48 protein-coding genes and 1 pseudogene (1 of these 49 running past the window's edge) are annotated in these 56,765 nt (G+C 71.1%); 20 read left to right on the forward strand and 29 right to left on the reverse strand.

The genetic code is table 11. The features are described 5' to 3' along the window. Positions 1-225: 225 nt before the first annotated feature. The 8 genes from ABZV06_RS09115 to ABZV06_RS09150 form a co-directional block, all read right to left on the reverse strand. A complete protein-coding gene (locus ABZV06_RS09115; protein WP_355619965.1) occupies positions 226-1,287 on the reverse strand; it encodes an LLM class flavin-dependent oxidoreductase in 1,062 nt (353 codons plus the stop codon). Positions 1,288-1,348: 61 nt separating this feature from the next. Beyond that, positions 1,349-2,590, reverse strand: a complete 1,242-nt coding sequence (locus ABZV06_RS09120; RefSeq protein ID WP_355619968.1) for a vanadium-dependent haloperoxidase — start codon at positions 2,588-2,590, stop codon at positions 1,349-1,351. A 62-nt stretch (positions 2,591-2,652) separates the two neighbouring features. After that, positions 2,653-3,717: an aldo/keto reductase gene (locus ABZV06_RS09125; protein WP_355619971.1), complete on the reverse strand. Its 1,065-nt coding sequence runs from the start codon at positions 3,715-3,717 to the stop codon at positions 2,653-2,655. A gap of 20 nt (positions 3,718-3,737) precedes the next feature. Further along, positions 3,738-5,069, reverse strand: coding sequence for an LLM class flavin-dependent oxidoreductase (locus ABZV06_RS09130; protein ID WP_355619974.1), 1,332 nt, complete (start codon positions 5,067-5,069; stop codon positions 3,738-3,740). Positions 5,070-5,071: 2 nt separating this feature from the next. Continuing rightward, the gene (locus ABZV06_RS09135) at positions 5,072-5,809 is read right to left on the reverse strand and encodes an ABC transporter ATP-binding protein (RefSeq protein ID WP_355240728.1); all 738 of its coding nucleotides are present in this window, start codon (positions 5,807-5,809) and stop codon (positions 5,072-5,074) included. Continuing rightward, positions 5,785-6,621, reverse strand: a complete 837-nt coding sequence (locus tag ABZV06_RS09140; RefSeq protein ID WP_355619977.1) for an ABC transporter permease — start codon at positions 6,619-6,621, stop codon at positions 5,785-5,787. The genes ABZV06_RS09135 and ABZV06_RS09140 overlap by 25 nt, the downstream gene beginning before the upstream one ends. Then, positions 6,618-7,682: an ABC transporter substrate-binding protein gene (locus tag ABZV06_RS09145; protein ID WP_355619980.1), complete on the reverse strand. Its 1,065-nt coding sequence runs from the start codon at positions 7,680-7,682 to the stop codon at positions 6,618-6,620. The genes ABZV06_RS09140 and ABZV06_RS09145 overlap by 4 nt, the downstream gene beginning before the upstream one ends. Beyond that, positions 7,683-8,195 carry a flavin reductase family protein gene (locus ABZV06_RS09150; protein WP_355240737.1) on the reverse strand — a complete coding sequence of 171 codons (513 nt, stop codon included), beginning with the start codon at positions 8,193-8,195 and terminating at the stop codon, positions 7,683-7,685. A 597-nt stretch (positions 8,196-8,792) separates the two neighbouring features. On the opposite strand from ABZV06_RS09150, the gene ABZV06_RS09155 reads away from it, so the two are divergent. From ABZV06_RS09155 to ABZV06_RS09205, 11 genes are all read left to right on the forward strand, one after another. Continuing rightward, on the forward strand, positions 8,793-9,695 hold the full coding sequence (locus ABZV06_RS09155; protein ID WP_355619983.1) for a DUF1684 domain-containing protein: 903 nt from the start codon (positions 8,793-8,795) through the stop codon (positions 9,693-9,695). Then, the gene (locus ABZV06_RS09160; protein ID WP_355240743.1) at positions 9,692-10,225 is read left to right on the forward strand and encodes a flavin reductase family protein; all 534 of its coding nucleotides are present in this window, start codon (positions 9,692-9,694) and stop codon (positions 10,223-10,225) included. Before ABZV06_RS09155 ends, ABZV06_RS09160 begins: the two co-directional genes overlap by 4 nt. Positions 10,226-10,685: 460 nt before the next feature. Then, the gene (locus tag ABZV06_RS09165) at positions 10,686-12,332 is read left to right on the forward strand and encodes an ABC transporter substrate-binding protein (RefSeq protein ID WP_355619986.1); all 1,647 of its coding nucleotides are present in this window, start codon (positions 10,686-10,688) and stop codon (positions 12,330-12,332) included. Position 12,333: 1 nt separating this feature from the next. After that, a complete protein-coding gene (locus tag ABZV06_RS09170) occupies positions 12,334-13,269 on the forward strand; it encodes an ABC transporter permease (protein ID WP_355619989.1) in 936 nt (311 codons plus the stop codon). Between the two features lie 4 nt (positions 13,270-13,273). Beyond that, positions 13,274-14,164 carry an ABC transporter permease gene (locus tag ABZV06_RS09175; RefSeq protein WP_355240752.1) on the forward strand — a complete coding sequence of 297 codons (891 nt, stop codon included), beginning with the start codon at positions 13,274-13,276 and terminating at the stop codon, positions 14,162-14,164. Beyond that, a complete protein-coding gene (locus tag ABZV06_RS09180) occupies positions 14,164-15,807 on the forward strand; it encodes an ABC transporter ATP-binding protein (protein WP_355240755.1) in 1,644 nt (547 codons plus the stop codon). Before ABZV06_RS09175 ends, ABZV06_RS09180 begins: the two co-directional genes overlap by 1 nt. Continuing rightward, on the forward strand, positions 15,804-17,012 hold the full coding sequence (locus ABZV06_RS09185) for an LLM class flavin-dependent oxidoreductase (protein WP_355619992.1): 1,209 nt from the start codon (positions 15,804-15,806) through the stop codon (positions 17,010-17,012). The genes ABZV06_RS09180 and ABZV06_RS09185 overlap by 4 nt, the downstream gene beginning before the upstream one ends. Before the next feature lie 15 nt (positions 17,013-17,027). Next, on the forward strand, positions 17,028-18,383 hold the full coding sequence (locus tag ABZV06_RS09190; protein ID WP_355619995.1) for an NtaA/DmoA family FMN-dependent monooxygenase: 1,356 nt from the start codon (positions 17,028-17,030) through the stop codon (positions 18,381-18,383). Further along, positions 18,380-18,862, forward strand: coding sequence for a GNAT family N-acetyltransferase (locus ABZV06_RS09195; protein ID WP_355619998.1), 483 nt, complete (start codon positions 18,380-18,382; stop codon positions 18,860-18,862). Before ABZV06_RS09190 ends, ABZV06_RS09195 begins: the two co-directional genes overlap by 4 nt. A 28-nt stretch (positions 18,863-18,890) precedes the next feature. After that, entirely contained in the window at positions 18,891-19,958 is a 1,068-nt protein-coding gene (locus tag ABZV06_RS09200; RefSeq protein WP_355620001.1) for an LLM class flavin-dependent oxidoreductase, read from the forward strand. A 19-nt stretch (positions 19,959-19,977) separates the two neighbouring features. After that, on the forward strand, positions 19,978-21,105 hold the full coding sequence (locus tag ABZV06_RS09205) for an LLM class flavin-dependent oxidoreductase (RefSeq protein WP_355620004.1): 1,128 nt from the start codon (positions 19,978-19,980) through the stop codon (positions 21,103-21,105). Positions 21,106-21,134: 29 nt separating this feature from the next. Here ABZV06_RS09205 and ABZV06_RS09210 read toward each other — a convergent pair whose 3' ends face one another. From ABZV06_RS09210 to ABZV06_RS09235, 6 genes are all read right to left on the reverse strand, one after another. Continuing rightward, positions 21,135-21,992, reverse strand: a complete 858-nt coding sequence (locus ABZV06_RS09210) for a TauD/TfdA family dioxygenase (protein ID WP_355620007.1) — start codon at positions 21,990-21,992, stop codon at positions 21,135-21,137. Beyond that, a complete protein-coding gene (locus ABZV06_RS09215) occupies positions 21,989-22,759 on the reverse strand; it encodes an ABC transporter ATP-binding protein (RefSeq protein ID WP_355240774.1) in 771 nt (256 codons plus the stop codon). The genes ABZV06_RS09210 and ABZV06_RS09215 overlap by 4 nt, the downstream gene beginning before the upstream one ends. Continuing rightward, positions 22,746-23,774, reverse strand: coding sequence for an ABC transporter substrate-binding protein (locus ABZV06_RS09220; protein ID WP_355620010.1), 1,029 nt, complete (start codon positions 23,772-23,774; stop codon positions 22,746-22,748). Before ABZV06_RS09220 ends, ABZV06_RS09215 begins: the two co-directional genes overlap by 14 nt. An 11-nt stretch (positions 23,775-23,785) precedes the next feature. Beyond that, on the reverse strand, positions 23,786-24,652 hold the full coding sequence (locus ABZV06_RS09225) for an ABC transporter permease (protein ID WP_355620013.1): 867 nt from the start codon (positions 24,650-24,652) through the stop codon (positions 23,786-23,788). A 145-nt stretch (positions 24,653-24,797) separates the two neighbouring features. Beyond that, complete coding sequence (locus tag ABZV06_RS09230; RefSeq protein ID WP_355240782.1) at positions 24,798-27,242, reverse strand: tetratricopeptide repeat protein; 2,445 nt, start codon at positions 27,240-27,242, stop codon at positions 24,798-24,800. Positions 27,243-27,278: 36 nt separating this feature from the next. Then, positions 27,279-28,004: an alpha/beta fold hydrolase gene (locus tag ABZV06_RS09235; RefSeq protein WP_355240784.1), complete on the reverse strand. Its 726-nt coding sequence runs from the start codon at positions 28,002-28,004 to the stop codon at positions 27,279-27,281. A gap of 142 nt (positions 28,005-28,146) precedes the next feature. Here ABZV06_RS09235 and ABZV06_RS09240 point away from each other — a divergent pair, with 142 nt between their 5' ends. Genes ABZV06_RS09240 through ABZV06_RS09250 form a run of 3 tightly spaced genes read left to right on the forward strand, consistent with a single transcriptional unit; the run spans position 28,147 to position 32,915 of the window. Further along, a complete protein-coding gene (locus ABZV06_RS09240) occupies positions 28,147-32,013 on the forward strand; it encodes a hypothetical protein (protein ID WP_355240787.1) in 3,867 nt (1,288 codons plus the stop codon). 18 nt (positions 32,014-32,031) lie between these two features. Next, a complete protein-coding gene (locus ABZV06_RS09245; RefSeq protein WP_355240790.1) occupies positions 32,032-32,463 on the forward strand; it encodes a DUF2690 domain-containing protein in 432 nt (143 codons plus the stop codon). Between the two features lie 14 nt (positions 32,464-32,477). Further along, a complete protein-coding gene (locus tag ABZV06_RS09250) occupies positions 32,478-32,915 on the forward strand; it encodes a DUF2690 domain-containing protein (protein ID WP_355240793.1) in 438 nt (145 codons plus the stop codon). Positions 32,916-32,976: 61 nt separating this feature from the next. Here ABZV06_RS09250 and ABZV06_RS09255 read toward each other — a convergent pair whose 3' ends face one another. Continuing rightward, the gene (locus ABZV06_RS09255) at positions 32,977-33,711 is read right to left on the reverse strand and encodes a hypothetical protein (RefSeq protein WP_355240796.1); all 735 of its coding nucleotides are present in this window, start codon (positions 33,709-33,711) and stop codon (positions 32,977-32,979) included. A gap of 115 nt (positions 33,712-33,826) precedes the next feature. Further along, positions 33,827-34,405 (reverse strand): SMI1/KNR4 family protein, encoded by a 579-nt coding sequence (locus tag ABZV06_RS09260; RefSeq protein ID WP_355240798.1) that lies wholly within the window; start codon positions 34,403-34,405, stop codon positions 33,827-33,829. Positions 34,406-35,363: 958 nt separating this feature from the next. Here ABZV06_RS09260 and ABZV06_RS09265 point away from each other — a divergent pair. Next, a complete protein-coding gene (locus ABZV06_RS09265; protein ID WP_355620016.1) occupies positions 35,364-36,284 on the forward strand; it encodes a hypothetical protein in 921 nt (306 codons plus the stop codon). Between the two features lie 137 nt (positions 36,285-36,421). Here the strand turns inward: ABZV06_RS09265 and ABZV06_RS09270 are convergent, their stop codons facing one another. Continuing rightward, positions 36,422-36,907, reverse strand: coding sequence for a GNAT family N-acetyltransferase (locus ABZV06_RS09270; protein WP_355620019.1), 486 nt, complete (start codon positions 36,905-36,907; stop codon positions 36,422-36,424). Between the two features lie 258 nt (positions 36,908-37,165). Between ABZV06_RS09270 and ABZV06_RS09275 the strand changes: the two genes are divergently transcribed. Further along, a complete protein-coding gene (locus ABZV06_RS09275; RefSeq protein ID WP_355620022.1) occupies positions 37,166-38,803 on the forward strand; it encodes a lectin in 1,638 nt (545 codons plus the stop codon). On the opposite strand, the pseudogene ABZV06_RS09280 reads toward ABZV06_RS09275, so the two are convergent. Both ABZV06_RS09280 and ABZV06_RS09285 read right to left on the reverse strand, forming a co-directional pair. Beyond that, positions 38,800-39,550 (reverse strand): annotated as a pseudogene (locus ABZV06_RS09280) (IS481 family transposase). The gene ABZV06_RS09275 and the pseudogene ABZV06_RS09280 sit on opposite strands and share 4 nt — an antisense overlap. A 414-nt stretch (positions 39,551-39,964) precedes the next feature. Continuing rightward, positions 39,965-41,452: a sulfatase gene (locus ABZV06_RS09285; protein WP_355620025.1), complete on the reverse strand. Its 1,488-nt coding sequence runs from the start codon at positions 41,450-41,452 to the stop codon at positions 39,965-39,967. Between the two features lie 47 nt (positions 41,453-41,499). Here ABZV06_RS09285 and ABZV06_RS09290 point away from each other — a divergent pair, with 47 nt between their 5' ends. Together ABZV06_RS09290 and ABZV06_RS09295 are read left to right on the forward strand one after the other, a co-directional pair. Further along, the gene (locus ABZV06_RS09290; RefSeq protein WP_355620028.1) at positions 41,500-41,934 is read left to right on the forward strand and encodes a VOC family protein; all 435 of its coding nucleotides are present in this window, start codon (positions 41,500-41,502) and stop codon (positions 41,932-41,934) included. A 35-nt stretch (positions 41,935-41,969) separates the two neighbouring features. After that, positions 41,970-42,788: a class I SAM-dependent methyltransferase gene (locus ABZV06_RS09295; RefSeq protein WP_355620031.1), complete on the forward strand. Its 819-nt coding sequence runs from the start codon at positions 41,970-41,972 to the stop codon at positions 42,786-42,788. On the opposite strand, the gene ABZV06_RS09300 is transcribed toward ABZV06_RS09295, so the two are convergent. Beyond that, positions 42,774-43,655 carry an NAD(P)H-binding protein gene (locus ABZV06_RS09300; RefSeq protein WP_355620034.1) on the reverse strand — a complete coding sequence of 294 codons (882 nt, stop codon included), beginning with the start codon at positions 43,653-43,655 and terminating at the stop codon, positions 42,774-42,776. The two genes, ABZV06_RS09295 and ABZV06_RS09300, sit on opposite strands and share 15 nt — an antisense overlap. Positions 43,656-43,725: 70 nt before the next feature. Between ABZV06_RS09300 and ABZV06_RS09305 the strand changes: the two genes are divergently transcribed. Beyond that, entirely contained in the window at positions 43,726-44,619 is an 894-nt protein-coding gene (locus ABZV06_RS09305) for a LysR substrate-binding domain-containing protein (RefSeq protein ID WP_355240819.1), read from the forward strand. A gap of 24 nt (positions 44,620-44,643) precedes the next feature. Here the strand turns inward: ABZV06_RS09305 and ABZV06_RS09310 are convergent, their stop codons facing one another. Beyond that, positions 44,644-46,491 (reverse strand): glycoside hydrolase family 15 protein, encoded by a 1,848-nt coding sequence (locus tag ABZV06_RS09310; protein ID WP_355620037.1) that lies wholly within the window; start codon positions 46,489-46,491, stop codon positions 44,644-44,646. Positions 46,492-46,682: 191 nt separating this feature from the next. Here ABZV06_RS09310 and ABZV06_RS09315 point away from each other — a divergent pair, with 191 nt between their 5' ends. Beyond that, on the forward strand, positions 46,683-47,918 hold the full coding sequence (locus ABZV06_RS09315; RefSeq protein ID WP_355620040.1) for a low temperature requirement protein A: 1,236 nt from the start codon (positions 46,683-46,685) through the stop codon (positions 47,916-47,918). Positions 47,919-47,985: 67 nt separating this feature from the next. Here ABZV06_RS09315 and ABZV06_RS09320 read toward each other — a convergent pair whose 3' ends face one another. The 8 genes from ABZV06_RS09320 to ABZV06_RS09355 all read right to left on the reverse strand — a co-directional run. Further along, positions 47,986-48,543, reverse strand: a complete 558-nt coding sequence (locus ABZV06_RS09320) for a hypothetical protein (protein WP_355620043.1) — start codon at positions 48,541-48,543, stop codon at positions 47,986-47,988. An 88-nt stretch (positions 48,544-48,631) separates the two neighbouring features. Then, the gene (locus tag ABZV06_RS09325; RefSeq protein ID WP_355620045.1) at positions 48,632-49,498 is read right to left on the reverse strand and encodes an oxygenase MpaB family protein; all 867 of its coding nucleotides are present in this window, start codon (positions 49,496-49,498) and stop codon (positions 48,632-48,634) included. Further along, complete coding sequence (locus ABZV06_RS09330; RefSeq protein WP_355240840.1) at positions 49,495-50,712, reverse strand: MAB_1171c family putative transporter; 1,218 nt, start codon at positions 50,710-50,712, stop codon at positions 49,495-49,497. The genes ABZV06_RS09325 and ABZV06_RS09330 overlap by 4 nt, the downstream gene beginning before the upstream one ends. A 7-nt stretch (positions 50,713-50,719) precedes the next feature. Next, the gene (locus tag ABZV06_RS09335) at positions 50,720-51,292 is read right to left on the reverse strand and encodes a hypothetical protein (protein ID WP_355240843.1); all 573 of its coding nucleotides are present in this window, start codon (positions 51,290-51,292) and stop codon (positions 50,720-50,722) included. 9 nt (positions 51,293-51,301) lie between these two features. Continuing rightward, a complete protein-coding gene (locus ABZV06_RS09340; RefSeq protein WP_355620048.1) occupies positions 51,302-51,817 on the reverse strand; it encodes a hypothetical protein in 516 nt (171 codons plus the stop codon). 303 nt (positions 51,818-52,120) lie between these two features. After that, positions 52,121-54,814, reverse strand: coding sequence for a bpX6 domain-containing protein (locus ABZV06_RS09345; RefSeq protein ID WP_355620051.1), 2,694 nt, complete (start codon positions 54,812-54,814; stop codon positions 52,121-52,123). Further along, complete coding sequence (locus tag ABZV06_RS09350) at positions 54,811-56,478, reverse strand: hypothetical protein (protein WP_355620054.1); 1,668 nt, start codon at positions 56,476-56,478, stop codon at positions 54,811-54,813. Before ABZV06_RS09350 ends, ABZV06_RS09345 begins: the two co-directional genes overlap by 4 nt. Further along, positions 56,475-56,765: the 3' portion of a hypothetical protein gene (locus ABZV06_RS09355; protein WP_355240854.1), read on the reverse strand. Its footprint extends 120 nt past the window's final position; only the last 291 of its 411 coding nucleotides appear in the window; its start codon lies beyond the right edge, outside the window; it ends in the stop codon at positions 56,475-56,477. Before ABZV06_RS09355 ends, ABZV06_RS09350 begins: the two co-directional genes overlap by 4 nt.

Here is a 56,765-nt window from a genome sequence, read left to right on the forward strand (position 1 = left end):
GCATCACCCTCATTGTGGTGTCCGCCGCGCCAGGCTCAAGGCGAAGGCCTCACACCTGCTGTCTGCCCCTCGGCTCGACCGAGGACCTTGACACAAGGCCTAGGGAATCCGCTGGCTGATCCGACCCCGTGCGTCTGCTGCTGCACTGCCGCCCGGTTCGTCTGCCGGCACCGCGAGCGCCCACGTGATCCGTCGCAGCCGCCGGAGAGGGTGCCCGCCCGCTCCTCAGCCGCGCAGCAGTGGCAGCAGTTCGTCGCCCTGACGCCGGATCTCGCCCAGGTAGGGCGTGTCGGAGAGCACGAAGTGGGTGACGCCGAGCCGCTGGTACTTGCGCAGCGAGTTCGCCACGTCCTCGGCGGAGCCGACTAGCCAGGTGGTGCTTGCTCCGCCGCCACCGAATCTGCCAGGGGTGGTGTAGAGGTTGTCGTCGAGGACCTCTCCGCGTGCGGCGAGGTCGAGCAGCCGGCGCTGACCGACGGCGCTCTGCCAGTTCCGGTCGCGCGCGGCGCCTTGGGCCTTGGCCATGTCGGCGACCTTGGCTTCGGCATCGGCCCAGGCCTGTTCGGTGGTCTCCCGCACCAGTGTGGTGACCCGCAGCCCGAATTCCAGCGGGGCGTGCTCGCGTCCCAGTTTCTCGCTGAGCTGCTTGAGTCGCTCGATCCGCTCGGCCACGCCGTCGAGTGGCTCGCCCCAGAAGAGTTGGACGTCGGCCTCGGTGGCGGCCACCTCTTCGGCGGCGGGGGAGGCGCCGCCGAAGTAGAGCCGGGGGTGTCGGCGTTCGCCGCGGACGATCGGTCGGAGCGCCAGGGTGGAGCCGGCGACGGTGAAGTGCTCGCCCCGGTAGGTGACGCTCTCCTCGGTCCACAGCTTGCGGACGATCTGGAGGAATTCCCTGGTGCGGGCGTAGCGGTGGGCCGGATCGCTCTCGCCGTCGCCGTACGCGGCCAGGGCGTCCTTGCCCGAGACGATGTTGATCAGCGTCCGGCCCCCGCTGAGGTGGTCGAGAGTCGCGGCGGCCGAGGCGAAGTTCGCGGGCCGCCAGTAGCCGGGTCGGATCGCGATCAGCGGCTGGAACGTGGTCGTCCGGGCGGCGAGCGCGGTGGCCACGGTGAACGTGTCGGGCCGGCCCCAGCCGGTTCCGATGAGCGCGCCGCCCCATCCGTGCTGCTCGAGAGCCCTGGCGTGGTTGGTGAGGGTCTCCAGGCTGTTGTGGTTGTCGGTCACGTCGTCGCCGCGGTGGCCGGGCTGGACCTGGTTCGGGATGTACCAGAGGAACTCGAGGCTCATCAGAGGGTCTCCCCGCTTCGGGGGCGGAGCGGTGACGGCCGCCCCGCCCCGATGGGTTCGGTCAGCGGAACAGCTGTCGTGCGGTGCGGAGCGTGTGCGCGGCCACGTCACGGCCGAGCCGGACGCCGGCCTCGTCCGCGGTACGGGTGTGGATGCCCGACCACACCCGGGCGTCGACGTTCTCCCTGGTGGGTCGCCGCCAGTCGCGGTAGGTCCGGGCGGCGCCGGGCTGGCTCGGGCTGGTGATGGTGTACGGCTCCCGGGCCTGCGGCCCCAGCAGGGCGGTGAGCACCTGCTCGGCGGCGCCGGAGTAGGTGTTGTGCCCGCTCGGGTAGTCCGGGTGCGCCGGCGTCGCGTGCAGGGGCGTCCAGGCCGGATCCCCGCCTGCGCCGGCCCGGATGGCGGTGACCGGTCGCCAGCGCAGATATGCGTACTTGGCGTCAGAGGTCGCGATCTGGGTGTCGACGAGCGCGACGTGGAAGATGGCCACGAGGCTCGCCCGCTCGGCGACCGGCCCGGTGGACTGCGCGAGCGCGGCGCGCAGGATCCCGGTGTAGAGGGTCAGTGAGGAGCCGAGCCAGAAGGTCGCCGTGTCGGTCTGCTGCGGTGTGCGTACGGCGCTGTCCACAGCCCCGTACGCCCGGACCTCGGCGAGGTCCGCCCGGTAGGGCTCCGAGTTCAGGGCGGGCGGTGGACCGGGGCGGTACCGGTCCGCGTGGTCGAGCAGGAACGGCCGGGCGAAGCGGGTTCCGGCCTGCTGGGCGGGGGAGAAGTCCGGTGGGGTGGGCTGCCAGCTACCCGGACCCGGTTCGGGGTTCGGATACGCCGGGTTGACGGAGGCGGGGTCGAGCCCGTCGCCCGTCCGCTGGGTCAGCAGCCAACGTGCTTCAACGCGGCCGGTCGCCGCACCTCGTTCCTTGGCCCGCCCGTCCGGTATCCGGTCCAGTGTGGTCCGCAGTGCCGAGTCCAGCGCGGCAGCACTGTCGGGTATCAGGGTGCTCAGCGCGGTGTAAACGGCGGACGCGAGCGCGGCGTCCCGGTAGTGGCGGGGGTTTCCGGTGGGCGCGGTCCGGGTGGCGCGCGCGGCGGCGAGCCAGCTGATCGCCCACGCGCGGCTGTTGGTGACCTGCGGCCGCGTGCCGGTCCCGACGGCGGCAGCGGTGGCGTCGTACCACTCGAGAGCGGTGTCGGTCGTCGTCGTGGGGGAGGCGGCGGCCGGCGCGGCGGGCAGGCCGGCGACCAGGACGGCGGCGGCGATCATCGCCACACCGCGGCGCCGGCCGCGAAGGCTCGACAGGGTCATGATGCGGTGGCTCCTAGGCTGGGAAAGGTAGGCAGGGAGGGGAAAGCCGCGCGCTCGGCTGCTCATCGGGCCGGTCCGGCGACGCGTGGCGGCGACCCGCCGCGTCGGCGGTCAGCCGAATCGGTCAGCGACGGTGGCTGGTAGCCGGCGTCGGCGGGGTTCAGGGTGGTGCCGGGCGGGACGATGGCGTCGATGCGATCCAGTACGTCCTCGGACAGGGTCACCTTGGCGGCGCCGAGTTGGGACTCCAGGTGTGCCAGCGTGCGCGGCCCGATGATCGCCGACGTGACCGCCGGGTGTTCCAGGACGAAGGCGATCGCGAGGTGGATGAGGGAGAGTCCGGCCTCGTCGGCGAGTGTGGCCAGTTCGTCGACGGCGGTCAGTTTGGCGGCGTTGGCGGGCAGGGTCGGGTCGAACCGGGCCGGAAGTCTTTCGGCGCGCCCGGAGATCGGCGCTGTCAGCCCGGAGTGGTAGCGGCCGGACAGCCACCCACCTGCCAGCGGGCTCCACGGGATGACCGCCAGACCGTGTCGCTGGGCCACCGGTAGCACCTCGCGCTCGATGCCGCGGGCCAGAATCGAGTACGGCGGCTGCTCGCTGACCACCCGCTCCCGTCCGCGTCGCTGCGCGATCCACTGCCCCTCCACGATGGCGGACGGCTCGAACGTGGACGTACCGATGTAGCGGATCTTGCCCTGGCGCACCAGGTCGCTGAGTGCGCCCAGGGTTTCGTCGAAGTCGGTGTCCGGCTCCGGCCGGTGCGCCTGGTAGAGGTCGATCCAGTCGGTGCCCAGCCGGCGCAGGCTGTTCTCGACGGATCGGACGATCCAGCGGCGCGAGTTACCGCGGTGTTGTGGGTTGTCACCGACCTGGCCGTGGAACTTGGTGGCCAGGAAGACGTCGTCGCGTCGCCCGCCGACGAGGGCCTTTCCGACGATCTCCTCCGACTCGCCGTTGGAGTAGACATCCGCGGTGTCGATGGCGTTGATGCCCTCGTCGAGGGCGCGGTGGATGATCCGGATGCCGTCCTCGTGGTCCGGGTTGCCCCGTTGTCCGAAGTTCATCGCGCCCAGGGTCAGGGAGCTGATGCGGACGCCGGTGCGCCCGAAGGGCCGTTGGTCGACCATGACTTCTCCTTCGCGGTGGGTCAGTGGGACGCGGTGGTGAGCTGCCGGGTGAACTGGTTCGTCGGTCGGGGCAGCCCGTAGTGCTCGCGCAGGGTGGCCCCGGTGTACTCGGTGCGGAACAGCTTGCGGCGTTGCAGGATCGGCACGACGTGGTCGACGAACGTCTCCAACCCGGACGGCAGCACGGGAGGCATGATGTTGAAGCCGTCGGCCGCGCCGCCGTGGTACCACTGCTCGATGGCGTCGGCGACCTGCTCCGGTGTGCCGGCGAAGGTGCGGTGCCCGCGCCCGCCGCCGAGCCTGCCGATGAGTTGACGGACGGTGAGCCGTTCCCGTCGGGCCAGGGTGACGATCAGTGTGTAACGGCTCTTGGCGCCCTCGATCTCGTCCTCGCTGGGCAGGTCGGCGGGCAGTTCCTTGTCCAGGTCGAGGTCTTCGGCGGCGACCCGCAACGTCGTGGCGAGCTGCTGCCGGGCGTACTCCGGTTTGATCAGCCGGTCGAGCTCCTCCTCCAGCGCGCGGGCCTCGGCCTCGGTGGACCCGATGGCCGGCACGATGCCCGGCAGGATCTTGATGGTGTCCGGGTCGCGGCCGACCTGGGCGGCACGCTGCTTGAGGTCGCGGTAGAACGCCTGCGCCTCGCTCAGCGTCTGCTGGGCGGTGAAGACGGCCTCGGCGTGGCGGGCGGCCAGGTCCTTGCCGTCCTCGGACGACCCGGCCTGCACCAGCAGCGGATAGCCCTGGGGTGAGCGGGGTACGTTGAGTGGGCCGGCCACCTTGAAGTACCGCCCGGAGTGCTCCGGCGGATAGAGCAGCTCGTCGTCGCCCCACCGGCCGGCGTCCTTGTCGCCGAGCGGCGCGGCGTCGTCCCAACTGTCCCAGAGCTTCTGGGCCACCTCGATGAACTCGGCTGCCCGCTCGTAGCGGTCCCGGTGCGCCGGTAGGTCGTCCAGGTTGAAGTTCCGGGCCGCCTTCTCGCCGGCGGTGGTGACGATGTTCCAGCCGGCCCGGCCGCCGCTGATGTGGTCCAGCGACGCGAACCGGCGGGCCAGGTTGAACGGCTCGTTGTACGTCGTCGACGCCGTCGCGATGAGCCCGATGCGGCTCGTCGCTCCGGCGAGGGCGGTGAGCAGCACGGTCGGTTCCAGCGTGCCGCCCGGCCGTCGACCGATGCTGTTCCACAGCACCGGGCTGTCGGCGAGGAACAGCGAGTCGAGCTTGCCGCGCTCGGCGATGCGGGCCAGGCGCGTGAAGTGCTCGACGTCGGTCTGCGCGAACGGGTCGCTCTCGGGCAGCCGCCAGGCCGCCTCGTGGTGGCCGACGCCCATGAGGAACGCGTTGAGGTGCAGCATGCTCATCCTTCCGTCTGGTCGACGCCGAGCGCCCGCAGCAGGGTTTCGCGGTACGCGAGGAACTGCGGCTGTCGGTACGACCTCGGTGTCGGCAGGTCGATGGCGAGGTCGACAGCGATCCGGCCGCTGTCCAACAGCAGCACCCGGTCGGCCAGCGTGATGGCCTCGTCGACGTCGTGTGTCACGAGCAGCACCGTGGGTCGGTGCCGGGCATGGAGTACACGCAGCAGGGCGTGCATGCGCAGCCGCGTCAGCGCGTCCAGCGCGCCGAACGGCTCGTCGGCGAGCAGCAGGTCCGGCTCGGACACCAGCGCCCGGGCCAGCGCCACGCGTTGCTGCTCGCCGCCGGACAGCTCGTTGGGCCAGGCCCGCTCCCTGCCGGCGAGGCCGACCTCGGCGAGGGCCGCACGGCCGCGCTCACTGGCGTCCGGCCCGCGCAGGCCGAGGACGACGTTGTCCAGTACGCGCTGCCATGGCAGAAGCCGGGCGTCCTGGAAGACGACCGATGAGTTCTCCGGTACGTCGATCAGCCCCGAACCGGTGGCGTCACCGTCCAGGCCGGCGAGCGCACGCAGCATGGTGCTCTTGCCCGAGCCGCTGCGACCCAGCAGCGCGACGAACTCGCCGGTGCCGATCTCCAGGTCGAATCCGTCGAGGATCACCCGGTCCCCGAATCCTCGAGCCAGGCCGTGCACCCGTACGGCGCGAGATGCGGTCAGTCCGCCAGCGTGCGTCGCCACGACAGCGCCCTCCTCTGCGCGAGCCGGACGGCGCCATCGGACAGCAGCCCGAGCAGCCCGTACAGCACGAGTCCAACGATGATCACGTCGGTCTGGCCGTACTCACGGGCCAGCTCCATCATGTAGCCGATGCCGCTGGTGGAGTTGATCTGCTCGACGACCACCAGGGACAGCCATGCCCCGACGACCGCGAACCGCATGCCGAGCAGGAAGCCGGGCAGCGCGCCGGGCAGCACGATCCGGCGGATGAAGGCGGTACGCCGCAGCCGCAGTGACTCGCCCAGTTCGACGTACCGGCTGTCGATGGTGCGCAGCCCGTTGTGCGTATGTATGTAGACGGGCACGAACACGCCCAGCGTGATGGTGATGACCTTCATCTGCTCGCCGATGCCGAACCAGAGGACGAGCAGCGGTAGCAACGCGAGGGCCGGGATGGCCCGCTTGATCTGGATCGGCCCGTCGAGGATGGCCTCGCCCCACCGGCTCAGACCGGCGAGCACGGCCAGCACCGTGCCGGCGGCCGTGCCGATGGCGAGACCCAGGCCCGCCCGTTGAGCCGAGATGACCAGGTTGTCCTGGAGTCGACCGTCGGCGATGAGGTCACCCGCCGTGATCACCACGGTCCAGGGCGCCGAGAGGGTGCGGGGGTCGATCCAGCCGGCGGCCGAGCCAGCTGCCCACACGACCAGCAGCAGGGTCGGACCGATCGCCGCCCCGAACGGGATGGGGCGGCCCGGCTTGAGTCGGCGTCGCGGCCGGCCGGCGAAGGCGGCGGCGGTCGACCGGGGCCTGGTCGGTGCCGAGACGCTCATTGGGCACCCCCGGCGGTCAGGGCCTGCGCGCCGACCGACTCGTACCGTCGGTCGTACAGGTCCTCCGCCCTGAGGGGCTTGTTGCCGGTCTCCTTCGCGAGCAGGTCGATGGTCTCCTGGTGCCGGGCGATGGCCTCGGTCCAGCTCGCCGGGATGTCGGCCACGCCGCTGTTCTGGACCAGCCACCTGCCGTCGTCGGCGGTCAGGCCCTGGTCCTTGACGTAGTACCGCTCGATCCACTCGTCCGGGTTGGCCTCGCGCCACCGCCAGGCCCGCGCCCACGCCTGCGCGTACTCGCGGATCGCCGCCGCCTTCGCCGGATCACCGAGCACCGTGACGGGCGCGTAGAGGTGCCCGGGGTCGTCGCGCAGGCCGTGCGCGATCGTCGTCGCGCCGTCCCGGCTGTACTTGGTGTCGTACCGCTTGATCTGCACCCCGCCGATCGGCGCGACCTCGACCTGGCGGCTCGCGAGCGCGGTGTTGTAGACATCGCCGGTGCTCGGCAGCTCGACCAGCTTGACGTCCTTCTTGCTGAGGCCGGCCTTGTGGAGTACCCGCAGGACGAGCGCCCCCTGCGCCTGTCCCGGGCTGTACGCGATCTTCTTCCCAGCGAGGTCGGCGAGGGTGGCGACCGTGACGCCCGGTGCGATGCCGAGCCGGTAGATGGCGTGGTTGAGCGGGTCCTGGCGGAATTTCGAGGCCACGATCTTCGTGGGGATGCCCGTCCAGTGCGAGTGGATCGGCGGGATGTCCGCCACCGCTCCGACGTCCAGCGCCTTCGCGCGGAACGCCTCCAGGGTCTGCGGGCCGCCGCTGATGTTCGCCCACTCCACCTCGAAGCTGAACGTGTCCGCCTCGCCGGAGAACTCGATCGCCTTCTGGTGCTCCTTGTCCCCGACGACGAGCTTGGTGCCCTTCGGCACGGCCTGTGGCAGTGGAGCGCCCAGGGCCAGCGCCGCGGCTGGTGTGTCGTCACCGGCGCAGGCGGTCAGGCCCAGCGTCACCGCGCCGAGGGTCGCGGACAGGATCGCCCGACGGTCCAGGAGGGATGATGAGGTCACTTACAACTCCTTCGTCGCTGCTTGCAGGGCGGCGTAGCGCCCCATGTGGTAGAGCAGAGGCGCGCCGTCGCGGTGACTGGCGAGCAGCGGCTCGGCGATCACGATGACGTGGTCGCCCGCGGGCACCCGTTGGGTCACGCGACACAGGAGCCAGGCGACCGGCTCGTCCAGTAGCGGCACCCGGTGCGGCCCGTACCGCCACGCGGAATGTGCGGCGAACCGGTCGATGCCGCTCGTCGCGAAGGTCCGCGCGACGTCCTCCTGGTCGTCGCCGAGCAGGTGCACCGCGACGTGCTCCGCGTCGGCGATCGTCGGCCAGCTCGACGACGATCGGGCCAGGCAGAACGACACCAACGATGGGCGTAGTGACACCGACGTGAGCGAGGTGACGGTGATCCCGACCGGTGGCTCGCCGGCGGCGGTGACCACCGCGACCGCGGCAGCGTGCCGGCGTAGAAGAGCACGGAACATGGTCGGGTCGACCGGGGTCACGGGTTCGGTGATGACGGTCATGGCTGTCCTCCTGGGTCGACGAAGACAGCTGCGTGCCGCCACGAGCGCGCGTGGACGTAGGGCGGCGAGCAACCGTCGATCGGTGCGAGGAGTCGGCTGCCGGTCGTCGTCGAGCCGGCGGCGCGAGTGGAAACAGAGAGGAGCGCGGGCTCAGCGGCAGCGGCCGCAGGCGGCGGTCCAGCCACGGCAGCATCCCCGCGACACCGCGATGGCGGTGCCCTGAAGCAGGGTGTGTTGGCTGGTCACGGATACGACGTTAACCCACAATTCCTATGTGTCAAGTAGGGTTTCAGGCGCTGGGATCCGCCCGGCTGGCCGGCCACCCCGTCGACCCTGCCTCCGAGCATGCTGGGCCGCCTGGCTCCAGGGGCTTGAAATCCTACTTGTCTGGTAGGAAAATCGGTCCATGCTGCTTGTCCGGCTGCTCACCTCCCGCCGGGTCGTCGACCTGATGCGGGTCGCCGCGCAGCTCTGTCGCGTGGCCGCCCTTCCGGCCTGAGCGGGCGATCTCCGCCCGCCGGCTGTCGTCCCGCCGGCTCGCGTCCGGCACCTTCGCACCCGTTCCGAGTGGTCGTACGCCAACGAGAGGGATCGGTCATGACACGTGATCTCACACCGTCCGCATCCGCCGACGACGCCCGATCCGCCCGCGCGTTCGCCGAGGACTGGCAGGAGTGGCACCGCCGACACGAGGAGGCGCGGGCGGACCGCCACGGCTTCCTCGCCGTGGCCGGACTGCACTGGCTCACCACGGAGCCGCAGGGGTTCCCCGATGTGCCCGGGAGGTGGCACACCGGGACGGCCGGGCCGGTCGTGACCGTCGCCGACGACGAGGAGATCGTCGTCGACGGCCGGCGCGTCCGGGAGAGGCATGAGTTCGGGCCGATCGCCGAGCGGGCCGGCGTCACCGTGGACATCGACGGGGGCGTCCTCGAGGTGGCCCGGCGGGGTGGGCACGACATCCTTCGACCGCGACGTCCCGATCACCCGCTGCGGAGGGGTTATCGGGGCACCGCCACCTACCCGCCCGCCGAGCGGTGGGTGCTCCACGGGCGGTTCGTGCCGTTCGACCGTCCCCGACCGACCACGGTCGGCGCTGCTGTGGAAGGGCTCCACCACGTCTACGACGCGCCGGGTCGGATCGAGTTCAGCGTCGACGGGCTGCCGCTGAGCCTGACCGCGTTCAACGGTGTGACACCCGGCAGCCTGTCGGTGCTGTTCACCGACACCACGTCCGGCGTCACCACCTACGGGGCCAACCGGTCGCTGGCCGTCGGGACGCCGAACGAGCAGGGCCGGGTGATCCTCGACTTCAACCGGGCCGTCAACCTGCCGTGCGCCTACACCGACTTCGCGACCTGCCCGCTGCCACCGGCGGAGAACCGGCTGCCGGTCGCCGTCGAGGCCGGCGAGAAGATTCCGTTCGAGCGGCTGACGGCCGACCCCGCCGCCCGCTCCCAGCGCTCCGCGCCCCCACCCCCTCGGGAGGAACGCCCATGACCTCGTCCACCGACGACCCGACCGACGCCGACGTCGACGCGCTGCGCAGGTTGCTGCGCCACCAGGCCAGCACCGTCACGGTGGTCACCGCCCCCGGTGCGCCGCCGGTGGGCTTCACCGCGACATCGTTCACGTCGGTGTCCCTGACGCCGCCGATCGTCTCGTTCTGCCTGAATCTCGGCTCGTCCACGTGGCCGACGCTGGCGCAGGCGCGACACGTGGCGGTGCACCTGCTCGCGCACGGTCAGCAGGAGTTGGCCCAGACGTTCGCCACCAGCGGGATCGACCGCTTCGCCGCTCCGACCCGCTGGCGGCCCGGGCCGAACGGGCTGCCGATCCTCGACGGCGCCCTGGCCTGGCTGGTGTGCCGGGTCGTCGACCGGGTGGTCGTCGGCGACCACGTGGTCGTGCTGGCCGAGCCGGAGCTGCTCCGGCACGCCGACGTCGGCTCACCGTTGCTCTACCACCGGGGTCGCTACGCCGGTCTCGCGGACACTTCCGACGGCACGGCCCGCCGCGCCGCCGCTTGACCGGAACGGGCCGAGGTCTTCAGCCGGATGCGGTGGGATGTCCGGCGGACCGGTCCCGGCCCGGCGCGGGTCCAGGTCGACCCGCCGGACACATTCCCTCTAAATCCTATAGCCTTAGTAGGTAATGCGTCAACGAATCGGCGTCCCCACGTGCGATAGCCGACATCCATCGACCGATGTGTTGACACCGATCCGCGCGGCGAGTGGACTCGGCTCATGTCCAGCGAGCTGCGGCTGACGATCCGCGGCCACATCGACTTCGGTCGGGTGTGGTCGAGTTCCTGTCTGGCCTGACCGGCACCCCGTCAACCCGGCCCGCCGCACCGGCCTGCCGAGGTGGGGCTCACTGCCGAGCCGACCGCCGAGCCTTCACGCACCGACACCGTGACCGACCCGCGCCACCGCGCCGGGCCGGGTGTCGGCGTGCCTCGTACCGCCTGCCTGGACAGGAGACCTCGCCATGCCCGCCAACCGTCTGCGAACCCTCGCCGCCGCCGCGCTCGCCCCGCTGCTCGCCGTCGTCGCCGGCTGCTCCACCGGTGCCACGCCGGCCGCCGAGGCCGCCGGCCAGCCCCGCTCCGGCGGCGGCCTCACCTGGGCCGTGGAGACCGAGCCGATCACCCTCAACCCGCACCAGTACGCCCAGGCCAAGGCCCGCCTGCTGGTCTGGAACACCTTCGAGTCCCTGCTCACCTACGACAGGCAGGGCAAGCTGGCGCCCTGGCTGGCCACCGGCTGGCAGGTCGCCCCGGACGGGTTGTCGTACACCCTGACACTGCGCGACGGCGTCACCTTCTCCGACGGCACGCCCCTGGACGCCACGGCCGTCAAGGCGAACATCGACAAACTCCGCGAACCCGGGTACGCCCCCGCCGTCGCCGCCGTGCAACTGCGCAACCTCAAGGCCGTCGAGGTCGTCGACCCGCGCACCGTACGGCTCATCCTCACCACCCCCGACGTGCTCATCCTCGACTTCCTCGCCTCCCCGCAGGGCGCCCAGATCTCGCCGAGGTCGTTGCGCGAGGCGAAGAACCTCAAGGCCGGTGGCGTCGACGTGGTCGGCACCGGACCGTTCGTGCTGGACCGCTACGTCGCCGGTCAGGAGCTGCACTACCGGCGAAACCCCGGCTACGACTGGGCGCCGCCGACCGCGACGCACACCGGCCCCGCGTACCTCGACGAGGTCACCTACCGCTTCCTGAAGGAGTCGGCGGTGCGCGTCGGCGCCCTCACGTCGAGCCAGGTGCAGGTCATCGAGGGCGTGCCCGCCACCGACCAGCCGTTGGTCACCGGCAACCGGGCGCTGCGCCTGACCCGGGAGCTCAACTCGGGCTCGGCCTACTCCTACTACTTCAACACCTCCCACCCGCCCTTCGACGACGTGCGGGTCCGCCAGGCGTTCCGCGAGGCCGTCGACGTGGACACCGTGCTGCGGTCGGTCTACCGGGACACCGCGACCCGTGCCTGGAGCGTGATCAGCCCGTCCAGCCCGCTCTACGACAAGCGGCTGGACGGCAGCGCGTACAGCGGTGACGCCGCCAAGGCGAACAGCCTGCTCGACCAGGCCGGCTGGACCGCCCGGGACGCCGACGGCTACCGGGTGAAGGCCGGCAAACGGCTCACCGTACGGCTCGTGCAGTCCGCACCCTTCGTCCGCGACCGACGCGACGTGCTGGCGCAGGCCGTGCAGGCGGCCGTCAAGCGGAGTGCCGGCATCGACCTGAAGGTGTCGCTCGTCGACCAGGGCACCGCCACCGACGCCATCCAGCGCAACGAGTACGAGGTCTTCGACAACTCGCGGGCCGACACCGACGCCGGGGCGGCACTGAACCTGCTGCTGCACTCGAAGGGCGGCATCAACCGCACCCAGATCAACGATCCCGGGATCGACCAGCTCCTGGAGGCCGGTCAGGCCGCCGTGGACCCGACGAAGCGGGCCGGCATCTACGCCGACCTGCAGCAGCGGGTCGTCGTCGAGCAGGCCCTGTTGCTTCCGTTGTACGCGCCGGCCGACCAGATCGCCGCCAGCACCGGCGTCGGCGGTGTCCGCTTCGAACCCACCGCCGGGGTGCCCGCCAGCGCGTACGACCTGTGGATCGGGAAGTGACATGAGCAGCCCACCCGTGCGTGCCGTGGCCCGCCGGCTCGGCACCGGCCTGGTCGTCCTCTGGGTCGCGGCCACCGCCGCCTACCTGGCGCTGCTGGCCGCCCCCGGCGACACCGTGGACAACATCGTCGGGGACGGCGCGGACACCCCGCAGATCCGCGCCGAGATCATCGCCGACTGGGGCCTGGACCGGCCCGCCGTCGTGCAGTACCTCGACTACCTCGGGCGGTTGGGCGGCGGCGACCTGGGTCGCTCGTACCTCCTGCAACGACCCGTCACCGAGGTGATCGGTGAACAGCTCGCCCCCACCCTCACGCTCGCGGTCGCCGCCGCCGGGCTCGGGGTGCTGCTCGCCCTGCTCATCGCGGTGGCCACCGCCGGGTACCGGCGACCGTGGCTGCGTCGGCTCAGCTCCGGCACCGAACTGCTGCTGGTCTCCACCCCGTCGTTCCTGATCGGGCTCCTGCTGCTCAGCGTGCTGTCGTTCCGGTTCGGCCTCTTCCCGGTATCGGGTGACCAGGGCGTCGTCGCGTTGGTGCTGCCCGCCGTCACCCTCGCGCTGCCCATCGCCGGGCTGCTCGCCCAGGTGCTGCGCGACGGCATCGACAAGGCGCTCGACGAGCCGTTCGTGCTCACCGCGAGGTCCCGAGGCGTACGGGAACGAACGGTCCTGGTGCGCCACGCGTTGCGGCACGCCGTCCTGCCGGCCGTCAGTCTGGCCGGCTGGGTCTTCGGCATCGTCATCGGCGGCACCGTGATCGTCGAACAGGTCTTCGGTCGACCCGGCCTCGGCCAGGTCACCCTCTCCGCGGTCACCACCCGGGACATGCCGGTGGTCCTGGCCGTGGTCACTCTCTCCGCCGCCGGCTACGTCGTGGTCAACACCACCGCCGACCTGGCGTACCTGCTTGTCGATCCGCGTCTGCGAAGGAGCTGACCCGATGACCGTCACCCTGGGCACCCCACTCACCGACGCGCCCGCCGGGATCCTCGTCGACCCGACCGAACCGGCCGTACGTCGACGCGCACGGCCGGGACCCGGTCTGCTCGCCGCCGGGGCGTACCTCGTCCTGCTGGTCGTCGCCATGGCCTGGCCGGCGGCGCTGGCCCCCGGCGACCCGCTCGCGGCCGATCCGCTCGCCGTGCTGCGTCCGCCCGGTGCCGGGCACTGGTTCGGGACCGACCACCTCGGCCGCGACGTCCTGACCCGGGTGGTGCACGGCGCCGGCCACTCACTCACCATCGGTGTGGCCGCGACCGCGATCGCGGTGACCGGTGGAGTGCTCCTCGGCCTGCTCGCCGGGCTCACGCACCGGGTCGCCGACGAGGCGCTCAGCCGCACGTTCGACGCGCTGTCGGCGTTCCCCATGCTCCTGCTGGCGCTGCTGTTCATCGCCATCGCCGGCCCCGGAACCGCCAGCCTGATCGTCGCCATCGGCATCGCCACCCTCCCACACCACGCCCGTGTGGTCCGTGGTCAGACGCTCGTCGTGCGCCGCTCCGGCTTCGTCGAACAGGCCGTCACCTTCGGGCAGTCCCGGCCTCGGCTGGTGCTGCGGCACGTGCTGCCCAATGTGGTCGGCCCGGTGCCGGTGCTCGCCGTGATCGGGCTCGGTGAGGCGATCCTGGCCGCCGCCGGGCTCAGCTTCCTCGGCATGGGCCCCCAGCCGCCGTCGCCGGAGTGGGGCGCGATGCTCTCCGAGGGACGCAACTACCTCCAGGTGGCCTGGTGGATCAGCATCGTCCCCGGCCTGGCCGTCACCGCCACGGTGGTCTCGCTGACCGTCGTCGGCCGGCACTGGCAGGCCCGCTTCGACGGGCGGCGACGCTGATGGGCCCGCTGGTCACGGTCGAGGACCTGCACGTCGACTTCGACACCCCGACCGGCCAGGTGGCCGCGGTGCGTGGGATCAGCTTCACCGTCGAGCGTGGCGAGTGCGTGGCCGTCGTCGGGGAGTCCGGCTCCGGCAAGAGCGTCACCGCCCGTACCCTCGTCGGTCTTGCCGGCCCGGGCGCGCGGGTCCGCGCGGCCCGGCTCGAGCTGGCCGGCGAGGACGTGCGGACGCACCGCCCCCGGGACTGGCGGCGGGTCCGGGGCCGCCTCGCCGGGCTGGTCCTGCAGGACGCGCTGGTCTCCCTCGACCCGCTTCGCACGGTGGGCGCCGAGGTCGGCGAGGTGCTCGCCACCCACGGCATCGTCGGCCGACGGGAACGGGCCGGACGCGTCGCCCACCTGCTCGACCTGGTCCACCTGCCGGAGCCGCAGCGTCGGGCCCGACAGTATCCCCACCAGCTCTCCGGCGGGCTGCGACAGCGAGCGCTGATCGCCTCGGCGATCGCCGGAGAACCGGCGCTGCTCATCGCCGACGAGCCGACCACCGCGCTGGACGTCACCGTGCAGGCCCAGATCCTGCGGCTGCTCGCCGAACGGCGGGCCGCCGGCGTGAGCCTGCTGCTGATCAGCCATGACCTGGCGGTGGTCGCCCAGGTCGCCGACCGGGTCCTGGTCATGCGCGACGGTCGCATCGTCGAGGACGGACCCACCGGCCGGCTGCTGCGGGCACCGGAACACCCGTACACCCGGCAGTTGCTGGCCGCGGTGCCGTCGGCGTCGTCGCGGGGTCGCCGCCTCGCCGCGACGGCCACGGTCGTGGGTGCCCGGGCGACCCTGCCCGCCCGCGGCGAGGTCCGCCCCGACGACCTGGTACTCGATGCACGCGGGCTGACCAGGAGGTACGGCGAGCACACAGTCGTCCGCGACGTCTCCTTCTCCGTCGCCCGTGGCGAGACGCTCGGGCTGGTGGGGGAGTCGGGGTCTGGCAAGAGCACGGTGGCGCGGATCGTCGCCGGTCTGCTCGACCCCGACGCCGGCACCGTCACCTTCGAGGCAATGCCGTGGTCCGCCGCCCGCGAACGGACCCGCCGCCCGATGCGCCGCCGGCTGCAACTGATCTCGCAGGACCCGCTCAGCTCCTTCGACCCCCGCTACACGGTTGGCCAGGTCATCGGGGAGAACCTCGACCCCGACGTCGACCGGCGGGACCGGCGCGACCACGTCGTCGACCTGCTGCGTCGCGTCGGTCTCGGGCCGGACCTGCTGGACCGGCACCCCCGACGGCTCTCCGGCGGGCAGCGGCAGCGGGTGGCCATCGCCCGCGCCATCGCCCCCCGACCGAGTCTGATCATCTGCGACGAGCCGGTCTCGGCGCTCGACGTCTCCGTCCAGGCGCAGGTCCTCGACCTGCTGGCCGAGCTACGCGCCGCCGACGGCACCGCGCTGCTGTTCATCTCCCACGACCTGGGCGTCGTGCACCACCTGAGCGACCGCGTGCTGGTGATGCACGACGGCACGGTGGTCGAACAGGGTCCGGTCGGCGACGTCTTCACCTACCCCCGGCACGACTACACCCGATCCCTGCTCGACGCGCTGCCCACGCTCGTCGCCGCCGGCCGACCGCAGGAGGAACGCCCATGACCGGAAAGACCCTGCACCTGGCAGTCGCCCTCGACGGCCTCGGCTGGCATCCCGCCGCCTGGCGTCTGTCCCGCGCCGACGCGTCGGCACCGCTCACCGCACGCTACTGGGCGGCCCTCGCCGGGGAGGCCGAACGCGCCACCCTGGACCTGCTCACCGTCGAGGACAGCCTCGACCTCCAGTCGACGCGACCGGACGGCCCCGACGGCCGGGTCGACCAGCTCCGCGGCCGTCTCGACGCGGTGCAGATCGCGGCGCGGTTGGCCCCGCTGACCCGGCACATCGGGCTGGTGCCGACCACCAGCACCACCCACACCGAGCCGTTCCACCTCGCGACCGGCGTGGCCACCCTCGACCACCTCAGCGGCGGCCGGGCCGGCTGGCGACCCCGGGTCTCCGCCCGGCGCGCCGAGGCCGGTCACTTCGGTCGCCGGGAGATCCCCGCCCTGGATCCGACCCGGCTCGACGACCCGGAGGTCGTCCGACTCGTCGGTGACCTCTTCGCCGAGGCCGGCGACGCGGTGGAGGTGGTCCGCCGCCTGTGGGACAGCTGGCAGGACGACGCCGAGATCCGGGACGTCGCGAGTGGACGCTTCGTCGATCGGGAGCGGCTGCACTACATCGACTTCGTGGGTCGGTGGTTCTCCGTCAAGGGCCCCTCCATCGTGCCCCGCTCGCCGCAGGGCCAGCCGGTCGTGGCCGCGCTGGCCCACTCGTCGGTGGCGTACGCCTTCGCCGCCCGGCACGCCGACGTCGTCTTCGTCACCCCGACCGACGCCGCGCACGCCGCCGCGATCGTCGCCGAGGTCCGGGCGGCCGAGGCGGCCGTCGGCCGGACCGAACCGTCGCTGCGCGTGTTCGCCGACCTGGGTGTCCTGCTCGACGAATCGCCGACCCTCGCCCGTCGGCGCGGCGCCCGTCTCGACGAGCTGCACGGCCAGGAGTACCGGTCGGACGCGGCCACCTTCACCGGCACGGCGGCCGACCTGGCGGACCTGATCGCCAGCTGGCAGCACTCCGGTGTGGACGGTTTCCGGCTGCGACCCGCCGTGCTTCCCCACGACCTGACCCTGATCACCCGTGCGCTGGTGCCCGCGCTGCGGGGCCGTGGTCTGTTCCGCGTCGGATATCCCGGCGGGACGCTGCGTGACCTGCTCGGCCTGCCCCGACCGGCCAGCCGGTACGCCGTCGCGGCAACCGCCTGATCTCTGGAGACCGTCATGCCGAAGCAGATCATCCTGGCCGCGCACTTTCCCGGCGTGAACAACACGACGGTGTGGAGCGACCCCGACTCCGGTAGTCAGATCGACTTCTCGTCGTTCGTCCACCTGGCCCGTACCGCGGAGCGTGGCACGTTCGACTTCCTCTTCCTCGCCGAGGGGCTGCGCCTGCGCGAGCAGCGTGGCCGTATCCACGACCTGGACGTGGTGGGCCGCCCGGACACGATGACCCTGCTGGCCGCCCTCGCGAGCGTCACCAGTCACCTCGGGCTGGCCGGCACCCTGAACACCACCTTCCGCGAGCCGTACGAGCTGGCCCGCCAGTTGGCCAGCCTCGACCACCTCTCCGGCGGGCGCGCCGCCTGGAACGTCGTGACCACGTCCGACGCGTTCACCGGGGAGAACTTCCGCCGGGGCGGTTACCTCGACCGCTCCCTGCGCTACGAGCGGGCCGCCGAGTTCGTCCGGACGGCCCGCGAGTTGTGGGAGTCCTGGCCGGCCGAGGCGATCGTGGGAGACCGCGACGGCGGACGGTACGTGACGGAGGCGGACCCCGGCGCGTTCGCCCACCACGGCGACCAGTTCGACATCGCCGGGCACTTCACCGTGCCGCGCAGCCCGCAGGTGCACCCGGTGATCCTCCAGGCCGGTGACTCGCCTGACGGACGGGAGTTCGCGGCGTCCAGCGCCGACGCGATCTTCTCCCGGCACGGCACGCTGGAGGACGGCCAGAAGTTCTACCGGGACGTCAAGTCCCGGCTCGCCCGGCACGGCCGCCACCCCGACGACCTGAAGATCATCCCCGGGGTCACCTTCGTGCTCGGCGACACCGACGCCGAGGCGCAGGAACGCGCCCACCACATCCGCCGCCAGCAGGTCAGCCCACAGACCGCGATCCTGCTGCTCGAACAGCTGTGGAACCGGGACCTGTCCGCGTACGACCCGGACGGCCCGCTGCCCGCCGAGGACCCGGACGTGAGCGCCGACGCGATCAGCCGAGGCCGGGCCGGCATGTACCCGGACCCGCTCGACACCGCCCGTCGGTGGCGTGCCCTGGCCGAGGAGAAGAGCCTGGGAATCCGCGATCTGATCATCGAGGTGACCGGCCGGCAGTCGTTCGTCGGCACCCCCCGGCAGGTCGCCGACCGGATGAACCACTTCGTCCAGTCCGACGCCGCCGACGGGTTCATCCTGGTGCCACACCTGACCCCGCGCGGTCTCGACCAGTTCGTCGACCAGGTCGTCCCACTGTTGCGGGAACGCGGCGTCTTCCGCACCGAGTACACCGGCACCACCCTGCGCGACCACCTCGGTCTCGGCCCCGCCCGCCCGTCCGGCCGCGTCGGTGCGGCGTGACCACGCCCGTCACGGTCTGCCGCCGGCGGTGGGACGACCCGGACGCCACAGCCCTGCGGTCGGGAATGACCGCCGAACTGCGCCACCGGTACGCCGACCGTCCCGCCGACCCCATCCACCTGCCCACGGCCCAGGTGCTCACCCCGACCTCGGTGGCGTGGACAGGCGTGGCGTACACGGCCGACGCCACGCCGGTCGGGCACGCCGCCATGCGGTGGCACGGCGCCGACCTGGAACTCAAGCGGATGTACGTCCCGCCCGCCCACCGGGGGCGCGGCATCGCCGAGAGTCTGCTCGACGCGGCCCGGGAGGCCGCCGGTCAGCTCGGCGCGGTACGGATCGTGCTACAGACCGGTGACCGCCAGCCCGACGCGATCCGCCGGTACGAGCAGGCGGGCTACCGGCCCATCCCGGTCTTCGCCCCGTACGACACCCTGCCCTACTCGCGCTGCTTCGCCCTGGCGGTGCGCCGCCCATGATCTCAGTGCCGGAAGCGACGGTCCCCGCATGAAGTTCCTGCTGATCACCCTGATCACCCACCTGCCCGACCCGGTCACCGGTCGACGCCCCAGCACCAGCGAACGGTTCCGGGAGGTGGTCGACACGGCTGTCCTCGCCGAGGAACTCGGCTTCGACGGGTACGGCGTCGGCGAACGGCACGAACGGCCCTTCATCTCCTCCTCGCCACCGGTGGTGCTGAGCCACATCGCGGCCCGTACCTCCACCATCCGCCTCTTCACCGCCGTCACCACGCTCAGCCTGCTCGACCCGGTCCGCGCGTACGAGGACTACGCGACCCTCGACCACCTCTCCGGCGGCCGACTCGAACTGATCATCGGCAAGGGCAACGGCGCCGCGCAGGCCCAACTGTTCCACGTCACGGCCGAGGATCAGTGGGACCGGAACCGGGAGGGCTACGAGCTGTTCCGTCGGCTCTGGCGGGAGGACACGGTCACCTGGTCGGGAACGTACCGGCCGTCGCTGACCGAGGCCGAGACCTGGCCGCGCCCGCTGCAACAGCCCATCCGTGTCTGGCACGGCAGCGCCACCAGCCGGGAGTCGGTCGACCTGGCCGCCCGGTACGGCGACCCGATCTTCTCCGCGAACGTCACCAACACCATCGAGCCGTACGCCGAACTGATCCGCCACTACCGGGACCGCTGGGTGCACTACGGCCACGACCCGGCCGACGCCCTGGTCGGCGCCGGTTCGGCCGGCTTCTACGTGACGCGCACCTCGCAGGAGGCGATCGAGCGGTACCGGCCGATCTTCGACGCCCGGGTCGCCGCATTCCGGCGGTTCGGCCTGCCGACGGTCTTTCCCAGCATCGAGGACGCCATCGAACGCAGCTCGATCCTGGTCGGCAGCCCGCAGCAGATCGTCGACAAGGTGCTGCGCTACCACGAGGAGTTCGGCCACGAGGTCATGCACCTCCAGGCCGATCACGACGGGCTGACCGACAAGCAGCACCGGGAGAGCCTGGAGCTGTTCCAGGCCGAGGTGGCGCCGGTGCTGCGACGAGAGATCCCCAGCCGCCCCTTCGCGCCGGCGGTCACCGCCACGCCGGCGGTCTGACAAGGAACGGGAGACCACCATGCCATCGACGCCACTGTCCGTCCTCGACCTGGCGCCGGTGCCCGCCGGGGGCACCGTCGCCGACGCCCTGCGCAACACCGTCGACCTGGCCCGCCGGGTCGAGCAGTCCGGCTACCACCGCTACTGGCTCGCCGAGCACCACCTCGCCACGGGCGTCGCCAGCTCGGCGCCCGCAGTCCTCATCGGGCAGGTTGCCGCAGCCACCAGCGTGCTCCGCGTCGGCTCCGGCGCCGTCCAGCTCGGTCACCGCACGGCCCTGTCGGTCGTCGAGGAGTTCGGCACCCTCGCCGCGCTGTACCCCAGGCGGATCGACCTCGGACTCGGTCGTTCCGGGCAGCGGCGCGTCGAGGCGGCCCGGGCACCCACCGCGCCTCCGAACGTGCCGCCCGTCGAGGCCCGGGTCGTCGACGGTCTGCTGATCCCGCCGCCGTTCTCCTACGCCAGCGTGCTCGCCTCACCGCGCTTCGCGCTGGCCAGCGCACTGCTGCACCAACCGGGCGCGCAGCCGCCGGCCTTCGCCGACCAGGTGGCCGACGTCCTGGCCCTGCTGCGCGGCGACTGGACCGACGAGAACGGTCTGGACGCGCACGCCGTACCGGGGGAGGGCACCGACCTCTCGGTGTGGCTGCTGGGCAGCAGCGGTGGCGAGAGCGCCCAACTCGCCGGCGCGCTCGGCCTGCCGTTCGCCGCGAACTACCACGTGAGCCCCTCCTCGGTGCTCGACGCGGTGACCGCCTACCGGGCCGCGTTCCGACCCTCGGCGGTGCTGGCCCAGCCGTACGTGGTGGTCTCCGCCGACGTGGTCGTCGCCGACACCGACGAGGCGGCACGTCGCCTCGCCGCGCCGTACGGGCCCTGGGTACGCAGCATCCGCAGCGGTGACGGCGCGATCCCGTTCCCACGCCCGGAGCAGGCCGCCGCGCTGCCGTGGACCGACGAGGACCGCGAATTCGTCGCCGACCGGGTGGACACCCAGTTCGTCGGGTCGCCCGGGACGGTCGTCGAACGGCTGCGCGTCCTGCGTGACGTCACCGCCGCCGACGAACTGCTGATCACCACGATCACCCACGCGCACGGCGACCGGGTCGGCTCGTACGAGCTGCTCGCCAAGGAGTGGCGGGACTGACGACGTCCGCGCCGGTGCGGGATCGTCGACTATCGAAGGTCCTGCGGTCCGCGCGGGACGTCCCCGCGCAGGGTGATGCGATGCATGACCCGCCGTTCGGACCCGTAGTCGCGGTTGGCGTAGTGGGCCGTGCTGCGGTTGTCCCAGAGTGCCACGTCGCCGGGGCGCCAGCGGTGCCGCACGATGTGCTCCGGCTTGGTGAGGTGGGCGTAGAGCAGGTCCAGGATGGCCCGACTCTCGACGTCGGAGACCCCGACGATGTGCGAGGTGAAGCCGGGGTTCACGAAGATTCCCTTTCGGCCGGTCTCGGGATGTACCCGGACCACCGGGTGCTCGACCGGGTCGAGCCGGGACACCGGCTGGCCCTCCCACACGTTGCCCCCGCGTTGGGCCAGGTAGTAGCCGAACTCGCGGGTGCCGTCGTGGACGGCGGTGAGGCGGTCGACAAGTCGTCGTACGGGCGCACTGAGCGAGTCGTACGCCAGCTGCGCATCGGCCCAGTTGGTGTCGCCGCCGGTCGGTGGGAGGGTGACCGCCCGCAGGATCGAGCCGAGTGGCGGCCGCTTCATGAAGGTGACGTCGGTGTGCCACACGTCGGCGAAGCCATTGTCGGTGCTGTCCAGGGCGTACACCTCCGGGTGGGCTGCGTCGACGCCACCGACGACCGGATGCGAGGCGGTCAGTTCGCCGATCCGGCGTCCCAGGCGTACCTGAGCGTCGTCGTCGAGGCGCTGGTCGCGGAGGAAGAGCACCTTGCGGTCGACCAGGGCGGCGCGGAGAGCGACGATCTCCTCGTCGCTGGCGGTGGCCAGGTCCAACCCGTGCACGAGGGCGCCGAAGTGTGGCCCCAGCGGTTCGAGGTCGAGCTGCACGAGCACGGTGGTCATGTGGATGCTCCTTCGCTTCGGACGGCGTGCCCGATCTCGGCTCGCAGTGCGGCGTACTCGGGCAGGCCCCGCAGGTCGTCCGGTGTGACGCCGGTGCGCGGCAGGTCGATGGGCAGGTCCAGGACGATCCGGCCGGGGCGCGGGCTGAGTACCACGACCCGGCTGCCCAGGAAGACGGCCTCGTCCACACTGTGGGTGACGAACACCGAGGTCCGACCGGTTACGGTGCTGACCGCGCGCAGGTCCTCCTGGAGGCGCTCCCGGGTCAGCGCGTCGAGCGCGGCGAACGGTTCGTCGAGCAGCAGCAGCGGACGGTCCGCGGCGAGAGCGCGGGCGATCGCGACTCGCTGCTGCTGACCGCCGGAGATCTGCCAGGTACGGCGCCTGGCCACATCGGGTAGGCCGACCCGGGCGAGGAGCCGACCGACACCGTCGGTGGGCTGTCCGGCGTAGCGCAGGGCCGACTCGATGTTGCCGCCGACGGTCATCCACGGGAACAGGCGGGGCTGCTGGAAGACCAGGCCGGCCCCGCGCCCCGGAACCGGCGGCAGCCCCGCGGTCAGGACCGTCCCGGTGGTGGGCCGCTCGAAGCCGGCGATCAGCCGCAGCAGGGTGCTCTTGCCGCAGCCGGAGGCGCCGACCAGGACGAGGAACTCACCCGTCGGTACGGTCAGGTCGAGCGGACCAAGGGCGATGACGTCGCCGTACGCGTGCTCGACGTCGTTGACGGCGATCGCGGCCGTCCCGCCAGGGTCAGCCGAGGACATCCGGAAGCCCTTCGGCGTAGATGGCGGCCTGGACGGTCGCCAGGTCCGGCACGGCGTCGATCTTCTGCTGGGTCTTGAGGAACTGTGCCGCGCTGACGAGGTTGTCGGCGAGTTGGCCCTTGGCTGCCGAGGTGCCGAGCCATGCGGGGCTGGCCAGGTCCGCGGGCTTGAGGAAGACACCCTGCGAGAGTTGCCGCTGTGCTTCCTCCGGGCTGAGGTTGAGCTCGACGCCCACCGATTTCGCGGCTGCGGCGGGGTCGTTGTGGATCAGGTTGAGGGCCTGGGACTGCGCTTTACGCCAGGCGTCCACGGCGGCGGGGTGTGCCGTGACGAAGTCGGTGGCGACGACACCGAGGTCCAGGGTGGGCTTGCCGGCGGTGGCCAACTCGCGACTGGTGACCAGCACGGTGCCGGTCTTCCTGAGTTCGTCGAGCGACGGCAGCCAGGAGTAGGCGGCGTCCAGGTCTCCGCGGGTCCAGGCGGCCTGGATGTCCTGCGGTTCCAGGTCGACGATGGTGACGTCGGATTCCTTGACGCCGGCGCGGTCCAACGCGGCCAGCAGGCTGTAGTGGGCGGTGGAGGCGAACGGGGTCGCCACCTTCTTGCCGCGCAGGCCGCTCACGTCGGTGACGCCGGAGCCCTTGCGGGCGACAAGTGCCTCGTTGTCGCCGGCGACGTCGAGCACGAAGGCGACCTGGTACGGGATGTTCAACGGTGCGGAGAGCCCGCGGGCGACCGGACTCGATCCGATCGCCGCGATGTCGACGCTGCCGGCGACGAACGCGGTGTTGATGCTGGCGCCGGAGTCGAACTTGGTCCAGGTGATCTGGTAGTCGGGTAGGGCCTTCTCCAGCAGACCCTGGTTTTTGACGATGAGGTCACCGCTCGGGAACGCCTGGTAGGCGATCCGGATGCTCTTGCGGTCCGGGTCGCCGCCGCCGCTGGCGGCACCGTCCCCGCAGGCGGTGGGCAGCAGCAGGGTGGCGGCGGCCATGAGGCTGAGAATCTTGCGCATCCGTTGTTCTCCTATAGCTGGCCGCGCCACGGGATCAGCCGGCTCTCGGCGGTCCGCAGCAGGGCATCGATGAGCAGGCCCGACAGGCCGATGGCGAAGAGACCGAGGACGACCACGTCGGTCTGTGAGTAGCGTTGGGCGTCGCGGATCATGCCGCCGATGCCGGGAACGCCGTTGATCGTCTCCGCGGCGACCACCGAGGAGTACGCCACTCCGACGGCGATCCGGATCCCGGTGAAGATTTCCGGTAGCGCGTTGGGCAGCACCACGTCGCGGATCACCCGTGCGCGGCTGGCGCCCAGTGCCTGCGCGGCCTCCACCAGACCGGTCGGCGCGGAGTGGACGGCTGCCGCGGTGGCGACCGCGACCGGGGGCAGCGCGGCGATGGAGAGCAGCCAGAGTTTGGGCGTCTCGTCGATGCCGAACCAGATGATGAAGAGGCTGAAGTAGGCCAGGGGTGGGAGCGCCCGGATGAAGGTGACGACCGGTTCGACGACCACCCGGATCCAGCTGACCGTGCCCATGACGACGCCGAGGAGCACTCCGCCGGCGACACCGATGACGGAGCCGATCAGGATGCGGCGCAGGCTCACCCCGAGGTGCTCGACGAGCAGGTGTCCGCTGTAACCACGGATGCCATCGTGGGTGGTCGAGGTCTGGATGAGTTGGTGCCACACCGCACCGGGCGAGGGGATGAAGGTGGGGTTTCTGGTGGCGCGGGCGGCGATCTCCCACAGCGCGTAGAGCACGACGAGGGCGAGGAGCCGGAGCAGGACCCGGCGGCGGCGTCCGCCGTGCGGTGCCAGGGCGGCAGGGGTCGCCGCTGGCGCGCCGATCGAGGTTTCCGCGGCAGGTGGCGCGGGGACCGTGGTAGTCACCTACTTTTCCTATCGCGTAGATAGGAAATGAGCAAGGGGGAGATCGAGGGGTGGGAGAGCGGTGGGTCCGCCCAGCGGGGTCGTCCGCCGTCACCGGGGGCCGAGCGGCTGCGCCGGAGTCACTGCGGCGTGACCCGTCGTCGGGTTAGGGCGGGTCGGCGGCCGCCGTCGCCTGCCGCAGGGCAGCGTACGTCTTGAGGGTGTCGGGGTGATCGGGTCCCAACAGCCAGCGCTGCGCAGCGAAGGCCTGCGTCAGCAGGGCGACGGCATCTGTTGAACGACCAACGGTGAGATACGCACCGGCCAGCTTGAACCGCGAGTGCGACGTGTCGGGATGGTCCGGGCCGAGCAGCGCCAGCCGGCTCGCGAGGGTCGCCTCGTAGAGCTCGATCGCCTCGGCCGGTCGATCGGCATGCTCGTACCCGCCGGCCAGGTTGTGCTGCGACTGCAGGGTGTCGGGGTGGTCCGGGCCGAGCACCCTCACTCGGGCCTCGAGATTGCGTTCGTAGAGGTCGATCGCCTCGGACAAGCGGCCGACCGCGCGATAGCAGCCGGCGAGGTTGTTCCGCGAGCGCAGGGTTTCGGGGTGTTCGACACCGAGGATCTGTTCGCGGTGTGTCAGAGTCTGCTCAGCCATGGCGATCGCCTCGTCGTGGTGTCCGAGTTCTCGCAGACCGACCGCGATGTTGCTCGCGACATCGAGAGTTTCCGGGTGGCTGGGGCCGAGGCGCTGCTCGCGGGCCTGCAGAACGGCGCGGGCGGTGGCGATCGCCTCCACGAAACGGCCGGTGGACCAACACCCGCCGGCGACACCGTAGAGCGACGTGATGGTGTCGGGGTGGTCCAGGCCGAGGGTGCTCTCACGTAGCTGCAACGAGTGACGGTACAGCGCCAGGGACGCCTCGTATCGGCCCTGCCCGCGGTGATACGAGGCGCCGCGCATGAGCACCTCGGCGGTGCGGTCGGCTGTCTCGGCGCTCAGCGTCTCTGCGTGCTCGCCTCGCAGGCGCGCCGCCAGGGCGTCGATGTGCGGGGCCAGCTGCGCCCACCGAGGCCACTGGGCGACGGTGGTCTCCGGGTCGCCGACGGGCTGGGCCACCTGCAGCAGCGCGACGGCGTCCGCCAGCGACCGCTCGCCGGGCTGGCTGAGGCGGATCACCGTCTGCACCAGCCGATGCATACCGATGGCCGGGCCCGACCGGCTGATCAGGCTGTAGGACGCCGCGGTGGTCAGGGCCTCCTCGACCGACAGCGCGTCGGCCAGCGGATTGAACAGATCTACCGGGATGTGATCGGCACCGAGATAGGCCGCGACGCCGAGCAGGCGGGCGGCGAGCGGATCGTCGGCGGTCACCGCGTCGAGAGACACCTGCCAGGTGCGGGCCACGAGATCGTCGCTCGGGTAAGCCATCGCTGGCGCGCCCAGGATGCGGCTCGGCTGTTCGGCGAGCCAACGGCGGTATTGCGCGATGCTCACGTGCGGCCGCTCGACGAGGTACGCGGCGGCGTGGGCCAAGGCGAGCGGCAGGCCGCCCAGCTCGTCGACGAGCAGTTCGGCCTCGGTCCGCTCAGCTTGCCGGCCGGTGCGGCGCAGCAGCAGATCGAGGCCGATGCCGGCGGTCAACACCGGGAGCGCCAGCGGCGCGAGGCTCAACGTGCTCCAGTCCAGGTAGCGGCGGCTCGTGACGATGACCCGTCCGTTGGACCCGGTCGCCAGGACCGGTTCGATCGCGGCGAGATCGACCACGTTGTCGAGGACCAGCAACCAGCCGTCGTGCGTGGCGAGCCACCGACGTGCCCAGGCAGCCGTGTCGTCGACGCTCGTCGCCGCAGACCACTGCGGGGCGAGGGTACGGGTCAGCGCGGCCAGCCCGGTGGCGATGTTCTCCGCCGAGTCGGCGCTGATCCACCACACCGGGTTGTATCGCTGCCGGTGTACGTCGGTGAACTGCAGCGCCAGCTCTGTCTTGCCCACCCCGCCGAGACCGTGCACGGCCGGGCCGATCACCAGTCCCCGGTCGGCACCGCCGAGAATCTCATCCAGATGCCCCAGCGCGTCGTCGCGGCCCAGGAACAGGCCGGCGGGGCGGCGGGGCAGGTTCGACACATCGGCCGGAGCGGGCCCTGCGCTGGCGGCGATTGGCGGGCGAGCGCCGTGCAGGCTGTCCTGCTCCCGGTGCTCCTGCAACGCTTCCCAGGCGAGGAGGAAGTCGTTCGGGTCCTGGCCGCAGTACGAGACGTAGGCGATCACGGTGTCCCATGTCGGCAGCACGTCGCCACCAGCCGCCTCGGACAGAGCCGTCCGGGAGCGGCCGGTGTGCCGGGCCATCGCCTGGTAGGTCGGATTTCCTGCCCGCCCGCGCAGCGCGCGTAGGGCGGCGGCGAAGGCGTGCAGAGGACTGAGCTCCGGAAACAGGGCGCGCTCGGGGCGGGGCATGCAGCGCTCCAAGTACTCGACCGGTCGATTGCCGTGACGAGATGGTAACGGTTGGTAAGACCGCCGCCACCCTGGAAGGATCGACGAACGCGGAACGGTCTGGCGTCCGTACGCCCGACATGCCACGGTGTGCGCCGGTGACGGGACCAGCATCCGCCCGTGACCCCCATATCCGCCGGTGCCGGCGGTTTACTCGTCCAACACGGCGTCGGCGAACCTGGTCACTGACGTCAGCCAGAGGTCGGGGCAGGCCCGGTGGGCGCAGTGCCCGCCGTCAATCTCGACGAACCGATCCGCTCCGACCAGCCGCCGGAGTCGGGTCCGCGACGCCGACAGCGCGCCACCGGTGCCGGCGGGTGGGGTGAGCACTGCGATTGGCGCAGCGGCGTCCGTGACCAGCTGGCCAAGGTTCCAGCGCGGCCGGCTGGCGACTGCGGCCCTGATGCCGGCCAGGTCGGCCGCGCTGGCCCCGTCCACGGCACTGGCGACGTCCTCGTCGGCCCACCGCGGATGCAGCCGTCGGACCCGCCGCAGCGCCGCATCCCGGTCTGCGGGCGGTACCTCCCAGGCGTCGGGCATCCGGTCCGGCGGGTCCTCGAGTACCAGGGCCCGGACCCTCCGCAGCCGTCCCGCCGCGAGCAGAAGTGCCACGACCGCACCCAGGCTGTGCCCGGCGAGCAGGTCGATTCGCTCCGGTAACCGCTCGGCGGTCAGCGTCGCGAACCGCCGCAGGCTGAACGGACCGTCCAACCGGGGCGCGTCGCCGTGGCCGGGCAGGTCGATCGCGTACACCCGCCAGCCCTGACCGGCCAGCGCCGGCCCGATCCGCCACCAGGTCGCCGCGGTAGCCATCGCCCCGTGCAGCAACACGACCGTGCCCCGTCCGGTCCCGTCCGGTTCCCACAACACGTGCACACGACCTCCGTCGTCGGGCCGTTCTGGTCCATCGGCGGTCACCACGCTGCCATCCGCGGCCGGTTGTCCGCCGCGATACCCGGACAACGACGGCCGTCCGTAGAACTGGACGCACTGGCAGATCCACCTCGGAGGAAGCCTCATGCGAACCGCACCACGAACCGGACCGGCGATCGGACGACGTGTCGCCATCGCGGCGACCGCACTGTTCACCCTGTTGCTCGTCCCGACGCTGGCGACCGCCGCGCCGCCCTCCATTCAGGCCCCGCGGCCACCCAGCGGTACCACTGATGAGCCCTCGGCCGCGGTGCCCGACCGGGAGCGCGACAAGGTGCTGCCCCGCGGCTGGCGCTCATCCGACGACCGCATCATGATCACCAGCGGCGACGCCGCCGGCCTGCACGTGCTCGTCGCCGACCAGAGCGCCGGCTATGCCTGGCGTACCGTCGCCACGCTGGCCGAGCCGGGCTTCGACGCCGATCAATGGATTGGCAACGCGTGCGTCACTGGCTCCGGTCGGCGGGCCTTCGTCGTCTACGCGCCGCGAACCTTCGCCAACGACACCAGTCTGTTCGACCGCGGCGCGTTCACCGCCGTCGTCGATCTGCAGACGGGTGCGGTGACGAAGCTGCCCAGCCTGTCCACGCTTGCGTACTTCAGCCCCGGTTGCGGTGCCGGCGAGACGGGAGTGCTCACCCGGTTCCGCGACGACGAGGTGCAGGGCGCGGCCCAGACCCGGCTCAGTGTCGTCAGTGCGACGGGTCAGGAGGCGATCCGCGAAATCTCGCTCGACGGAACGATCACGTCGGCCGTGCCGGTCAAGGCCGGTCTGGTGGCGGCCAACGGCGCGCGGCTGGTCCGCATCCCGGACAAGGGCGCCCCGATCGGCCTCGTCCGGACCACAAATGTGCCGTTCGACCTGAGGGCCGACGGTTCGGGTGCGGTCGTCTACACGGAGCGGTCAGGGGACCGGGTCCGGATCAACCGAACCTCGGCCCGGCCTGGCGCGGCGGCTTCGCTGCTGGCCACCGGCGTCGCCGGCAGCGTCGGCCCGCTCTCGCCGGTCGGCGGCCGCGTGTTCCTCGCCGGTACTCCCGACACGGTCGGCAGGCTGCCGACCAGCGTGCTCCGCACGAAGGCTGGCCGCTTCGCGCCACTGTCCAGCCGAGGCCACTTGACGGTCACGAAGCTGAAGCAGCAGCGACCGGGCAGCGCCGGCGCCGATCCGGGCGGGTCTCGTTCGCTGCGCATCGACGCCGAGGTCGTGGCCAGCGGCCAGCGGGTCAGCTTTGCGGTGGCGCCCACCAAGGCGGCGGGGCGGTCCGCCGAACACCCGATCATGGCCGGGAGCGGTGCTCGGGGTCTCGTCGCGGGCTCGCCGACCGACCCGGTCGACGCCGACCGGACCTGCTCGGTGCCGCGCAACGATCCGCGCACCCAGGTATACCAGCCGACGCCCCGGCAGGTCGAGTGGGCGGCCGATCAGGCGGTCACCGGGCACCTGACGATGACCCGACCGGCCAACTGGCGGCAGTCGGGCCTGCCAGCGTGGAGCCCACAGGGGATGTTCCCGCGGCCGGCCCTCGCTGGCGGGGGACGCGTCCCGGTCCAGGTGCTGCTCGGCATCCTGACCCAGGAGTCGAACCTGTGGCAGGCGTCGAGTGTCGCCCTGCCTGGCGCGACCGCCAATCCGCTCATCGGCAACTTCTACGGTCGCGAGCTGTACAACCAGAACACCGGCGATGACTGGATCATCGATTGGAGCAGCGCGGACTGTGGCTACGGGGTCGCCCAGGTCACGGACGGCATGCGTCTGGGTGATCCGGCCCGCACGGCGAACCAGCAACGGGCAATCGCCCTGGACTATGCCACCAACATCGCGGCTGGGCTGCGGATCCTGGTGGCGAAATGGAACGAGACGCGCGCGGCTGGGCTGATCGTCAACGACGGCGATCCGGCAAACATTGAGAACTGGTTCTTCGCCGTGTGGGCGTACAACTCGGGCTTCCATCCCGAGGCCGACGCCGGCCAACCCTGGGGGGTGGGCTGGGCGAACAATCCGGCGAACCCGCGCTATCCGGCCGACCGGCTGCCGTTCCTCGAGTACGCGTACGCGGACGCCGCCCACCCGCAGTACTGGCCGTACGAGGAGAAGGTCCTCGGCTGGGCGGGCCACCCCATCGACTCGGTGGTCGCGCCGGACACGATGATCGCCGGCTACCGGGCCGCATGGTGGACGACGGAGGCGAACCGGGAGACGGCGAAGCCGCCCGTCGACCAGTTCTGCGACAGCTCCAACGACTGCCACCCCGGAATGGTCTTCGTCCCGAACGATCCATCGGTGGCCGGCGAGCCGGCCGGTCCGTGCGGACACCGCAACGCGTCCGGGAAGTACGACCTGCAGTGCTGGTACCACCAGTCCACCGCCTGGAAGGACTGCAACACCGATTGCGGGTACGAGCTCCTGCGGTTCGATGAGACGTACCCTGAGCAGCCGGATGGCGTGAGCTATCCGCCCAACTGCGCGCTGGCGGGCCTGCCAGCCGGCGCCCTGGTCATCGACGACGTCGCCGACTCGGTGCCCTCGGTGCGCACCTCGTGTGGCCACCCCTGGATCAACCAGGGCACCTTCGGCCTCACGTTCGCCGCCGACGGCTCGGGCACGTACCCGTCGAAGGTGGACTTCCACCAGATCGGTGGCGGCTTCGGCGGCCACTTCTGGTTCGCACGCACGCGCCAGAGCGGCGAGGCGCAGATGAAGGTCACCGGCACCTGGACCCTGAACCGGTCGTTGTCGGGCTGGGCGCGGGTGATGGTCCACATGCCGGACCATGGGGCCCACACGCAGCAGGCGAGGTACGAGATCGACCTCGGCAACGGCACCAAGACCCGAGTCGTGCTGCAGCGGACCCTGCAGAACCGTTGGGTGTCGCTCGGGGCGTTCCCCTTCGCGGGGGTGCCACGGGTCCGGCTCAGCTCGCAGACTCTGGACGGCACCGGCAATGACGACATCGCCTTCGATGCCGTCGCGTTCCAGCCGCTGCCCGGCAAGCCGCACGATCAGGTCGTCGCACTCGGAGACTCGTACTCGTCCGGAGAGGGCGCTTCGGTCACCGGCGGTGGTGACTACTACCGCGAGACTGACAACAACGGCGGCGACGAGGCCACCCGCAACGCCTGCCATCGCTCGCGCAACGCCTGGAGCCGCAAGGCGGTACTCCCGTCGTCGTCGCTGCCGATCGGCATCCGGGCCGACGCCTGGGACACCTCGATGGACTACCACCTGCTGGCCTGTTCGGGTGCCTGGACCAACGGCGTCATGCCGCTGCTGCCCTACCGCCCCGGGCCGGATGACAAGCACGTGGAGCAGTACGGCGAGCTCAACCAGCTCGACCGTGGATTCGTCGACGAGAACACCACGCTCGTCACGCTCTCGGTCGGCGGCAACGACGCCCTGTTCAGCGACATCATCAAGAAGTGCATCGCGGACCTCTTCCATGACTGCCAGGACGAGACGCTCGACGGCGAGACCCAGCCGCTGAGGGTCACCGAGCCGCAGCTGCTGAATGCCGTCGAGCCCAAGGTGGCCGAGGTTCTACGCCAGATCCACGTCAAGGCGCCGAACGCCAAGGTCCTGCTCATGGGATATCCCAGGCTGATCGACAACGACGGCGTCTGCCTCGCCGGCGTTGCGGGCATCGGCATCAGCCCGGCCGAGACGCAGTGGCTGGCCCAGATGGGTCAGCTGCTGGATCAGCATCTGGCTGCTGCTGTTGCCACGGCGAACGGCCAGGGCACGCGATGGGCCTGGTACTCCGACCCCAACGACGAGTTCGCCGGCAAGGGTGCCTGCGGCTCACCCGAGTCGATCCACGGCGTGGTGATGGCCAAGACGCCCGGTGACAGCCCTGGGATGAGCGCGTCGCAGCAGTCGTTCCACCCGAAGAACGAGGGCACGACCCTCTACGCCCAGGCCATGAACCAGACCGTGCCCGCCATGGGCATGTAACGGAAGCGAGGAAATGCCATGAACCACTCTCGATTCATCAGTCTGCTGGGCGCCGTCGCCCTCGGCCTGTCTGGCACCATCGCGGTCGGCTCACCGGCCCTTGCGGTGAGCTGCTACGGCGACTACTGCTCGGGCCAGGACCCGGAGGCCTCGGGCTGCAGCGCGGACGCCACGACCACGGCGTCGGCCCGGATCTGGGGCACCTACTCCTACATCGAGTTGCGCTGGTCGCCGACCTGCAAGACGAACTGGGCCCGCGTGCCCGCCTCGTGGGGAACCTCGTACCCGTCGCAGGTGCAGGCATTCCAGTGCGCCACCGGCTACAACCAGTCCGGTGTCTCAGCCTCGAACGCCTCCTACTCCTGGAGCCGGATGATCTATTCACCCAAGCTCGGTGTCAGCGCCCGGTGGACCGGCGCCCCGGGCTACACCAGCACCGCGTGCGCGTGAGAGGGACCGCCAGCATGCGCACACGTACTCGGACCATGGCGTTGTTCGGTGTGGCACTGGTCGCACTGTCCGGGGTCGTCGTCGCCCCCGCACCGGCCCGGGCGGTTGGCTGCTGGGGCGACTACTGCTCGGGCCGCGACCCGGAGGAAACCGGCTGTGGCGCGGACGCGGTGACCGTGGCTTCCGGGCCGATGTGGGGTACCTCCGGCTCCTACGTGGAGTTGCGCTGGTCGCCGACGTGCAGGGCAAACTGGGCGCGGCTTCCCGCTGTGTATGGCACGAATGAGCCGCAGGCCCTTGTGGCCTACCAGTGCCCGACCGGCTACCAGCAGGTTGGCGTCTCGGCCTCGAACTCGACGTGGTCGTGGAGTCGGATGATCTACTCACCGTACAAGTCGGTTCGGGCGCTCTGGAATGGCGGCCCGGGCAGAGGCGCTACGGCCTGCGTGTGATCGACAGCGCCCTCCGACGGCCCTGAGGGGTCGCCGGAGGGCGCTGCCCGGCTGGTGTCCGTCAGAGGTGGTGGAGACCCTCTGTCAACTGGTGGATGACGTGCCACGGTGCTTCGTCGGCGGTGGGTCGGGGAAAGCCGCCGTGCCGGAAGGTCCAGTTCAGGTAGCCCACCAGCGGCATGCGAGCCTCGCCCACGAAGTGCGCGTCGGCGGATGCGTCGGGAAGGATGATGCCGTACGGACCGCCGCCGCTGACGTTGTCCTTGTGGAAGTGATCGGGCGCGACGGGCAGGAGGAATGGTTCATCCGGGTCGTCCTGCCACGCCTCGATCTCCTCCGCGAAGTACTCGCGGATGTCGCTGTCCGGGTAGCGGGAACCCGCCAGCTCCAGCACGAGCGGGTCGGCCGCAGCCGAGTTGGGCCACTGGGGGTGCGTTCCCACCAACCACACGTCGCCCACGATGCGGATCCACGACGAGAGCGTCATCGGAAGTGCGCCCAGACGCTGTTCCAGCCAGTGAAGGAGCTCTTCCGCCTCCGCGCCGGGTGGCGTGTATGGCTCTGTCGGAGTCTGGTCGTCGTCGTTCTGGTGGAATCGGTAACCCTGCTCGCGTAGGCGCGCGACCAGGGTTTCGATGTTGCTCCGTGCCCGGCGAGCCATCTCGTCGCACACCGCCTGCGCCTCCGGGGCGAAGTCTGGCTCGCGGACGCGGTCACCAAGCTGCCGCATCTCATGCCATACATGATCTTCTTGCCCGGCGACGTAGCGGTTCAGCCAGTCCAGGTGCTGAGTCATCGTGATCATGGTGCCGCAGGTGATCTTTTCACGCAACGGTCCGTGCGGCAGGCGCGTCCAACCGACGGCCCCTTTGTCATACCTGGGTAACTGTGCCGAACTGCCGCGAGCGGAGCTACTCGCGATCGTGTAGCCAGTCCTGGTACCAGTCGGCAAAGTCGGCCTCGGAGCTGAGGCCACCGTCGGCGGCTCGGTCGTCGAACCAGACTTGGCCTCGGGCTGGTCCCGTGATGATCAGGCGGTGGAAGGCGCCGCAGCCGAATTCGGCGATTATCAGCGAGCCAGCGATTTCTCGTTCATCGAAGTATTCGTCCTCGGTCATCAGGTCGACTGGTCCGGGGACGCACGGGTCTGGCACGTGGTAAGCCGGGTTCCATGCCTGGGTGTGAGGGAAGGGGGTGGCAAGATAGCCAGGCCGGTGACGCGCTTCTCGCTCGTGGTCGCGCAGACCGTCGCCGTCGAGAGTGAATAGGCCGTAGTGTGGGCCCGCGCCGCCGTTTCCGACCTCCCGAAGGAAGCTGCGGTAGGCGTCCGGCAACGTGATGTGGTGGTGGCACTCGAACGCGGCCAGGTCGGCTTCGCTGAGAGTGGCCCCGAGCTGGTATCGATGGCGCCGCGCCCCGGAGCGTCGGAGTTCCGGGTCTTCAGCTCGCATAACTGCAAGGCGGGCTTGGATGTCCTCAACGTCCCACATGTTCCTCATCCTGGTGCGGTGCTGTCAGCCTACGGCTGCTTCTGCCGGTGGCGCGATGGCACCTTTGAACGTGGGCACTCCCTTCTGCTGGCCTTGGATCGAGCGACCGCTTGGTAGTCGTGTGAGGCACCTCGGCCAGAACCCGGTCACCGTCGAGTTTGAAGGGCGGTACCGGCGGCTTCGACCACCAGCACTCGTGAGCGTGCGCGCGAGTCGGGTCTGCCCGGCAGAACCGGACAGACCCCGAAGCTCCCGCGTCGAATCACGGAATCATGCGGCTCACATCAGCCCGTGCAGGGCGTCGTGATCGTCTCCTCGCCTGAGACATTCCCCCCGTAAATCCAGCCGTACGGCGCCGCTCCTCCGACACTGACGTAGTACCACCAGTTTCCCGAAGAGTTCTTGAACCTGCACCAGCCGCCGAGTCACCAAGCCTCGCCGCTGGTTTCCGACACCGACAAGGATCTGACCTGTGCGGAACGGTTCCGCACACGCCACCCTGACCACCGCCTGCGGCGTGTGCGCGAAGCTCGTGCCGGCGTCGCCGCACGGTCGACGCGGCGTAGGGGCTGTTGTGCGAGATGGACGGTGGGCGGTCATCGAGCCGCTGTCGCCGGTACGGGTTCCGGTGTGCTGGCACGACCACCTGGGACTGTGAGCCGATCATCGAGAAGCGGGAATCAGGGCTGCCGAAGTCGCGGAGCCGTGGAGTGTGGACCAGTCCCGACTACACCCGGCTTGGACAGGAATGCAGGGACACCCTCAACGCTTTCTGACAGGTTCCTGACACCCGGTCCGTAGGTTCTCGCGCATGACGACACCGGAACGCCGATGGTGGGGCGAGGGCAGACGCGCCTCGATCATGCTGACGTCGGCAATGCTTGTCCTCGGAACCGCCATCTCCCTACCGAGCGCGGCCGCCGCGGCTGCCTCGTCGACTGTCGGCAGGGCAGCGAACGTGGCAACGCATGCGCAGGCGGTCAACGCCGCCGAGCGGCAGGCGGTCCTCGACTACTGGACATCGGAGCGGCTCGCGGCGCTGAACGAGCCCCTCTCCGGCAACCCTGCGACGAGTGGACCCGACGGTGCTCCCTGGACCCGGTCCAACGCCGTGGCGTCGACGGTGGGCCGACTCTTCTTCACCAGCCAGGGCGAAGACTCCAGTTGCACGGCGACCGTTGTCGACAGCGCCAATCGAAGCACCGTGGTGACGGCCGGGCACTGCGTGCACAGCACCGATCTTCTCGGTGAGAACGGCGAGTGGGCGACGAATGTGATGTTCGTACCCGGCTATCGTGAGGGTCGGGCACCCTACGGCACGTTCGTCGGACGCATCGGAGTCGCCGATTCGACCTGGTTGCGGAACAACGGCCAGGACCCGAAGTTCGACTCGTACGACCAGGCCTTCGTGGTGCTCCACAAGAATGAGCGTGGCCAAAGGGTGCAGGATGCGGTCGGGGCGGCGCAGAGCGTCGGCTTCGACCTGCCCGGAGCGCAGCTCGTCTTCCAGTTCGGCTACCCTCGCGCCGCCTCGGACCCTGCCCGGGACGGTCTTCCGGAGTTCACGGGGCGGCGGCTCGCCTACTGCACGGGCCAGGCCAGCGAGGATCCCGGCAGCACCGACTGGCCCACTCCGAAGGGCCAGTGGGGCGCCGCCTGCGTGATGGGTGGTGGTTCCAGTGGCGGTCCGCGCATGGCCCGATTCGATGTCGTGTCCGGCCTGGGAACCGTGGTGGGCGTGAACACCTGGTCCGATTTCCTCGACAACACCGGCACGGTGTGTGAGCGCGGCGACGAGGCCTGCACCCGTCACCTCATCGGCCCCCAGTTCACCTCGGCGATCACCAGGCCGCTCTATGACCGCGCCCAGCGCGCCTAGGGTCTGCTTCGTCAGCAGCCGTGCTGGCTGACTCCGGGCAGGTCGACCGTCGAGGCGGATCGACCTGCCCGGCTGCGGTCCGGGATTGCAGAGCCGGTCGCCACGGATGGCGATCCGGAACGCCCACTGCCGTCCCCTCAGCCCACGTGATCGACGACTGCGCCGAAGTGCTGGGCCAGCCGGAGGGCGCGTACGTTCTGCGGCACGATGTATGCCTGCTGGACACGGTGCCCGTGCGCGGTGGCGAGTCCGACCAGCCACCCGGCGACCGCCCTACCCACGCCGATCCCCTGCCAGTCGTCGGCGACCAGTATCGCCACCTCGGGCGGCGCGGACTTCTGCCAGAAGAGGTGGGCGAGGCCCACCAGACGGTCCTGGCCCGATACCGAAACCAGAACGGTGTAGCCCTTGTCGGGATGGGTCAGGTTCCGCCACTCACTTGCCCGGATCCGGCTCCGCCCCGCGTGGTACCGCGCGGCCCGGCTCGCGGGGGAGCAGTCCTGCGCGTGGAACTGATTGACGAGGTGGAGATCGCCCGGTGTGGCGTGACGTATGTGCAGCCGGTGTCCTGCCGAGGTGGTCACCTCGGCCGCCTCCCGCGGCGCTTCAGAGCACTCGTTCATCACCTACCTGATGTTCGTGGCGGACGAGAAGTTCGGATCTGGCCGGGATGATGAGGATCACGCCCGGCGTCAGATCATGACGACGGGAGTGAGCGCCGGTGGCGTTCCGCGTTCGCAATCCTCGTACTCTTAAGCTTCTTTGAAGTTCTTCCGCGCAGCTTGATGGTCGGCAAACCGGCTCACTAACCTCATCTCGTCCGGATCATCCCCAGCTCCACGATCCGGGCGAAACATCCCCTGAGGAAAGTTGCCACCGTCATGAGGCTGACCCGCCGTACCCTGCTCGGCTCCGCGATGGCCGGCGCCGCGGCCACCGTCGCCGGCGTCTCGCTCGACGCCCTCGCGGCCAGTCCCGCCGCCGCCGCGGTGAGCCCGCCCGGCGACGTGGTCGGAAAGATCACCGTCGGCTACCAGGGTTGGTTCACCGGGGCCGGCGACGGGAGCCCGTTGTCGGGCTGGTGGCACTACGGCCAGGACTGGCAGAAGACCCCCTCGCCGGTCAACGAGGCACTCAAGTCGTGGCCGGACGTGCGCGACTACGACCGGGTGTACAAGACCGGATACCAGAACCTGGGCAACGGCCAGCCCGCGTCGCTGTTCTCGTCCTACGACCAGCAGACCGTGGACACCCACTTCCGCTGGATGCAGGAGAACGGGCTGGACACCGCCGCGCTGCAGCGCTTCAACCCGGTCGGCGGGGAGGGCCCGATCCGCGACGCCGTCACGATCAAGGTCCGCAACGCGGCCGAGGAGTTCGGCCGCAAGTTCTACATCATGTACGACGTCAGCGGCTGGACGGACATGCAGCAGCAGATCAAGGACGACTGGACCAACAAGATGAAGGCGTACACGGCCTCCCCGGCGTACGCGAAACAGAACGGCAAGCCCGTCGTCGGCATCTGGGGGTTCGGCTTCAACGACAGCAACCACCCGTGGAGCGCCGCGGTCTGCCTCGACGTGATCAACTGGTTCAAGGCGCAGGGCGTGTACGTCATGGGTGGCACGCCGACCCACTGGCGCAACGGCGACAGCGACTCGCGGTCCGGCTTCTCCGACGTCTACCACGCGTACAACATGATCTCGCCGTGGATGGTCGGCCGGATCGGCGACGCGGCCGGGTCGGACTGGTTCTACACCAACGTGACGCTTCCCGACGTGCAGGACTGCGCGGCGCACGGCATCGACTACCAGCCGTGTGTGCTGCCCGGTGATCTGCAGGAGCGCCAGCGCGCGCACGGCGACTTCATGTGGCGGCAGTTCTACAACGTGATCCGGGCCGGAGCGCCGGCGATCTACATCTCGATGTTCGACGAGTACAACGAGGGCAACCAGATCGCCAAGACGGCGGAGACAGCCGCGTTCGTTCCGGTCGGCTCGAAGTTCCTGCCGTTGGACGAGGACGGTACGAAGTGTTCGGCGGACTACTACCTGCGGCTCAGCGGTGACGGCGGCCGGATGCTCAAGGGCGCGATCGCGTTGACCGCCACCCGACCGACCGCGCCGGTGCTCGGCTCCACGCCGACGCCGCCCGCCGCCGTCGGCGTCCGGTCCCGGGCCAACGGCCGCTTCGTCGGAGGCTCACCGCTGGTCGCCTCGCTGACGTCCGCGTCGGAGAAGTTCACCATCGTCGACGCCGGTGGCGGTCTCGTGGCCCTTCGATCCAGCAGGACCGGAAAGTACGTCTGCGCCGAGGACGCCGGTGCGGCCGCGCTGGTGGCCGACCGCGACACGATCGGCGGCTGGGAGACGTTCACGAGGGTGACGAACCCGGACGGCAGTGTCAGCTTCCGCAGTGGCGCGAACGGCAGGTACGTCTGCGCCGAGGACGCCGGTGCCGGTGCGCTGATCGCGAATCGCACGGCGGTCGGCCCGTGGGAGTCCTTCGACCTCGTCTAGGTGTTCTGTCCGGAGTGGTTGGGGACGCGGCTGGCGGGTGGGCCGCCGAGTGCGGTGTGGTGGCGGTGGTGATTGTAGGCGTGGAGCCAGGCGGGTAGGGCGGCTCGTCGGGCGGTCTCGGATCGGTAGGGCTTGGCGTAGGCCCATTCGTCGGTCATGGTCCGGTGGAAACGCTCGACCTTGCCGTTTGTTTGTGGCCGGTAGGGGCGGGTCTTCTTGACGGTCGGTGGTGTGTCCGGGGGTGGCGGTGCGGTTGAGTTTTCCGCGAGCACGCCCTTGGGTGCGCCAGCCGCCGCCGTCGGGGATGTTGCCGAGCTTCTTGATGTCGACGTGGACCAGGTCGCCGGGGTGGGGGGGTTCGTAGCGGCGGATCGGTTCTCGGGTAGCGCGGTCGAGATGGGCCAGGCGGGTGACGCCCGCGCGGCGCAGGATCGCGTGGCAGGTGGAGGCGGGCAGATCCAGGCGTCCTGCGATGCGGGCGGGTCCCCAACGCCGGCTCGTCCGTAGATGCAGCACCTGGCGTTCTACCTGGGGGCGGGTGCGGTTCGGGCTGGGGTGTGGCCGGCTGGAGCGGTCTTTCATGCCTGCGACGCCTTCGACGCGGTAACGCTCGGCCCAGCGTTTCGCTGTAGTCGGGCTGACTTGGAACCGTTCCGCGGCCCGGCGTAGGGGCCACTCGTCGTCGACGACGCAGCGGGCCAGACGCAGTCTGCCGCGTTCGGTCAGGGGTGCATTAGCGTGGGTCACGAGGACCTCCTGGGTGGTGCGGAACCTTCGACAAGCTCCACCTCACCCGGAGGTCCTCACCCATTTCAAGATCTACGCCCTGTCACCAACGTCCATGGACAGAACACCTAGGCTGTGTGTCAAGGTCCTGGGTCGAGCCGAGGGGCGGACGGCGGACACCACAATGAGGGTGATGCCTGTGAGGCATCAAGATGACCCACAGGCATCACGCTCAATAGAGCGGGCGGCTCCGATCCGGCCGGACCACAGGCCCGCGAGCGGCGGTTCACCAGCGGCCGAAACGGCCGGTCCTCTCGGCCTCCGCAGGCCGGCCAGGGGCTTTTGACACACGCTAGGAGTCGGGTCCGCCGGAGCGGTCGGCCCTGGCCTGCGCAGTGCTCAGCCGCAGGCCAGGGCCGTCGCATCGGTCGGGCGTCAGGCCGGCACGTGCCCGGCCGTCCAGCACGCCGAGTGGCTGTGGCAGGCGACGTACGCGGCAAGCGCGTCGTGCAGCGTGGCCAGGCGGGTGGCCGAGAGCCCGGAGGCGATGTTGTTGAGCTGGTCCGGGTCGGCGACCCGGTTGTAGTACTCCCGTTCGCCGTTCGAGTACTCGACGTAGGTGTAGGTCGCTGTCCGCAGCGCCTCGTAGGTGACCGGACTGCCGTTGCGGCGGTCCTGTGCGTCGGGGTCGTCGGCCGCCTGGTTGGGGCCGTGGTGCTCGATCAGCGCCCCGGTACGCCAGTTCGGCGCCGGGTCGCCCTGCGCGAGGGGTAACAGGTTGCGCCCGTCGACGTGCGCGCCGACCTCGGCGGTGCCGATGCGTTGGAAGGTCGGCGCCAGGTCGATGTTCTGCACGATCTCGGCACGCTGCGAGCCGGGGACGACACCGGGTCCGGCGACGACGAGAGGGACCCGCACATCGGTGTCGAACGCGGTCTGCTTGCCGCCGGTCAACCGGTACTCGCCCATGTGGAAGCCGTTGTCGGAGCTGAACACCACGTAGGTGTTGTCGGCGATGCCACTGGTGGTGAGCTGGGCGCGCAGGTTGCCGATCAGCCGGTCGACGGCCTGGACGGACTGGGCGCGCTTGCGGAAGTTCGTGTCCAGGGTGCTCTTCTCCTGCGCGGTCAACGGCCCGTTGCCGGCCAGCCAGGACGGCGGGTTGGTGGGCAGTCGGTCGTACGCCGCGGTGCGCGGGGCGGTCAGCCCCGGGAAGTCGTCCAGGTCCTGGTTGGCCGGGGTGAACGGGCTGTGCGGGGCGAAGGTGGAGACCTCCAGCAGGAACGGCGTGTTGGCGGCCGCCGAGCGCTGGATGAAGTCCCTGCCCTTGCGGGACAGCACGTTGGTCAGGTAGTCGGCGGGTTGACTGCCGTAGTGGACGACTGTGTGGTTCTCGTTGAGGTCGTAGTTGTACTCGGGGTACCCGTTGCCCGCCACGTACCACTCCGACCAGCCGGGCGGGACGTACGGCAGCGACCCGCCCTGCGTGTCCGCCGGCAGGTAGCCGTTGAGGTACTTGCCCATGAACCCGGTCCGGTAGCCCCTGCCCTGCAACGCGGTCGCGAAGGTCCGGTTCTCGTTGCCCCGGCCCTTGAAGACCGCGAACCCACCGTCGTCTCCACCGTTGGTGAAGACGCCGGTGTCGTGCGGGAACTGGCCGGTCAGGATCGACGAGCGGGACGGGCAGCACAGCGAGTCGGTCACCGTGTAGTTGGTGAAGGTGGCGCCCTCGTTCTGTAGTTGCCGCACCTGCGGCAGGTACGGCACGAGGTTCCACGCGAGATCGTCGACGAGTACGAAGATGATGTTGGGTGCGGTGGCGGTGGGCGTCGGTTCCGCGCCGCGTGCCGGTGTCCATGCGGCGAGCAGGGCGAGCCCGGCCACGAGGGCGGTGGCGACGAGGCGTCGATGGGTGATGGCCATTCGTCAAGCCTCACGAACACTTGTCAGCATCTATTCAACAGGTGGTGATGATCCGATCAACACCTGGCCGTTCCCCGCAGAGCGCGAGCGGGGCGGCTTGTCTATCGTGCCTCGCGCTGGGGTACGTCGCGGCCGCCCCACCGGAGGGGTTCGCCACCTGGGAGGCATGGCAGACCCATCTCAAGGTTCCCGAGGACGAGTGGGACGACGGCGCCTTCATCGAGGACCCGGACCATGGCCGGCCCGGAATCTCGTTCCTGACGGTGCCGGAGCCGAAGGTGGTCAAGAACCGCATGCACGTCGACGTCCACGTCGGCGGTGGCCGGCACGTGCCGTTCGAGGCGCGCTGGCCGCGGGTCCAGGCGATGGTCGACACGCTGGTGGCGGCGGGCGGCATCCTGCTCCGGGTGGACGCGACGGACGGTAGGCCTGACCACGTGACGATGGCCGACCCCGAGGGGAACGAGTTCGACGTCCTGTAGAGCCTGTCCCGCCGGGTTCGCCGTATGGTGCCGGAATGACATCTGCGGTCTGGCGGGACGGTGCGGCGTACGAGGCGTACGTGGGCCGGTGGAGCCGGCTCGTCGCGGTGGAGTTCCTGCGCTGGCTCGACCTGCCGGCCGGGCTACGGTGGCTTGACGTGGGCAGTGGTACCGGTGTGCTGACCTCGACCGTGCTCGGGACAGCGCAGCCGCGTCAGGTCACCGGCGTGGACCCGTCCGCCGGCTTCGTGCGGCAGGCCCGCGCCGAGGTCACCGATCCGCGCGCGGCTTTCGCGGTCGGTGACGCCCGGGTGCTGCCCCTGCCGGGTAGCGCCGTCGACGTGGTCGTCAGCGGGTTGGTGCTGAACTTCGTCCCCGAGCCGGCGCTGGCGGCCGCGGAGTTCGCCCGTGTGGTCGCCCCCGGGGGGACGGTGGCCGCGTACGTGTGGGACTACGCCGAGGGGATGGCGATGATGCGGCACTTCTGGGACGCTGCCGCCGCGCTCGATCCCGCCGCGGCGGCCCGCGACGACTGGCAGCGCTTCGCGCTGTGCCGTCCCGAGCCGCTGCGAGCGCTGTGGACCGACGCCGGGCTGACGGATGTCTCGGTGCAGGCGCTCGCCGTGCCCACGGTCTTCACCGACTTCACCGACTACTGGACGCCGTTCCTCGGCGGGCAGGGCTCCGCCCCCGGCTATCTGGCCTCGCTCACCGGGTCGCAGCGGACCGCCCTGCGCGATCTGCTCGCCACCCGTCTGCCCACCGAGCCCGACGGCTCGATCCGGTTGACGGCCCGGGCCTGGGCGGTCCGCGGTGTCCCGGCGACCGGGACCGTTCCGTCAACGAAGCGTTGACGGGTTCACCGCAGGCGCGAGCACCGACTCGCACCACCGGCGGAAGGTCGTCCCCCCGCCTCCTTCGCGGACGGGCGGGTAGACGCCGGCCGTCTGCGCCTCGGCCATCTCGATCATGGCGTCGACTGTCGCCGGACTCGCTCCGGACGACGCGTACCGGGCGCGGTAGTCGGCGAGGCTGGCCTGCTGGTAGGTGACCGGCCGCCCGAGCGTCTCGGCGATGACCTGCGCCATCTCGCGCGGGGTGTGGTCGACGGGCTCGCGCACGGGCACGTCCTCCTGGCCGGTCCACGTGTCGTCGGCGAGCAGGTCGGCGGCCGTGCGGGCGATGTCCGCGCTCGCTACCGCCGCGAGCGGCGCGTCGGGGTCGGCGGTGAGCACGAACATCCCCGGGCCCCTGATCAGGTCGACCTGGTGCAGCAGGTTCTCCATGAAGAACGCCGGCTGCAGCGAGCGGTAGGCCGCGCCGCTGGACTCCAGCATGTCGTCCATTGCCCAGGCCGCCGAGAGCAGCCCGGCCGGGCCGGCGAATCCGCGGCCGAGTGAGGAGACGGCCACGACGCGGGGTACGCCGTGCGCGCGGACGGCGTCGGCGATGGGACGCGCGAAGCCGAGGTAGTACCCGGTGACGTCCGGAGCGCCGAAGTTCGGTGGTACGAGCACGAAGAGCGCCGTGGCACCGGTCAGCGCACGATTGAGCACCTCGGGGTCGGCGTGCGAACCGACGACCACGTCGGCGTACTCCCGAAGGGTCTCGGGCAGGCGGGCGGGGTCGCGGGCGATCAGGCGCAGCGGCGCGCCGGTGGCGCGCAGGGACTCGGCGACGGCGGCGCCGATCGTGCCCGTGGGAGTCGTGATGACGATCATGGTTCTCATCGTCGCGCGGGGCGGGTGTGGGCAGAAGGACCAGTTCGGGCGGCATTATTATCCTCAGGGTATGAATCCCGTGGAGTCCAGGCCGCTGCGCTACTTCGTGGCCGTCGCCGAGGAGCTCAACTTCACCCGAGCCGCCGAGCGGCTCGGCATCGCGTCGCCGGCACTCTCGCGCGCGATCTCCGGGCTCGAGGCAGAGCTGGGTGTACGTCTTCTCGACCGCACCACCCGCAGCGTCGCGCTCACCGAGGCGGGCGCGGTGCTCCTCGCCGACGCACGGGCAGCGCTCGTCGCGCTCGACGCCGCCACCCGGCGTGCCCGACGGTCCGCGGGTGTGCCCGGCGGCAGGTTGGTGCTCGCGGTGAAGGCCGACGTCGAGGGGGGCCTCCTCGACGACGTGCTCGCGGCGTACCAGGCCGAGCACGCCGCCGTACCCGTCGAGGTCAGGTTCAGCGGCTGGCGCGAGCAGCCGGCCCTGCTCCGCGCGGGCGAGGCCGACGTGGCGATCGTCGTCGAGCCGTTCGACGCCGATGGCCTGGATGTCGAGCCGCTGCTGTCCGAGCAGCAGGTGCTGGCGCTACCGGCCGGGCACCCGCTCGCCGGACGGCCCCGGTTGCGGATGGCCGACATCGAGGCCGCGCACCGGCGGGCCGTTTCCGGCGCGCACGTCTACGTGCGACACGGGGAGCAGCCACCGCCGTTCGGGGACATGGTGCAGATGCTGCGTCAGATCGAGCTCGGGCGGATGCTCGCGCTGCTTCCCGTGTCGCTCGCCGCGCGCAACGCCCGGCCGCAGCTGGCGTGGCGTCCGGTCGACGACGCCCCGGAGGCGGCCTTCGCGGTGGCGTGGCCGCAGAACTCGCACTCGCTCGCGGTCGCCGCGTTCGTCCGGGTCGCCACGGCGGTCTCCACACGCCGCCGGAACAGCCTGTCGGCGGACGCCGCGGAGACCGCCTGACGACGCTCGGCAGCACCCACCCCGCTACCGGCGGCGGTGGGCGTCGGCCTCGGCGTCGAGCAGGCTGTTGAGGGTCAGCGCGGTATTGATCAGAGACAGGTGGCTGAAGGCCTGGGGATAGTTGCCGATCTGCTCCCCGCTCGCGGCGATCTCCTCGGCGTAGAGGCCGAGGTGGTTGCTGAAGGTGAACATCTTCTCGAACGTGAGACGGGCGTCGTCGAGGCGACCGGCACGGGCCAGGGCCTCGACGTACCAGAAGGTGCACATGTTGAAGGTGCCCTCGTGGCCCGGGAGGCCGTCGGGGGAGTGGACCGGGTCGTACCGGTGGACGAGGCTGTCGGAGACCAGTTCGCGTTCGATCGCGTTCAGGGTGGACTGCCACAGCGGGTCGCTCGGGGTGACGAAGCCGACCGCCGGCATCGCCAGCAGTGCGGCGTCGAGGACGTTCTCGTCGTACGCCTGCACGAAACTGCCGCGGTCGTGGTGGTACCCGCGGGCCATGACCTGGTTGTAGATCCGGTTTCGCTGTTCGGTCCAACAGGTCAGGTCGCCGGGACGGCCGGTGCGGTTGGCCAGGCGGATGGCCCGGTCCAGCGCCACCCACGACATGACTCGACCGAACGTGTAGTTGCGGGGATGGTGCCGGCTCTCCCAGATTCCGGCGTCGCGCTGGTCCCAGTTGTGGCAGAGCCAGTCGACGAGCCGGACGGTGCTCTTCCACACCTGGTGCGAGACGCGGATGCCCTGTTCGTCGGCGAGGTGCATGGCGTAGAGCGCCTCGCCGTGGATGTCCAGTTGGAGCTGGTCGGCGGCGCCGTTGCCGATCCGTACCGGCCGGGAGCCGCGATACCCCTCCAGGTGGTCGAGCACCTCCTCGTGCAGGTCGGAGGAACCGTCCACGCGATACATGATCTTCAGCGGGTCCTGGTGTTCGCTGGCCGTGCGGATGCGCTCGTCCAGCCAGTCCATGTAGCGGCTGACCTCCTCGGTGAAGCCGAGACCGAGCAGCGCGTGCACCGAGAACGACGTGTCGCGTACCCAGGTGTAGCGGTAGTCCCAGTTGCGGGATCCGCCGACCAGTTCGGGCAGGGCGGCGGTGGGCGCGGCGATCATCGCGCCGGTCGGCGCGTACGTCATGAGTTTCAGTGTGATGGCGGAGCGTTCCACCATCTCCCGCCAGCGGCCGGTGTAGCTGGAGCGTTCGAGCCAGCGTCGCCAGTAGTCCCGGGTCCACTCGAACATGCCCTGGATCTCCTCCGGTGGGAAGATCCGTGGTTCGGTGCCGCCGGTCTCCAGGACCACCCCGCCGGTGTCGCCCTCGTTGAGGGTGCCGTACGCGACGAGGTCGCCGCCCTCGAGGCGGACGTCGCCGTGTTCGGAGATCAGTCGTCGTACCGGGTCGACCGGGTTGAACGTCAGCGTCGCCGACCGGCTGCGAAAGACGTAACCGTTGTGGTGGCGCTCCAGCTCATGCTCCTCCCGGGCGTAGTCGAACCGTGGCCGGCACTCCACGCGGAAGCGCATGCTGCCGCGGACCATCGTGACGATGCGGACCAGGCGGTGCGCGTCGGTGGCCCGCTCGCCGGTGACCGGCATGAAGTCCATCACCTCGGCCACCCCGTCGACGCTGATGAACCGGGTGATCAGGATGGGTGTGCCGGGCAGGTAGAGCTGTTTGGTGACGTACCGCACGCCGTCCGGCGCGATCCGGAAGTAGCCGCCCTTCTCCTTGTCGAGCAGCCCGGCGAAGATGCTCGGCGAGTCGAAGCGTGGCGCGCAGAACCAGTCGACGGTGCCGTCGCAGGTCACCAGCGCGGCGGTCTGCAGGTCACCGATGAGACCGTGATCTTCGATCGCCGGATAGCTGTCCACGTCTCTCCCCGGTTCGGCCGCGTCCTGCGCATCGAACTTAAAGGGAGAAATTGTCGAATAAGGTGGGATTCGGCTTCAACCACCCTGCCGCGTGCCCTCCACCCCGCCTCGCGCCCACGCCGTGACCGGTCGGCGGCACATCCCCGTGGCGGGCCGCTCGTTGGTGCGACGAGGGCGGACGGAGGCGGGCGATGTCGACGAGACATGGTGCGGATCTCCTGCGCCCTCCCGACAGCGCGGGCCGCGCCACGTTCCTGGAGCTCTTCTTCGACCTGGCCTTCGTGGTGGCTCTCACGCGGGTCTCGCAGCGCTTCGTCGAGCTGAACGGCGACGCCGGGTGGGCGCTCGTCGCCGGGCTCGGTCGTACCCTGCTGCTGTTCCTGGCGCTGTGGCTGATCTGGTCGCACACCACCTGGATCACCAGCCGCTACGAGCCGGAGCGGTCGGTCATCCAGGCCGTCGTGGTCGGCACGATGTTCGCCGGCCTGGTCATGGCGGTGACGCTGCCGCGCGCCATGGAAGAGCGGGCCGTGCCGTTCGTGGTCGCGTACCTGCTGGTGATGGTGGTGCGGCCGATGGTGATCGCGGCCGCGCTGCGGGGCCATCCGAGGCGGCTGGTCGCGTTCCGGCTCTCCGCGTGGGCCGTGCTGAGCGCGCCGATCTGGCTGGTCGGCGCGTTCGGCCCGGAGCGGCTGCGCCTGCCGCTGTGGGCTGTCGCCCTCGGCGTCGACTACCTCGCCTGGTTCCTGGGGTGGCCGCTTCCGCGGCTGGGGGCCGCGGCGGTGGCGCACTGGCGGATCGCCGGCACGCATCTCGCCGACCGCTACCAGCAGATGTTCCTCATCGCGCTCGGGGAGTCGATCCTGGTGATCGGCGTGGTGTTCAGCGGCCGGTACTACTCCCCGGAGCGGGCCGCCGCCTTCACTGTCGCGTTCGTCACCAGCGCCCTGATCTGGCGGATCTACTTCCACCGCGCCGGCCTGCTGCTGACGGAGGCACTGGGGCGGGCGGACCAGCCGGCGAGCCTGGGCAGGGTGTCGGAGCGGACGCACCTGCTGATCGTGCTCAGCGTGCTCCTCACCTCGGTCGGCTACGAACTGGTGATCGACGATCCGTTCGGCGAGCCACGGCCGGAGTGGCTCCTGTTCGTGGTGGGTGGTCCGGCGCTCTTCCTCGTCGGGCGGCTGCGGTTGGAGTACGAGGTGTTCGGCCGATTCTCCCGTTCGCGGACGATCGGACTCGTGGTCCTGCTGCTGGTCGCGCCGGCGTTGACCCGGTTGCCGCCGATGGTCGGCCTGTGTGTGGTGGCCGGTGTGCTGACCCTGGTCGCGGTGCTCGACGCGTGGGGCAGTCGCAATGACGCGCCGGAGGCCCCCGCCCCGCCGATCGGACGCAAGCCGCCCGGCCGACCCGACCTCGAGGCGTGAGCGGGACCGCGGGGAAGTGGGCGACGCGAAGGCGGGCGGTCGCGTCGACCGCCCGCCCGGTGTTTCGTCAGCTCAGATCGAAGGTGACGTCGTCGACGTCGAAGGCCGTGACGCCGTTGCCGGCCATCTCGCTGCCCAGGAAGCTGACCGTCGCGGTGCGCTCGGCCGCCGCCGTTCCGCTCGACATGCTGTACTGCCGCCACTGGGCGCCGCCGTCGAAGGCCAGCGAGAACCTCGTCTTCGGAGGTATGCCGGTGACCGCCAGCCCGACGTTCAGGTAGTCGCCGCGGGTGGTCTCCGTGGTGGTGGTCCGGACCCAGAAGCGGACCGTCAGATTGCAGTCGGCCGGCACGGTGACGGTCGTGCGCAGCAGGTCGGTACGCGTCACGTCCAGCCCGGCGAAGGTGGCGTACGCGCGGCCGGTGTGTGCGGGCCGGGTCTCGTCGCCGAGCACGACGACGCGGGGGCCGGCGGTCCAGCCGGTGGCACCACGCTCGAACGACGGGTTCGGGTGGATCTGCCCGGCGCAGGGCGTGTCCGGTGCCGGTGGTGCGGATGAGGCGGGTGGCGCGGCACCCGTGACCAGGAGCAGTAGGGCCGCGGCGGTGGTGGCGAAGGTCTTCATCGGTCCTCCCCGTAACGAATTGAAGGCTGCCGATATCTGACCATCCGCGATGGAAGCCGGTGCGTCAAGCCATTCCCGGGCCCCGGTGCTACCTGCCTTCGTCAGCGGCCGATCCACGCGGGCCGAGCTGGCTGATGTCGTACCCCTGGGGGTAGGTCCTGGCCTTGATGCCGTCGGCGAACAGTGGTGTGGTCCGCGGTGCGCCGAACCACCGTTGACACCGCGCGCGCGACCGCAACGCCAGTCGCAGGCCGGCCCGGACCGGCCACACCGGCGCGTCGACCCGCGTCGCGCGCCGCAGGGGTTCGTCGTACATGGCGCTGACCAGGGCGTTGCCCAGCGGCGCGAGCGTCCGGGGGAGGCGAGCGAGCATCAGCATGCGGGTGGCCCGCTCGATGGCCACCGCGTCGTCGTTCGGCAGCAGGTGGGCGGCGTCGTGGGCGTCGAACCAGGTCTCGAAATCGTCGTACGACCCGGGGATGTCGGTGATGCCCATCCGTCGGCCGAGTTCCCGGTAGAACAGGTACGTGGCCTGTCGCTCGTGGCAGCAGGGTGGACGCCAGCCGTACTCGCGCAGCCAGCGCGTCGGGATCACGACGAGGCAGCCCAGGACGTAGCGGAAGTCGTCGTTGCCGATGTCGTACGGACGGTGGATCTGGTTGACGCGCCGTAGCGCGTCGCGGCCCCGGGGCTCGTCGAAGCCGTTGAGGACCATCTCGTACATCAGCAGGCCGGTGTCGTCGATGCGCTTCTGGGTGCGGTCGGTCAGCTCGCCGGTGGTGGTGTGCACGGCGGCGATGGCCGGGACGGAGAAGGACCTGTTGAACGCCAGGTTGAGGCCCAGCTTCATGTCCCAGGGGAACTCGTAGCGCAGCATGGTCTGGTAGATGTCGAGGTAGTCGCGCTGCGGGTCCAGCGTGCGGACCCGCTTCAGGTTGTCGTAGCGGCCCTTCATCGGCGGGCGTCTCCTGCCGTCGGGTGCGGGATGGCCTCGGCGAGCGTCCGGGCCACCACCGGCGATCGGGCATAGGCGTCGGTGACGAGCGTCAGCCACGCCACCTCACCGGCGTAGCCACCGTCCGGGCGGTGCAGTTCGTCGGCGGGCTGTGGGGTCGCGGCGACGATGCCGGCGTGGTGCCGCCGCAGCGCGCACGCCAGGTGTGCGGCCTCGACCGCCGCCTGCCGCTCCGCCGCGCTCAGACCGGCCCCTTCGGCCAACCGCTCGGCCAGCGCGGTCACCCCGATATCGGTGTACGGGCGCAGGGCCAGGCGGCCGTCGCGGATCTCGGCGACCCGGCGCGTGAGCGCGTAGTCGGTGTCGCGGATGGCCGCGAACCGGCGTCGCAGGGTGGGGTCGAGTTCCAGCTCGGGAAGGGCCGCGACGAGGTCCCGCCAGAGGGGTTCGAGCCGTCGGTGGGAGTGGAAGTCCTCCCACCGCTGGCCGATCTTGAGGGTCGGCCCCCAGGCCGGCATGGTGAGGCCGATCGTGATGAGCAACGCGCCGATGGTCACCAGCACCGCCGCGATCTGACGCTCGCCGGTGGGCCGGTAGCCGGCCCAGTAGGCGACCAGGTAGACGATCTTGTTGGTGCTGTAGAGGAGCGCGAAGGCGGCGCCGACGGCGGTGATGCGCAGGCCCCGGCGCAGCCAGGGGCGTCCGCAGATCTTCGCGAAGCCCCAGCACAGCCGGGTGATGTCGAAGCAGTAGGCGAAGAACCCGAGGAGCAGGAAGATCAGCAGGTACGCGGTCACGACGGGGTCGGTCGCGTACTCGACGGTCAGGAGCACCGGCTCGTCGTACGTGAGGGTGTGGGCGAACAGGCCGAGCATGACCAGGAACGCGCACGCGGTGACCCAGACCCAGCGGCGTGCACGCACGGCTGCCGTCGCCGGGGGGAGCGCGAAGTGCAGCAGCATGATCTCGGCGTTGGCCGAGATGGTCAGCGCGCCGGCGTGCGACATGACCTTGGCGAGGTTGGGCAGGCCCGACACGTCGTCGATCGCGGCGGCGACGGGCGGGATGGCGACGGTGATGCCGGCGGCGAACGCCCCGAGGCCCGCGCAGATCGCGCGACGGGCCCGGCTGGGATGCCGCCGTTGCAGCCGCACCATGTACGCGAGCGCGACCCAGCCGGACGCCGCGCACACGGCGTAGAGGACGGTGTCCATCCCCGCGCTACCAGTGGGGGTGTTCGAGTGAGTGCCGCAGCCGGCCGTACAGCTCGGCGTTCTGCCCGTCGACCGGCGGCTCGTCCGCGTCCGCGCGACCACCGCGAATGCGCCGCAGGAGCAGTGACCCGATCATCTCGGCTTCGCGTTCCTCGGCCGCGGCGTAGTTGCTGCGGCCGAGACTGCGCCGCACGAGCTGCGGGTCGAGGTCCGGCAGCAGCAGCCGGGAGGCGTCGGCGTCGAGCACCTCGGTCGCCTGGTGGCCGGCGAGCAGGTGACCCAACTCGTGACCGATGATCAGCAGTTGGTGCAGCGGCGAGGTGTCCTGCTCGTAGAAGATCGCGTCGAAGTCGTTCGTCGGCACGCACATCCCGCAGACGGAGTGCGCCGGCAGCTTGATCGGCACCAGGTGAATGGGCCGACCACGCCGCTCGCCGAGGATGTCGCACAGCGTGCGGATGTCGAACGGGTCCGGCATCTCCAGCTCGGCCACGATGCGCTCGCACCGTCTGCGTAGGCGATGCAACGTCACGTCGGCGTTCCCCCACTCGTCGGTGTGCTCCCACCGAAGGATCTGCACGGCCATCGGCTATCGGCCATCGCCGGGTGCGGCGATGGTCGTGTCGGTGCCCTCGGCCACGGCCCGCAGCCGGGCCACCATCTGCTCGACGAGCCGCGTGTCGGTCGCGGAGAGGCCGTTGTCGGCGAGCACCTGCCGCAGCGCCACCCGCTTGACGTCCATCCGACGCAGCTCACTGAGCAGCGTGATCTGGTCCTGGATGCGTCGTGCGGCCGCGTCGTCCACGAAGTAGCCCGAGTTGACACCGAAGGCGGTGGCCAGGGCGCGCACGTGCGAGGTGCGGGGATCGCTGGCCACGCCACGGCGCAGCTCGCCGATGTAGGCCGCGCTGATCGTCACGCCCGTCTCGGCCGCCGCTTCGTTGATCTTGTCGGCGATCTCCCGGTTGGTGTACCTGCGACCAGGCTCGTCGGAGTCGCCGAGTTCGTCAGGCGTCGGACGGATGTTGTCGAACAGGTACTCCAGCCGTGCTGCCAACGTGTCGAGGGGCGGCAACTCCCGCTCCGCACGCCGAACGTCCACCATGCTTCTCACCCTCCGGCGACCTGAACGACAGTGTCGCAGATGTGCCCGGCGACGAAACAGACGTTGACACCCGTACCGAACGTGAGCGTAAGCTCGCTCCTGTTTGGAGCAACGTGTGTTGAGTTGGAACGCGTTCTTGCTCAACGCTTGTTGCGCGGCGGGTCCTGTGGGGCGCGTCCCAACGAACCTGGGGGGGCCAGCGGGGAGGAATCCGCTCCGCAAGGAGCACAACGGGGGATTCCTCCCACTGCCAGTCCGGTCCGTCGCGGCAGGTGCCGCTTCGCGCCGGCTGTCATCCGCGAACTAGAGGCGCGTCCGCAGTCGGGCGACGGGCTGCCGACGAGCGAGATCGACGACGACCAGTCGACCCTCCGGCTCCCACATCGCGAGGGTGCCGGCGTGCTCGCGTACGCCGACCGTGTCGACGGCGGGTGGGAACACGACACGGAGGTCGCGGTCGGCGATCTCCACGGTGGTGACGGACCGGCTGTCGACACGCAGCGCGGACGTTGCACCGCTGGTCAGCACCGTCGGCGGCGTGTCCAGGGTCAGCGTGTTCGCGCCGTGCCCGACGACCTGGTGGGTGCCGCCCTGCTCGTCCTGACTCGTCGTCACCAGGGTCGAGGAGGCGAGGACCGCGACGCCGGTGAGGCCGTCGAGGTCGACCGCGCGGCGAGTGCGCAGCATCAGCGACGGCAGGTCCCAGCGCCACACCTCGGTGGTGCCAGCACCGTGACCCTGCGGACCGGTGATCCGGACCACGGCAGCGAGGCTGGTGGGGCTCCGGGCGATGTCGAGGACCGCGCTGCTCGCGTCGAGTTCGCGCCAGGCGATACGGGGCGCGTCCGAGGTCAGCTCGACGAAGGCGAGGCCGTCGTCGTCCACCACCGGAAGCAGCGTGCCGTCGTAACTCGGCAGGACCCGGCGCGCCGAGACGGCGATCGGCGGCCGCAGTCGCCGTGTGCTCAGGTCCAGGCCGCGGATCTCGCAGGTGGCGCCGCGCTGCGCGACGACGAGGACACTGCCGCCGTGGTCGGCGACGACGAGCTGGTGTGCGGGCGTGTCCCAGCGGGCGCGGACCCGACCGTCCAGGCCGACCAGACGTACGCCGAACTCGCCGTGGGCGGTCAGGATGACCCGGCCCGACAGCAGGACCGCGTCGTGGATCGGCAGTTGGCCGGCCTCGTCGGGCGCCAGGATGTCGACCCGGACGCCCCGGCCGGCCGCACGTCCGGCGGGCAACGGTGGCAGGTCGGCTGCCGCGAGCCGGTCCGCCCGCTGCCGTAGCCGGCCCGCGATCCGCCTGCGCTCGTCGCCGTCGGCCGGGTCGTCCGCGCGGTCGCGGACCAGGAGACGGAGCGCGGCGGTGCAGAGTTGACGGTCGCGTGCCGCGTCGGCGCTCCTCAGCTCGGCCAACGCCGCCAGGAAACCACGCTGCGCCGCTGCCAACTCCGGATCACGACCGTCGAGCAGCGCGATCGCGGCGGCGACGGTTTCGGTGTTCGGACGCCAGGTGACGAGGTGCGCGAACAGGTGTCCCGACGTGTGTCCGCCGAGCGCCATGCCGGCCTGGATGTTCGTCACCACGAGCGGGCGCAGCCCTTCGTCGGGCCAGGCCGCCTCGACGGCGCCGATGTGATCGTCGGCGGCCTGCCGCGCACGGACCCACTCGACGCGCAACTGCCGGGCCGCCGCGACGTCGACGCCGGCCAGTCGCTCGACGGCCCCGGCGAAGGCGCCCCGCGTCCGCGCCACCTGGAGCGCGTGGTCGCGTTCCCCGGCCCGCCACCACAGCCGTACCGCCAGGTCCGGGTCGAGATCACGTCCCTCGGCGAGTGCCGCGGCGAGCCGATACCTGCGGTTGCGCTCCAGCAGCGAGACCGCTTCGACCGGTACGTCGAGCAGGTCCGCGAGGACGAACGCCGACTCCTCGACCCGCCCGGCGCGGTCCAGCTCCGAGACCGCCTGCCGGTAGAGCGTCCGCAGGTGCCGTACCGCGTCGGGGCCGAGCGGGACCGCCGTCCCACCCGTGCGGTGCGGCTGCGGCACCAGTTCGCCGGTGCGGGGTCGCGGCAGCCGGAGTGTCGGGCGTCCACCGGAACCGCCCACCCCGATCGCCCCGCGCAGGGCGGTGTCCCAGTCCCGACGCGCGAACGCGGCGCTGAGCCGTCGCACGTAGCGATGCTGCGCGTCCGCCGCCAACCGGGCGGCGTGGGTAGCCAGCACGAGTCGCGTCAGCAGCCCTTGCCACCAGCCACCCGACGAGACGCTGCGGCCGGTCGGCGGCGCAGCAGCGCCCGCCGAGTCGGCGCGGCCCGAGGCGGTCGCCCCGCTCAGGCCGTAGAGCAGGACCGTCCCGGCACCGATGATCACCATCCGCAGCGGCGCCGCGGCGAGCGCGGCAACCCCGAACACGGCGACGGCCGCGCCGATCGCGACCACCTTCGCGACGACGGTGTCCGGCACGCGGCGTCGACGGCGCGGTCGGGCGGACGCGGCCAGCAACCGGCGGGTACGCCGCGGAGCCGGGGCGACAGCGGCCAGCGCGCGCAGGTCAGGCGTCGGTGGCGGCGGTTGCCAGGGCGCGGGTGCCGTCGCCGCGACGCCCTGCCGGTCCAGCGCCGCGAGCGGCTCGACCCGCAGGGCGGTCAGGTCGATCCAGGAATTCCGGTCGACGAGGGCCAGGGCGTTCCGGCTGAACCGGCTCGTCGTTCCCGCGCGCGGCACCAGCACATCCCCGGGCTCGGCGTCGTCGACGGGAGTGCCGTGCGGGTGCAGCACGCCGCCGGTGTCGACGAGGACGAGGCCGGGGGCCAGTTCCGCGCGGACGTCGACCGCCTGGTCGAACGCCACCAGCCACCCTCCGCCGGGCACCTCGAACAGCGCGGTGTCGGGCTGCCAGGCATCCACGACCCGCCGGCGCGCCTCGTCCGCACCGAGGAGGCGTACGTCGATCAGCAGGGCGCGGGCGGGAAGCCGGCCGCGGAACGCGCTCATCCGGCGCTCCGCAGCGCGCACAGCACGTCGTTCGTGGCGAGGTCGGCGATCTCGACCAGCCCGTCGGGGCGCGGCACGGCCAGCCACGGCCGACTCGGATGCAGGGCTGGAGCGCCGGTTCCCCCCGACCAGCGGGTGAGGGTCTGGATCCCGGCCGGCGAGACGAGACGGACGATCAGCCCGCCGCCGGACAGGGTCACCAACTGTGGACCGTCGATGTCGACAATGCCGAGGACCGTGGCGTCCCGCGCGACGTCCACGTCGCCGACGAGACCGGACGCGCCGTGGACGCGCCAGGTGGTGGCGTCCAGCGACCAGGCGGTCCGCGCTCCGACGCCGAGGACGACCCGGGCGGTGGCCGGGATCGGCAGCACGGCGGTGTGCTCGGTGACCTCGATGTGGTCGCCGGCGCGCCAGGCCATGCGGGGCACGTCCATCTGGGTGCCGGGGGCGACCGTCACGTACGACGGCAGGCGGTCAGTGCCCTTCGTGGACAAACTCCACCAGTCTCCGCCGAGCTCGCACAGCAGACGGCCGCCCTGGAAGTACAGCGGCGACAGCGCGCCCTGGGCGGCCGTCTCGACCTCCGCTGCCGACAGGCCGACCGCGTCCAGTGGCACCGCCAGGTCCTCCAGGCGGCCCAGCGGCTTGCCGATCACGACCGCCCGTAACGTCTCGTCGACGCTGGTCAGGACCACGAGGCGGCGACCCAGCCAGGCGGCGGCCAACGCCGGACCGGGCAGGTGATGACGTCGTGGTCGCCCGGTCGGCACCCGGACCGAGACCATTTCGGCGGGACGGTCGCCGCGGGTGAGCAGGTACGGATCGGCGCTCGGGAACACGGGTGCCCGCAGCGGACCGCCAGCTGCGCGGGCACCGGCGGAGACAGCGCGGAAACCGGCGCCGCGCAGCACCCGCAACGCCACCTCGCCGCCTGGCAGCGGGAGGTCGAGACGCCGTTCGCCCACGACGACCCGTACGCTGCGCGCCCCCTCGTCACTCCAGTCCTGCTCGTGGCTCGCCAGCACCCGGCTCCGGTCACCGAGCTGGCTGGCCAGGTGCGGCCCGGTCAGCAGCCACATCTGATCGGCCGCGTCCAGCTGTTCCGTCCACTCCCGTACCGTCGGCGGGGTCGGCTCGACAGCTCTGCGGGCGGCCAGCCAGCCGGCGAGCTGCCCGCCCAGGTCACCCTCGCGCCAGTCGCCGGGTCGGTCACCCAGCACGCCCAGCACCAACGAGCGCCCCTGGCTTGCGGCCCGCCGGTGCAGCACGACGAGCGCGGCGAGCTGGACGAGTCGCGCGGCCCCCAGCTGCTCCGGACCGGTGTCGACGAGGACGACCACCCGTCCCCGCACCGCGGCCGAGCGGGTTGCCGGCGCGAGGTACAGCAGCTCCCCGCTGGCGGCGCGGCGGACGAACTCGTCCGGCAGCTCCCGCATCAGCAGCAGCTGCGACGGAAGCAGGCGCTCGATGACGCCACGGGTCGCCAGACCGGAGTACCCGTCCGGCTGGCCGTCCCCGGCCGAGCCGTCCTCGGCCGAGGGGAACAGGCTGTCGATCTGTCGGACCAGCGGACCCAGGGCGAGGGCCACGTCGCTGGTCAGGGCGGACAGCGCCGGCGCCCAGGGGGCCAGCGACGCCGGGAGGGCCGGATGTCCGGTCATGTCGGCGTCAACCGCGCGGGGTCGAGCGGTTCCCGTGGCAGCGGCCCGGCCAGGACCAGGCCGGGCAGCAGCGCGATCAACCCGGACGGCTGGGCGGTACGGCGACGCAACGGCTCGCGCAACAGATCGACGCACGGCCAGGGCTCGGCGAGCGTCGGGACCAGCACGCCGTCGTCCCAGCCGAGGTAGACCGCTCCGTCGGCCCACGGCAGGTCCGTCCGATCGCCGAGCACGACCAACCAGCTCTGGTCACGACCGGCGCACGCGCGCAGGCGAGCGCCGGCGGT

The organism is Micromonospora sp. NPDC005172, assembly GCF_040608555.1.
Lineage (GTDB): Bacteria > Actinomycetota > Actinomycetes > Mycobacteriales > Micromonosporaceae > Micromonospora.

Bases quoted from the DNA above. Each gene is read 5' to 3' on its own strand.
- ABZV06_RS09115 (WP_355619965.1), bottom strand. From the start codon at position 1,287: ATGAGCCTCGAGTTCCTCTGGTACATCCCGAACCAGGTCCAGCCCGGC.
- ABZV06_RS09120 (WP_355619968.1), bottom strand. From the start codon at position 2,590: ATGACCCTGTCGAGCCTTCGCGGCCGGCGCCGCGGTGTGGCGATGATC.
- ABZV06_RS09125 (WP_355619971.1), bottom strand. From the start codon at position 3,717: ATGGTCGACCAACGGCCCTTCGGGCGCACCGGCGTCCGCATCAGCTCC.
- ABZV06_RS09130 (WP_355619974.1), bottom strand. From the start codon at position 5,069: ATGCTGCACCTCAACGCGTTCCTCATGGGCGTCGGCCACCACGAGGCG.
- ABZV06_RS09140 (WP_355619977.1), bottom strand. From the start codon at position 6,621: ATGAGCGTCTCGGCACCGACCAGGCCCCGGTCGACCGCCGCCGCCTTC.
- ABZV06_RS09150 (WP_355240737.1), bottom strand. From the start codon at position 8,195: ATGACCGTCATCACCGAACCCGTGACCCCGGTCGACCCGACCATGTTC.
- ABZV06_RS09155 (WP_355619983.1), top strand. From the start codon at position 8,793: ATGACACGTGATCTCACACCGTCCGCATCCGCCGACGACGCCCGATCC.
- ABZV06_RS09160 (WP_355240743.1), top strand. From the start codon at position 9,692: ATGACCTCGTCCACCGACGACCCGACCGACGCCGACGTCGACGCGCTG.
- ABZV06_RS09165 (WP_355619986.1), top strand. From the start codon at position 10,686: ATGCCCGCCAACCGTCTGCGAACCCTCGCCGCCGCCGCGCTCGCCCCG.
- ABZV06_RS09170 (WP_355619989.1), top strand. From the start codon at position 12,334: ATGAGCAGCCCACCCGTGCGTGCCGTGGCCCGCCGGCTCGGCACCGGC.
- ABZV06_RS09175 (WP_355240752.1), top strand. From the start codon at position 13,274: ATGACCGTCACCCTGGGCACCCCACTCACCGACGCGCCCGCCGGGATC.
- ABZV06_RS09180 (WP_355240755.1), top strand. From the start codon at position 14,164: ATGGGCCCGCTGGTCACGGTCGAGGACCTGCACGTCGACTTCGACACC.
- ABZV06_RS09185 (WP_355619992.1), top strand. From the start codon at position 15,804: ATGACCGGAAAGACCCTGCACCTGGCAGTCGCCCTCGACGGCCTCGGC.
- ABZV06_RS09190 (WP_355619995.1), top strand. From the start codon at position 17,028: ATGCCGAAGCAGATCATCCTGGCCGCGCACTTTCCCGGCGTGAACAAC.
- ABZV06_RS09200 (WP_355620001.1), top strand. From the start codon at position 18,891: ATGAAGTTCCTGCTGATCACCCTGATCACCCACCTGCCCGACCCGGTC.
- ABZV06_RS09205 (WP_355620004.1), top strand. From the start codon at position 19,978: ATGCCATCGACGCCACTGTCCGTCCTCGACCTGGCGCCGGTGCCCGCC.
- ABZV06_RS09210 (WP_355620007.1), bottom strand. From the start codon at position 21,992: ATGACCACCGTGCTCGTGCAGCTCGACCTCGAACCGCTGGGGCCACAC.
- ABZV06_RS09215 (WP_355240774.1), bottom strand. From the start codon at position 22,759: ATGTCCTCGGCTGACCCTGGCGGGACGGCCGCGATCGCCGTCAACGAC.
- ABZV06_RS09220 (WP_355620010.1), bottom strand. From the start codon at position 23,774: ATGCGCAAGATTCTCAGCCTCATGGCCGCCGCCACCCTGCTGCTGCCC.
- ABZV06_RS09230 (WP_355240782.1), bottom strand. From the start codon at position 27,242: ATGCTGGTCCCGTCACCGGCGCACACCGTGGCATGTCGGGCGTACGGA.
- ABZV06_RS09240 (WP_355240787.1), top strand. From the start codon at position 28,147: ATGCGAACCGCACCACGAACCGGACCGGCGATCGGACGACGTGTCGCC.
- ABZV06_RS09245 (WP_355240790.1), top strand. From the start codon at position 32,032: ATGAACCACTCTCGATTCATCAGTCTGCTGGGCGCCGTCGCCCTCGGC.
- ABZV06_RS09250 (WP_355240793.1), top strand. From the start codon at position 32,478: ATGCGCACACGTACTCGGACCATGGCGTTGTTCGGTGTGGCACTGGTC.
- ABZV06_RS09255 (WP_355240796.1), bottom strand. From the start codon at position 33,711: ATGACTCAGCACCTGGACTGGCTGAACCGCTACGTCGCCGGGCAAGAA.
- ABZV06_RS09260 (WP_355240798.1), bottom strand. From the start codon at position 34,405: ATGTGGGACGTTGAGGACATCCAAGCCCGCCTTGCAGTTATGCGAGCT.
- ABZV06_RS09270 (WP_355620019.1), bottom strand. From the start codon at position 36,907: ATGAACGAGTGCTCTGAAGCGCCGCGGGAGGCGGCCGAGGTGACCACC.
- ABZV06_RS09275 (WP_355620022.1), top strand. From the start codon at position 37,166: ATGAGGCTGACCCGCCGTACCCTGCTCGGCTCCGCGATGGCCGGCGCC.
- ABZV06_RS09285 (WP_355620025.1), bottom strand. From the start codon at position 41,452: ATGGCCATCACCCATCGACGCCTCGTCGCCACCGCCCTCGTGGCCGGG.
- ABZV06_RS09290 (WP_355620028.1), top strand. From the start codon at position 41,500: ATGATCCGATCAACACCTGGCCGTTCCCCGCAGAGCGCGAGCGGGGCG.
- ABZV06_RS09295 (WP_355620031.1), top strand. From the start codon at position 41,970: ATGACATCTGCGGTCTGGCGGGACGGTGCGGCGTACGAGGCGTACGTG.
- ABZV06_RS09300 (WP_355620034.1), bottom strand. From the start codon at position 43,655: ATGATCGTCATCACGACTCCCACGGGCACGATCGGCGCCGCCGTCGCC.
- ABZV06_RS09305 (WP_355240819.1), top strand. From the start codon at position 43,726: ATGAATCCCGTGGAGTCCAGGCCGCTGCGCTACTTCGTGGCCGTCGCC.
- ABZV06_RS09315 (WP_355620040.1), top strand. From the start codon at position 46,683: ATGTCGACGAGACATGGTGCGGATCTCCTGCGCCCTCCCGACAGCGCG.
- ABZV06_RS09320 (WP_355620043.1), bottom strand. From the start codon at position 48,543: ATGAAGACCTTCGCCACCACCGCCGCGGCCCTACTGCTCCTGGTCACG.
- ABZV06_RS09325 (WP_355620045.1), bottom strand. From the start codon at position 49,498: ATGAAGGGCCGCTACGACAACCTGAAGCGGGTCCGCACGCTGGACCCG.
- ABZV06_RS09330 (WP_355240840.1), bottom strand. From the start codon at position 50,712: ATGGACACCGTCCTCTACGCCGTGTGCGCGGCGTCCGGCTGGGTCGCG.
- ABZV06_RS09340 (WP_355620048.1), bottom strand. From the start codon at position 51,817: ATGGTGGACGTTCGGCGTGCGGAGCGGGAGTTGCCGCCCCTCGACACG.
- ABZV06_RS09345 (WP_355620051.1), bottom strand. From the start codon at position 54,814: ATGAGCGCGTTCCGCGGCCGGCTTCCCGCCCGCGCCCTGCTGATCGAC.
- ABZV06_RS09350 (WP_355620054.1), bottom strand. From the start codon at position 56,478: ATGACCGGACATCCGGCCCTCCCGGCGTCGCTGGCCCCCTGGGCGCCG.